Source organism: Myceligenerans cantabricum (genome assembly GCF_054777735.1).
On the sequence record NZ_BAAHAJ010000009.1, the window covers coordinates 1085625 to 1143295 of the forward strand.

A 57671-nucleotide genomic window follows, 5' to 3' on the forward strand; every position below is an offset into this window, starting at 1 on the left:
CTTCTTCCCCTCGCCGGAGGTCTTGTGCTCGTCCAGCGTGCGCTGCAGGTGCGCGCGAGCGGCGGCGAGCTGCGTGTCCCGGCGCGCCCTCGCGGCGTCCAGGACGTCCGGCCCGAGCTCCAGCTCGGGCAGCGGCTCGAACGGCGGGACCTCGAACGTCTCCACGGCGGCGGCGGCGAGCGTCCGCGCACGCTCCACCGCCTTGGCCAGCACGGCGGTACGAGCCTCCCGGGCACGGCTCGGCCGCTTGGCGGCCACCGCACCGGACGCCTGGTCCCGGCCCGCCTCCAGCGCCGCCTCGATGGCCTCGACCCCGCCCTCCGCGCCGGCCAGCCGCGTCACGACGTCGTCGAGCGCACTCGACGACGCGGTCTCCAGCAGCGGCGCGAGCAGGCGCACCTGCTCGGCGTCGTGCAGGTTCGCGACGACGTCGTCGGCGGCGCGCCGCACGCCCCTGGCCGTGTCCGCGCACAGCGCCACGAGCACGCCGCGCAGCGCCTCGGGCGACCCGTGCAGCGTCATGAACTCGCAGAACTCCTTCTTGCCCGCGGCGCCGAGCCGCCGGACCTCGGTCCCCACGATCTGAGCGTGCCCGACGAGGTAGCCGTCCACCCCTTTCGCGTGGAGCAGGCGCGACAGGCCGGCGCGGTTCGAGGAGTAGCTGTCGCGGGGACGTCCCAGGAGCACCTGGACGACGGCGGCGACCGCGGCGTCGTCCACCAGCCCGCCGGCCCGGGCGACCGCCTCGAACCACTCCGGCGACGGGACCGGGCCCTTCGGCTCGCGGCGGCCGAACCGGGTGAGCGCGACGTCCTGGACGAGGACGCCGTACCAGTCCGGCACCGCCGCGAACACGTCCGTGCCGGTGGCGATCGCGGCCAGCAGCCGCCCCAGGCGGGAGAGCTGCTCCGGGGTGACGGTGCCGTCCATGTAGACGTTGCCCCGCAACCGGGCCGCCTTCTCGATCGTCAGACCGGACGTCGCCTTCTTCACCCGCTTCTCGAGGTTCTGGTGCGTCCACGTCCAGCCGAGGTAGCCAGGCTTGTGCAGCCCCGCGTCCAGGTCTCCCGTGTCCCTGCCTTCCAGCTCCAGCACCACCTCGGGCGACTCGCCGTGCAGCACGTAGCCGACCGCCCGCTCGTGCAGCGCGTCGCCCTCGATCCGCAACACCTTCAGCGCGTCCTGCACGGCCCCCGCCGCACTCTTCCGCCCCAGCCTGTCCCGCACTGCCTCAAGCATCTCCGTCTGCCCCTCATCGCCGTCGTCATGCACGTCGTCTCCACACGTCAGAGCGCGCTTCTCCCGGTCAGGGGCCCAGCGCCCCGCCGGGATGACGCACAACCTAGCGGTGGTGACCGACACTCGACGGCGGGCCGGGCCGCGTCACCGCTCCGTGAGCAACGAGACACTCTCGGCAGCCGGGGCGCGTCGTACGCTGATCCGGTGGAGAACCCCATCGACATCCAGCACCTGACCGGTCACGTCGACTACCACAATGGCTGGGACCTGCAGCGTCGCACCCACGAGCAGGTCCGCACCGGCGCGGCGGCGGACACCCTGTTCCTGCTGGAGCACGCGTCGGTGTACACGGCCGGCCGGCGCACCAACCGGTCCGAGTATCCGACGGACGGCACCGAGGTGATCGACGTCGACCGTGGCGGCAAGATCACGTGGCACGGACCCGGCCAGATCGTCGCGTACCCGATCGTGCGGCTCGCGCAGGCGTTCGACGTCGTCGGCTACATCCGCACGCTCGAGGCCGCCGTCATGGACGTGTGCGCCCGGCTCGGTGTCGAGACGCTCCGCGTCGAGGGACGCTCCGGCGTGTGGGTCGCCGCCGACGACCCCGCCGCGCTCCCCCCGGGCTCGGTCCCCCGCCGTGAGCGCAAGGTGTGCGCGATCGGCGCCCGCGTCGCCAAGGGCATCACGATGCACGGCCTCGCCCTGAACTGCGACCCCGGCCTCGCCGCGTTCGAGCTGATCGTGCCGTGCGGCATCGAGGACGCCGACGTGACGTCGCTCTCGGCCGAGCTCGGTCGCGACGTCACGGTCGCCGAGGTGCTGCCGCTGCTCGAGGACGCCCTGGTCCGCCACCTGACGCCGCTCCTGGTCGGCGACGACGCCGCCGCGAGCGCGCCTGAGCCCACCGGGAACACGACGCCCGCCGAACCGGTTGCCGCCCGGTAGGCACCCGACGTGCCGGGCACGTCGGGTGTCCGTCGGCGCAGCCGGCGGGTGATCAAGCCCACGTGGCGGCGGGACGCCACCGCGACCGCCGTCGTCCATGAACGCCGTAGGCTGGCCAGGAGAACCCTGACCTGGGAGGGGAAGACAGCGTGACCATCGCACCCGAGGGACGTCGCATGCTCCGCGTCGAAGCGCGCAACGCGACGACCCCCATCGAGAAGAAGCCCGAGTGGATCAAGACCCGGGCCACGATGGGACCCGAGTACCGCGACATGAAGAGCCTGGTCAAGGGCGAGGGCCTGCACACGGTGTGCGAGGAGGCCGGCTGTCCCAACATCTTCGAGTGCTGGGAGGACCGCGAGGCGACGTTCCTCATCGGCGGCGACCAGTGCACGCGCCGCTGCGACTTCTGCCAGATCGACACGGGCAAGCCCGCGGAGTTCGACCGCGACGAGCCCCGGCGCGTGGCGGAGTCCGTCGCGACGATGGGGCTGAAGTACTCGACGGTGACCGGTGTGGCCCGCGACGACCTGCCCGACGGCGGCGCCTGGCTCTACGCCGAGACCGTGCGTCAGATCCACGCGATGAACCCGGGCACGGGTGTCGAGCTGCTGATCCCTGACTTCAACGCGATCCCCGAGCTGCTGGACGAGGTCAACGAGTCCCGGCCCGAGGTGCTCGCGCACAACGTGGAGACGGTGCCGCGGATCTTCAAGCAGATCCGCCCGGCCTTCCGCTACGACCGCTCGCTGTCGGTGCTGACGCGGGCGCGTGACGCCGGCCTGGTGACGAAGTCCAACCTGATCCTCGGCATGGGCGAGACGATCGACGAGGTCAAGCAGGCTCTGGTCGACCTGCACGACGCCGGCTGCGACCTCATCACGATCACCCAGTACCTGCGCCCGTCGGTACGGCACCACCCGGTGGACCGCTGGGTGCGGCCGGAGGAGTTCGTCGAGCTCAGCGACTTCGCCGAGGAGACCGGCTTCCTGGGTGTGATGGCGGGGCCGCTGGTGCGCTCGTCGTACCGCGCGGGCCGGCTCTGGGGCCAGGCCATGACGAAGAAGGGCCGCGAGATCCCCGACGCGCTGAAGCACCTGGGCGAGCCGGTCGCCGCCCGCCAGGAGGCCTCGAGCCTCCTCGCCCCCCGCTGACCCCACCCCGTCGCCCCACCCCACCAAGCTGAGGTCGGTTCAGCAGGGTCTCGAATCCATCTATCGGGCCTCGAAAGGTCTGCGAGACCCTGTTGAACGGCCATCTAGCTGTGATGTCCAGGGAGGTTGGTCAGTCGGTTGATGGGTGGCTGGTTGCCGATCGCGCTGTGGAGTCTGTGGTGATTGTAGAAGTGGAGCCATGCGGGTAGGGCGGCGCGGCGTTCGGTCTCTGAGGTGTAGAAGCGGGCGTAGGCCCATCCGTGGGCCAGGGTGCGGTGGAAGCGTTCGATCTTTCCGTTGGTCTGAGGCCGGTAGGGGCGGGTGCGTTTGTGCTTGATCCCGAGGTCGGCGCAGGCATCTCGCCACAGGTGGGACCGGTAGGCCGATCCGTTGTCCGACAGGACCCGCTCGACGGCCACGCCGCGTTCGGCGAACCAGGCCACCGCGCGCTCCAGGACGCTGACGGCGGTCGCGCCCTTCTCGTCCGGGCAGATCTCGGCGTAGGCCAGGCGCGAGTGGTCGTCGATGACGGTGTGGACGAACGCGGTGCCGATGTTCGGGTTGCCCCTGGCGGTCCGCCCGGTGCGCAAGGCTGTCGCAGCTTGGTTCCTGACGCCCTGCTGCTTGCCGACGTAGCGCCACCCGCCGCCGTCGGGGATGTTGCCGAACTTGGTCACATCGACATGGATCAGCGAGCCGGGGTAGTCGTGCTCGTAGCGGCGCAACGGTTCACCGGTGACCCGGTCGATGCGTGCCAGGCGGTTGATCCGGCACCGAACCAGGACGGCGTGGACCGTGGAAGCCGGCCTGTCCAGGCGCCCGGCGATCTGGACCGGACCGAGCCGATGACGCCACCGCAGGCGCACGATCGCCTTGACTACGTGCTGCGAGGTCCGCGCCGGGCTGTGGTGCGGGCGCGAGGACCGGTCGGCCATCCCGGCCCGGCCTTCGCGGCGATACCGGTCGACCCACTTCCTGGCGGTACGCGGCGAGACCATGAACATCTTCGCTGCAGCCGCACACGTCCAGCCGTCCTCGACGATCAGACGCGCCAGGCGCAGCCGTGTCCTGGGAGTGAGCAGGGCGTTAGCGTGTGACACGAAGGCCTCCGGTAGGTGCAAGTGGTTCCTCGACAGCTCCACCTCACAACCGGAGGCCTTCCTCATCCGGTAACCCGACCGCGTGTCGCCCTCACGGGACCGGAACAACCTCCCTGGACATCACAGCTAGCCGGCGGTGTGGGACCAGCCCGTCCACCGGGTCGTCTCGATGTCGATCACGGGGCCACGGGGCGGGGTCGCCTGGTACTGCGGGTAGCGGCTGGTCAGGGCGTCGACCGCCCCGTACCAGGCCGGGCCGTCCGCCACGACGTCGGCGACGCCGTCGGCCCGCACCCACCACAGCCGGTCCCAGTCGTCGGAGTAGTGGTCGCAGAGGACCGCGACCCTCGGGTTCTCCGCGATGTTCCGCAGCCGCCTGAGGCGGGTCGTCGTCTTCGGCTTCTGATCGATCGCGATGACGATCCGCTCCCCCAGCACCGCGAAGGTCACCGGGACGACGTGCGGCGCCAGGTCCTGCCCCGTCGTCGCCAGGTAGGCGGACCGCGCACCACGCAGCAGGTCCCGGCATCGGCATGGGTCGAGTCTCACCCGGCCACGGTAGAGGCACGGCGGTCGCAGCGGCGGCCCGCCGGTCCGCGCCCGCCGCACCGCGCCGTGGCGGTTTGCCGCCAGGGAACCAAGAAGAATTAACGACAACGTCACGACCTGGCTGTTTGCTCGCTCTAGGGTGAAAAGCATGTTGCTCACCACCAGGCGTTCAGCCATCACGGTCACTCTGTGCCTCACCCTCAGCCTGATGCTCGCGGCACTCGTGTCGCTCGGCATCGCACCGCCGAGCAGCGCCGCCGCACCGATCGGCGTCACGCAGGCGCGCGCCACCCAGGACGGCTCCACCGCGACGGTACGGGGGTACGTCGTCGGGCAGCCGGTCTCGTCCGACAACGTGGTCACCAGCAGCTTCCCCACGGACTACGCGCTGGCGCTCGCCGACTCCCCCGGCGAGACCGACACCGACGAGATGCTCTACGTCCAGGTCCCGAGCGGCTTCCGCGCCGACTTCGGCCTCGCTTCCCACCCGGGCCGCATGGGCCAGCTCCTGGACGTGACCGGAACGCTCACCGCCTACTTCTCGCGCCCCGGGCTCAAGAGCGGCAGCCAGTTCGCCGTCGTCGACGGGGACGACGGTGGGGACGACGGCGGCGGCGACCCGGGCGGCGACGAGCCTGCCGGGTACTACGACGCGGCGGACGGCCTGACCGGGAGCGCCCTGAAGTCGGCGCTCCACGGGATCATCGACGGCCACACCTCCGTGAGCTACTCGACCGTGTGGACGGCGCTGCGGGAGACCGACGAGGACCCGAGCAGCTCGGGCAACGTGATCGAGCTCTACTCGGGCCGGTCAATCTCGAAGAACAGCAACGGCGGCGACGTCGGCGACTGGAACCGGGAGCACACCTGGGCCAAGAGCCACGGCGACTTCGGCACGTCCGCCGGGCCCGGCACCGACCTGCACCACCTGCGCCCGACCGACGTGCAGGTGAACTCCACCCGCAGCAACAAGGACTTCGACGAGGGCGGCTCGACGTTCTCGGGCTGCAGCGGCTGCTACACCGACTCGGACTCGTTCGAGCCGCCGGACCGCGTCAAGGGCGACGTCGCCCGGATGATCTTCTACATGGCCGTGCGCTACGAGGGCGACGACGGCCCGGACCTCGAGCTGAACGACTCGGTCGACAACGGCTCGGCGCCGTCGCACGGGCGGGTCTCGGTGCTGCTCGGCTGGAACGCGGCCGACCCGGTCTCCGATACCGAGCGCCGCCGGAACGAGATCATCTACTCCGACTGGCAGGGCAACCGGAACCCGTTCATCGACCACCCGGAGTGGGCCGCGCAGATCTGGTGACGACGCAGGTCTGGTGACGACGCAGGTCTGGTCACGACACGTCCCGGTCGGCGTCGAGGTCGAGGGATTCCAGGACGGACAGGAGGCTACGCTCCTCGTAGCGGAAGTGCGACTCCATGATCGCGGCTATGCCATCCAGGTGGTGGTCCAGCTCCTCCGGCGGGGCCGCGCGGTCGACGGCCGCCTGCAGGGCGGTGAGCAGGTGCGCGATCATGGAGTGGTCCTTCCTCAGGTTCCCCACCGTCTCGGCGAGCTCCGGGTGCCGCGCGGTGACCGCCGGGAACAGGTCGCGGTCCTCTCCCACGTGGTGACTGGCCAGGGCCGTGCAGAACCCGTGGCAGAACAGCAGCAGCTCCCGGGCCGCGGGCCGCGCCCCGGCGCCGTCGGAGACCGCGCCGCGCGTGACCTCCAGCGCCTCGCGCAGGCGACGGTGCACCCGGCGCATCTCCTGCGCCCAGGCGACAAGCCTGGTCGAGTCGCCCCCGCTCACGTGGCGAAGGCTGAAAGGGCGACGTTCACGTCGTGGTCCTCTCGGTCCGGCGCCTCCATGCCTGACACGGTCTGCCACCGGCACGCGACGCTGGAGCGAGAGTACACGCCACGATCCGTTGCGGGCCGGTCGGGGCACGCGGGGAACCCGCGCCCGGCAGCGCCGCCCGACGCTCCACAGGGCGGTGTCGTCGACGCCGATCATGCCTGACCAGGAGATGCCGGTGTGAGTCATACGGGAACCGTCCACCCTGACCTCGGGTCAAGGTCAACCGCCGGGACGGCCGTCGTGCGCGGCGGTACGCTCGCGCGGTGTCACCGCTGATAGACCCGCAGCGCGAGCTGTGTCCGGTCGCGGAGGCCGAGCTTTCGCAGGACGTTGGAGACATGGTTCTTGACCGTGCCCTCGGTGAGGTGGAGAGCCGCGGAGATCTCACCGTTGGTGCGGCCCAGGCCGACGAGGCCCGCGATCTCACGTTCACGTCGGGTGAGGAGGTCCTCGCCGGGGAACTCGAGCGGCTCGGCGCCGGCCGAGAGCCCGGCGGCTGGCTCGGCGCCGGCCGGCCCGTCAACGACCGGCTCGACGGCGGCCCTCCCGGTGTGGTCCGGTCCGTTCACGGCCGGCTCGTCGGGGCCCGGCCCGTCGTCGTCCGGCGAGGTGCTGTCCGGCGACGTCGGCGTGCGGACCGGCGCTGGTGCGCCGGAGAGTCCGAGGGCGAGGGCACCGCCGAACGCCAGCGCCGCCATCTGCCCGATCGTCCGTAGTGGCTCGTCGGGCGTGAGAGCTGTCTGCGTGACCCCGAGCGCGACGACGAGCGCGGCGAGGCCGCCGACGGCGAGTCCCGTTCCCCAGGCTCGCGCCACCCCGGCGATCGCGACCACGAGCAGGGCGAGCTGGACGTGCGCGACGGAGGTCAGGCCGAGGAGCATGGTGGCCGCGACGAGTGCGGGTGCCAGAGCCCGCGCCCGCGGCGACGAGTCCCAGGGCATCACGCCCCAGAGGACGACGACTGCGGCCACGTTCACCACCGCCAGGCCCACGCCCCACGAGCTCAGGGCCCCGGCAGCGATCCGGTGCGGGCCTTCGACGATGAGCACGACGGTCGCGAATGCGACGACGGCCCAGAGCACGACGGTGAACGCCATGGGTCGCCCCGGCGCGTGCAGCAGGTAGGGCATCCGGGGCATGCGGCAACGATGCCAGGTGCCGTCCCCGGTGGTCCACCCGTGACCGAAGTCATGGTCGGGCAACCCGTGACCCTGGGTGGATGTGCTGGTGCCGGCGGGAATCGTAGCTTCCGGGTCATGCGAACTCTTCGCCCCGTGTGGGTGCTCCTCCTTGCCGTCCTCGTCATGTTCGCCGGTCCGCTCCTCGCCTCCCTGCCGTTCCTGGGAGTGCTGGACAGGGCTGGTTCGGGACTGTCGCCCGGTGTCGCTGTCGGTCTTCAGGCCGGACTCCAGGTGTTGTCCTGCGTGATCGTCGTGGCGCTCGTCGTCGGGTGGCGGCGCCTGATGCGCCGCCCCGTGGCTGGTGCCGGCCTCGTCTGGTCCGGCAAGGCGGTACTGCGCTTCCTCGTCGGTGCCCTCGCGATCGCGGGCGTCCTGACGGTGGTGCGGATCGTCGCCGTCGCACTCGGTGGGATGGAGCTCCACCACTGGTCAGAGGCTGACCTCGGCGGGCTCCCGGTCGTGGCCGTCGTGGGGGCCGTGCTCGTGCAGACACTCGTCTACCAGGCGTTTCCCGAGGAGCTGATCTGGCGGGGGCACGTGACCGACGTCCTGCGTGACCGGTGGTCGCCGGGAACGGTGCTCGTCGTGACGTCGTCGGCGTTCGGCCTGCTCCACATCTTCTCCCAGGGCGGGCAGGAGACCGTCCTGGATCACGTCGCCTATGTCACCATGGCGATCCTGCTCGGATTCGCGTGCGGGGCCGCGCGCCTGCGTACCGGGGGCATCGGTGCGGCGGTGGGCGTTCATGCCGGGTTCCACCTGGCCAACAGTTTTCTGCCTGCGACGGCCGGCAGCGTCGTCGTGGACTCTCTGGTGATGGGCGCCGCACTGGCCGTCGTCGGCGCCGGATTCCTCCTGGTACGTCGGGTCCAGCGATAGCGCGTCCTGAGAGCCCCGCGGGCGGGGTGCTCCGGCACCGACCGAGCGCCCCGCCCGGGGTTAGGGTGCTGTGCGGCAGGGACCGGCCTGCCCTGGACCGCGGGGAGACGCATCGGTGGAGCTGTCGCTGGTACTCGGCCCGATGAAGTCCGGCAAGTCGCTCGACCTCATCGCGCAGATGGCGCCGCTCGCGTACTCGCGGCTGAGCTGCGCCGTCGTGCAGTCGGCCCGGCACGTGCGGGACGCGCGCATCGTGTCCCGCACCGGCGCGTCGGTGCCGACGATCAAGCTGGACACCCTCGAGCCGCTGCTGCACACCACGGAGGACGTCGTCGCCATCGACGAGGTCCACATGTTCACCCCCGCCGACGTCCGGGTCGTGGAAGAGCTGGTGCTGCGCGGCACCCGCGTGCTGGCCTGCGGCATCGACCTCGACCACCGCGGCGAGCTGTTCGCCACCATCCGGGCGCTGCTCGAGCTGGGGCCCACCGACGTGCGCTACCGGCGGGCCGTCTGCGACCGCTGCCAGGACCTGCACGCCGCGTTCACCCAGGTGCTCAGCAACGGCCTGCCCTTCCTCGAACCCCTGGGCGCCTCCGAGCCGCTGCCCGACGACGGCACGTTCACCTACGAGGCGTTGTGCCGACGCTGCTTCGTCCTCCCGGAGACGGCGATCGTCACCGGTTCGTCGGACGTGCTCCGACCACCACGGACATGACGCGAGCGACCAGGGCGGAGCTGACACGAGCCACGGCAGGCGGTGCGGCTCGGGCCGGGCTCGGCCCATCGCGCGGGGAGTTCTGGCAACGATCCGGCGTGAGTCTTGCCACCGTTCGGTCGCGGGATGTATGACCAGATCACGTGACGTGCGTCACTCGCTGGGTTCCCAGCAGAGGCACTCGTTCGCGGGTCCGACTGCATCCCCCAGACCGAAGGGCATTGCGCCGACATGACTGAGTTCATCAACAGCATCTTCCACCGGCCCGAGGGCGAGTCCGCCCCTGAGGGCCACGACCTCGCCGAAGCCCGGGCCGACAGTCCTGACGCGGTCGCGACGGCGGACGCCGAGACGACCTCGACCACCGGGTCCGAGACGTCTACCACCGAGACCGACGCCGTCGACGACACCCTCGAGCCCCTCACCACCGAGGACGCAGGGCTCGAGGACACGGAGGCCGGAGGCAGCGACGCCGAAGGTACCTACACCGAGACCAGCGACACAGAAGGGGACGCTGACACCGCGGCCGAGGACGACACCGCCGCCGACGCAGTCGGCACCGAGGAGGAGAAGGCAGAGGACTCCGACACACCCACCGAGGCCACCGGAGAGGCCACCGACAGCGCGCCCGCCACGGAGGACGAGCCCGCGGCCACCGACGACATCATCGCCGCGGACGGCCCGCCCGCGGCCACGGACGACATCGTCGCCACGCCGGACGAGGACTCCCCCACCCACGACGCCGTCCCGGCCGGCGGCCGGCCGGAGCCCGGCAGCCGCGGCAGCACCACCCTCGGAGACGGTCTCGCCGCGAAGGTCGTCCGCTCGGTCGTCCTCAGCGCCGAAGGCGTCCACGACCTCGACGACGCCCCCTCGGCCGAGATCGTCGACGACGTCGCGACGATCTCGGTCTCGATCGTGGCCGCGTACGGGAGCCCGGTCAAGGCGGTGGCCACGCAGATCCGGACCGACGTGATCGAGGCCGTCGAGAACTACCTCGATGTGGAGGTCGAGGCGGTGCACGTCACCGTCAGCGACATCCACGTGCCGTAGCAGCCCTGACGTCCGGTCCACCGCCGAACCGGACCGGAAGGACTGCTCCGACCGACGAGAGACCGCCTCCGCCCTGGCGAGCCACCGGGCGGAGGCGGTCCGCTGTCCCGGCGGCCGGCTCGTGCGCACCAGACTCGGAGCCGAGGCGTACCGCCTCACCCTGCCCGACGGCGAGGCCCGTGACGAGCGTCGGCGCGAGCACACGTGGGGACACGCGATCGTCACCTGGCCTGACGGCACCGAGCGGGAAGGCTGGCCGCGTGCCGGTGAGGCGATGGACCTCACCGCAGGCGTCGCCGCCACGGTCGCGGAACGCCTCGCCCGTGGCGAGGGCACGCCGGGCACGTACACACCCGCCGTCGCTCTCGGCCCGGACCTGGCCGTCGAGGCGGGCGCCACCGTCGTCACCGACTGAGGCGGACCACCCGCCGCCAGCGATGCGCGAGCACCTCGACGCCACCGTTCCACGACCGATTCACCCGCAGGTGGCCGCGCGGCGCGACACCTCCGGTACTAGCGTGTCGACCAGGTCACGAGCTGACTCGGATCCGGGGAGGATGCGATGGACCGGCTGGAACAATCCGTCCGCACGCCCGGATGGAAGGCATTCTGGGACCGCGGGGGCTGGTGGAAGACGCTCGGCGTCGCCGTGGTCTATCTGGCGCTCTACCAGGCGTTGCCGTTCGCGCTGGTCAGCCCGTTCTTCGGGGACTTCATCGAGGACGACCTGCTCGCCACGGCGGCGAGCGTCTTCGTGGCGGTCGCGCTCCCGCTCGTGGTCGGGTCGATCGTCCTGCTGGTGTTCGCCGCGTCGGTGCGCTGGCTGCCGAGTCCCCTCTTCGCCCGCCAGCCCGTGCGCGGCAGCGGCTGGATGTGGATCGCACCCGTGCTCGTCCTCATCCCCGTCGGCCTGCGCCTGGCGGGGATCGACTACGGCAGCTACAGCACGTCGGTCATCCTCACGACGTTCCTGGCCGGCGCTCTGGTCGGGTTCTCCGAAGAGCTGCTCACCCGCGGCATCGCGGTCACGCTGCTGCGCCGAGCGGGGTACCGCGAGCTCGCGGTCGCCGCCCTGTCGTCCCTGATCTTCGCGCTGCTCCACGCCGGGAACCTGCTCAGCGGCCAGTCGCTCCAGACCGTGGGCGTCCTGCTGGTCTACACGTTCTCCTTCGGCGTGCTGATGTATCTCGTGCTGCGGGTCACCGGGCACCTGGTCTGGCCGATGGTCCTGCACGCCCTGACCGACCCCACGACGCTGCTGGCCTCCGGCGGCGTGGACGAGCTCAACGTCGAGTCGTCCGGCATCATGTCGCTGGTTCAGCCGGCCACCGTCCTGCTCATCGTGGGCGGCATCGTGCTGCTGCTCTTCGTCCGGGGCCACGCCCGCGGGCGGGCGGCGGAGGGTGAACCGGCCCGCGACTGATCCGTGGCGCGGGCGCCCGGTCGGCGGGCGGCGTCCCGGGCGTTCGCGTCGAACACCGTGGCGAGGTCGCAGACCTGCGCGGCCGGCCTGCGGGAGGACCCCGGCGCGAGGTCGGAGCACGAGAAACGGCCGCGGCACCGTGCAGCGTTGACAGCCCGCGGGATGACACGGGCGTGACATCCCAGCACGAGAAACGGCGGCAGACGCTGCACAGTGCCGCGAGGCGTTCGTGCAGGTCAGCCGCCGTTTCAGCGTTCCGACCAGGCCCTAAGCGGGCCGCCGGTCAGATGTCGTAGTACAGCTCGAACTCGTGCGGGTGCGGCCGCAGGCGGATCGGGTCCACCTCGTTCTCGCGCTTGTAGTCGATCCACGTCGCGATGAGGTCCTCGGTGAAGACGTCACCGGCGAGGAGGAAGTCGTGGTCGGCCTCGAGGGCGTCGAGCACCTCGGGGAGCGACGTCGGGACCTGCGGGATGAGCGCGTGCTCCTCCGGGGGCAGCTCGTACAGGTCCTTGTCGACCGGCGCCGGCGGCTCGATCTTGTTCTTGATGCCGTCGATACCGGCGAGCAGCATCGCGGAGAACGCGAGGTACGGGTTCGACGACGGGTCCGGCGCGCGGAACTCGATGCGCTTCGCCTTGGGCGAGGAGCCCGTGATCGGGATGCGGATCGAGGCGGAGCGGTTCCGGGCCGAGTAGACCAGGTTCACGGGGGCCTCGAAGCCCGGCACCAGGCGGTGGTACGAGTTCATCGAGGGGTTCGTGAAGGCGAGCAGGCTCGGGGCGTGCTTCAGGATGCCGCCGAGGTACCAGCGGGCCGTGTCGGACAGGCCGCCGTAGCCCTTCTCGTCGTAGAACAGCGGCTCGCCACCCAGCCACAGGGACTGGTGGGAGTGCATGCCCGAACCGTTGTCACCGAAGATCGGCTTCGGCATGAAGGTCGCCGACTTGCCGGCCTCGAACGCCACGTTCTTGATGACGTACTTGAACTTCATCAGGTCGTCGGCGGCGTGCAGCAGGGTGTTGAACCGGTAGTTGATCTCCTGCTGGCCGGCGGTGCCCACCTCGTGGTGCGCGCGCTCGACGGAGAGACCGACCGTGCCGAGGGTCTTGACCATGTCGTCACGGAGGTCCGCGAAACGGTCGCTCGGCGAGGTGGGGAAGTAGCCGCCCTTGTAACGGGTCTTGTACCCGAGGTTGCCGCCCTCCTCCTCGCGCCCGGTGTTCCACCAGGCCTCTTCGGAGTCGATCGAGTAAAAGCTCTCGGACTGCGACGTGCCGAACTTCACGTCGTCGAAGATGTAGAACTCAGCCTCCGGCGCGAAGAACGCGGTGTCCGCGATGCCCGTGGAGCGCAGGTACGCCTCGGCCTTGGCCGCGATGTTGCGCGGGTCGCGGGCGTACGCCTCGTTCGTGAACGGGTCCACGATCGAGAAGTTCATGACCAGCGTCTTGGCCTTGCGGAACGGGTCCACGAACGCCGTCGAGACGTCCGGCACGAGCTTCATGTCGGACTCATGGATCGCCTGGAACCCGCGGATCGACGAGCCGTCGAACATGAGGCCCTCGGTGAACGAGTCCTCGTCGAACTGCTCGACGGGGATGTTGAAGTGCTGCATCACGCCCGGCAGGTCGATGAACCGGACGTCGACGAACTCCACCCCCTCGTTGCGGGTGAAGGCAATTGCCTCCTCGGCGTTGCTGAACATCTGCGCTCCTTGGCTCGCTGGATGACGTTCGGGGTTGACCGTCCGGATGACCGTGCACGGATCCACCCGAACCTATGGTTCCGCGGTTTCTCTTTGGTTACTGATTGTTGCCGCCGCGTTACGCTCGGCTCTCGGGTGTGTAACTACCCGGAGAAGGGTCGGTACGGCGATCGTCAGCAGATCTCACACTGCCAGAACTCGCACCGCCCGCCCAGCACTGTCCGCTGGGCGGAAGCCCGTCGTCAGCGGCCGCGCATCGCCTTGCGGTCGGGGCGCATGCGGGTCGGGTCGACGCCCTTGGGGATCGGCAGCCTGGCGCCGCCCAGCGCCTTGAGGCGCTTGCCGACCTCGGTGACCTCGGACTTCGTGAGCGTCTTCTTCAGCTTGGTCACGGAGCGCGCGATCTTGGTCAGCGGGACCTGCCCCTCGTCGTCGCCGCACTGCAGCGTGGTGACGGGCACGTTCGGCAGGACGCGGGCGGTGCGCTTGCTCTCCTTGTCGAGCATCTTCTTCACGCGGTGCGCCGGGCCCTCGGACACGAGGACGACGCCCGCGCGCCCGACGCCGCGGAACACGAAGTCCTGGTTGCGGGGGTCGACGACGACGGGCTCGTCCTCGAACGCCCAGCCGCCGCGCACCGTCCCGAGCGCCGCACGGGCAGCACCCGGCTGCCCCTCGATCTGCGTGTACGCGGCCTTCTCGGCCTTGCGCGACAGGATGAACATCGCGGCGAGCACACCGAACGGGATGCCCACGATCAGCATGTAGATCGGATGACCCCAGAGCAGACCGATCACCTCGGCCACGAGGACGACCGCCACGAAGACGCCCAGCATGATCCACGTCACCGACGGATCCTGCTTGTGAGTCATCTTGTAGACGGCCCACACCTGGTGGTACCAGCGCTGCTTCTTGGACTTCTTGGAGTCACCCGCGCCTGCGCGCGCGTCGTCTCCGGACTTGGAACGGGCCATGGGATCTGATTCTACTTGTTACAGCCCCTGCCCGACCCCGTCGGCCCGTGACGCCCCCAGCCCTCCTTCAGAAGGCGGCACCTGCCCGTCGACGGCTGGTCCCCGGTCGCCACGCACCTCCTCGCCGGGACGCAACGGCACGCCGGGAGCGCTGTGACCTGTCATGACGGTGGGCGGGATGGTGCGTGGATCAACGACCCCTTCCGGCGGCGAGAAGTCGACAACACTCCCCCGCTTCCGCTCCGGTGCTTCGTTCAGCCCCTGAGCGGACGGTCCTTGGGCGCCACACGGCAGCCATCCGTTGCTGGAACGACGTTCATCAGGGTCTCGCAGACCTTACGGAGCCTTCTTAAATGGATTCGGAACCCTGTTGAGCCAAAGTCAGCACCGGGTTGGGCCGGGGCGCGGCGGGCGCCAAGGCGCGGGCGGCGGAGCGAGCGCGGCTACTGGGCGGCGGGACGGCCCGGGGCGGGACGGTGAGCGGGGCGGACGGCGGACACCCGGACACCCGGACACCCATCACAGGTCGACGTCGCCCTCCGGGACCTGGCCGCCGGGCCGCCAGCCGAGGTCACGCAGCTGCTCTGCCACGGGCTTCCCGATCCCGCCGACCCGGTCGTTGTCGGACGGCCGGAACCTCAGCATCACCACGTTTCCGCTCCCCACCAGGCTGTTCTGCCGGGGCGCATCTCTGACCAGCGCCTTCGGCGACGAGTGCGGCGCCAGCCCGTCGATCTCCACGACGAGCCAGCGCCCGTCGGGCAGCATCCAGGCGAAGTCGCAGCGGGCCACCACGCGCCCGCCTCTGCGAAACCTGACCTGGACCCGGTCCGGCGGGACGTCGTGATCGACGAACGACACCCGGGCGAAGCTCTCGGCCGGCGACTCGTCCAGGGCGCTGGCGAGCCCGACCGCTCGCAGCGCAGCGGCAGATCCCCGGCGGCGGCGCAGCCGGGTGCGGATCGCGTCGACGTCCCACGCGGAGATCAGCCGCTCGTGCAACGCGTCGCTGAGTGTCGCGACGGCGTTCTCCCGCGGCAGGCCGGGCAGCGCCTGCACGAACGCGTCGGTGGGGCCTGCGACGACACAGCCTGGTCCGCCTCCCTTGACGAGGCGGTACGTGGCGTAGCCACGGTACTGCCGGACGACGACGCCGCCCCGTCCCGACGTGTGCCGCGAACCCCTCAGGGACACCTCGGGGACGATCTGCCGGGGCAGGCCCCGGACGCCGTGCATGATCAGGGCGGTCTGCCCGACGCCGATCGCGTCCGGATAGGCGAGCAACGCGACCCAGGCGGCCCGCCGTCGGACATGGTCGTGGAGATCGACCCGACGCCGCGCCGCGACGGGCGTCGGATCCGTGTCGAAGACACCGCTGGTCACACGCGTCCAGGCGGTCCGGACCACCAGCCTGCGGACCCACTTCTGGTCCAGGCCGGCCGCCCGGCACTGCGCCCAGCTGACGAGCCCTTCCTGGGCGCGGGCGGCCTCGAGGCACTCGGCGGGAATCGGCTGCGGCGGTCGCACCGACCGATCAGAACACCTCACGCCGGCGGCGACCCGGCGCCAGGAACCAACCTGTCGACAACTCCTCGTTCCACAGCCCCCGGTCCCCGTCCCCCAACACACCGAAGCTGTTGGATCGCCGTTCATCAGGGTCTCGCAGACCTTTCAGAGCCACTTAAATGGATTCGATTCCCTGCTGAACCACGCTCAACACCGGGGAGCCCGGTTGGGTGTGGTCCAGGGCCCAGCAAGCGGGGGCCGCGGGCCAGGAGCCAGCGATCAGGAGCCGGGAATCCCTGGCTGCGGCCCGTGGTCGGTGGCCGGGATCCCGGCCCCAAGCCCCGGGGCCCCAAGCCTCGGGGCCCGGCCCCCAGCCCCCAGGGCCCGCCCCCAACCCCCAGAGCCCGGCCCCCGCCCCCCGGCCGGCATCAGTCCGTGCCGTAGAACAAGCGCTCCATGACCGTCCGGGCTCGGCGCGCGGTCCGGAGGTACAGCTCCTCCAGCTCCGGGCCGTTCCCGACGTCGCCGAGCAGGTCGGCCACGCCGGTCAGGTCCCGGGTGCCGTGCGGCAGCCGGTCGACCTGCGCGCCCGTGGTCCGCCCGGACCACAGCACGATCGCCGACCGCAGCCGTGACGCCAGGAACCAGGCCTCCCGCAGCTCCGCCGCGTCCTGCTGCGAGACCAGCCCGGCGTCCCGTGCCGCGTACAGCGCCGGGATGGTCCCCGTGGTCCGCAGCCCCTGCACCTCGTGGGCGTGCTGCAGCTGCAGGAGCTGGACGGTCCACTCGACGTCGGACACTCCCCCGCGCCCGAGCTTGAGGTGCCGCGCCGGGTCGGCCCCCCGCGGCAGCCGTTCGGCCTCCACCCGGGCCTTGATGCGCCGCACCTCGCGGACGACGTCGTCCGCCAGCCCTCCGGCCGGGTACCGCAGCGGGTCGATCAGCCCCGTGAACCGGTCCGCCAGCCACGCCTCGGCCCCGATCGCGGACCCCTTCGGTGCCCAGCGCCCCAGGGGCCGCGCCCGCAGCAGCGCCTGCGCCTCCCACGGCGACGACCACCGCTCGTAGTACTCCTGGTACGACGCGAACGACCGCACCAGCGGCCCGCTCCGCCCCTCCGGCCGCAGGTCGGCGTCCACGGGCAGCGCCGGTTCGGACCCGACGGCGCTCAGCAGCTGCCGCAGCTCGCGGGCCACGGCCAGCGCGAACTCGCCGGCCTCCCGCTCGTCCGCGCCCGCGACCGGAGCGTGCACGAACATCACGTCGGCGTCGGACCCGTAGCCCACCTCCTGACCGCCGAGCCGTCCCATCGCGACCACCACGATCAGTGCCGGCTCCGCGTCGGCCGAGACCCCGGCCGCCTTCCGCGCGGACGCCCGCGCCACGCGCAGCGCGCCACCGAGCACGACGTCGGCCGCGTCCGAGATCGCCCGCGCCGCGTTCACCGGCCCGAGCTCCCCCAGCACCTCCGCCACGCCGGTCCGCGCGAGCTCGCGGCGGCGCAGCGCCCGCAGGGCCTGCGCGGCGGGTGCGGGGTCCTCGGCGCGCCCCAGCACGGCGTCCATCTCGGCGGCCAGCCGTCTGGCGCCCAGCGGCTCGAGCGCCTTCGTCTCGCCGAGCCAGCGCACGGACTCCGGCGACCGGGCCAGCGCGTCCGCCAGGTAGGTCGAGCTGGACAGGACCTGCGCCAGCCGCTCGGCCGCCACCTCCGAGTCCCGCAGCAGCCGCAGGTACCAGTGCGTGGATCCCAGCTTGTCGGACACCTTCCGGAACGCCAGCAGGCCCGCGTCGGGGTCGGCGCCGTCGGCGAACCAGCCCAGCAGCACGGGCAGGAGCTGCCGCTGGATCGACGCGCGTCGCGACACCCCCTCGGTCAGCGCCTCCACGTGCCGCATCGCGCCCGCCGGGTCCCGGTAGCCGATCGCCGCGAACCGCTCCATCGCCGCCGCCGGAGCGAGCGAGAGCTCGTCCTCGCTGAGCCCGGCCACGGCAGGCAGCAGCGGCCGGTAGAACAGCACCTCGTGCAGGTCGCGCACCTCGCGGCGGACCGCCTTCCACCGCTTGGTCAGCTCCTCGGCGCCGGGCATGCCGAGCCCGCGTGCGAGGCGGCGCAGGTCGGCGTCGTCGGCGGGCATGAGGTGCGTGCGGCGGAGCCGGAACAGCTGGACCCGGTGCTCCAGGGAGCGCAGGAACGCGTAGCACTCGGCCATCCGGCCGGCCTCCGCGCGCCCGACGTACCCGCCGACGGTCAGTGCGGTGAGCGCGTCCAGCGTGGTCGCGGACCGGATCGACTCGTCGGTGCGCCCGTGCACGAGCTGCAGCAGCTGCACGGTGAACTCGACGTCGCGCAGGCCCCCGCGCCCGAGCTTGATCTGCCGTGACGCCTCCGCCGCCGGCACGTTGTCCTCGACGCGCCGGCGCATCGCGCGCGCGTCCTCGACGAAGTTCTCCCGCGACGCCGCCTGCCACACCATCGGCGACAGCGCCGCCACGTACGCGTCACCCAGCGCCCGGTCCCCCGCCACGGGCCGGGCCTTGAGCAACGCCTGGAACTCCCAGGTCGCCGCCCAGCGCTCGTAGTACGCGACGTGGCTGGCCAGCGTGCGTACCAGCGGACCCTGCTTGCCTTCGGGGCGCAGCGCCGCGTCCACCTCCCAGAGCCGCGGCTCGTCCGACGTCCCCGCGCACACCCGCGCCAGCGCCGTCGCGAGCCGGGTCCCGACCCGCAGGGCGTCCGCCTCCTCGGCGAGCTCGCCGTCCGGCCCCGCCGCAGGCTCGGCCACGTAGATCACGTCGACGTCCGAGACGTAGTTGAGCTCCCGTCCGCCCGTCTTGCCCATCCCGATGACGGTGAGCCGCACCGCCTCGTGGCCCGGCGTCCGGGCCCGCGCGACGGCCAGCGCCGCCTCCAGCGCGGCGCCCGCCAGGTCCGCGAGCGCCGCCGCGGCCGCGGGCATGGCGGCCGTCGCGAGGGGTGCGGTGACGTCGGTGGCGGCGATGCGCAGCAGCCGGGCCCGGTAGGCGCGCCGCAGCAGGTCGGTGTACGACGGCGGTCCGGGGTGGCCTCCCGTGCCGGCGTGGCCGGGCCCGGGCGTCCCCGCACCGAAGGTCTCGGGCAGCGGCAGGCTCCCGGGGCGTCCCGGTTCCGGCTGGTCCGGGGCGGCGGAGCCGGTCGTGCCGGCGACGGGTGTCGCGGCGTCCGGGTCGGCGTCCACGGCGCGCAGCAGCTCGGCGCGGACGGTCGCCGGTGACACCCGCGTCCCCGGCGCCGGGTCGGCGACGACGTCCAGCAGGTCGGGCCGTCGCACCAGCTCGTCGCCGAGAGCCGACGACGCGCCGAGCACCCGCAGCAGCCGTCGCGCCGGGGTGCCGGGGGTCTGCGCGCCGGTCTCGACGACCTCGCCCGCGCCGCCGTCGGCCAGGATCTTGCGCAGGCGGCCGGGCGCCGCTGCCGCGAGCCTGGTCAGCTGCAGGAGGGCGAGGTCGGGGTCGGCGGTGTCGCCGATGCGGGTGAGGAGCGCGCTGCCGTTGTCGGTCAGGACCACGGCCCGGGTGCTGCCGTCGGGTCCGGACGGGAGACCTGGCCCGCCGGCCCGGTCGTCCCGGACGGCGACCAGGTCTGGGTCGTCCCACAGGGCCGCCGACGTGGAGAGATCGGCGAAGCCGGCCCTGATGAGGTGGGTGGTCAGCGTCTGGGGGCGGCGGCTCTGCACAGTCCGAGGCTAGGGCTCGTGCGGGTGAGTGTCATCTTCCTCACAGCACCTGGAGGAACCGCTCGAGCTCGAACGGCGTCACCTGCGCGCTGTACGCCTCCCACTCCTGGCGCTTGTTGCTCAGCACGTACTGGAAGACGTGCTCGCCGAGGGTCTCGGCGACGAGCTCGGACCGCTCCATCGCCTCGATCGCCTCGGACAGGTTGCGCGGCAGGGGCTTGATGCCCAGCGAGCGGCGCTCCGCGGACGTGAGGTCCCAGACGGAGTCCTCGGTGTGCTCGATGAGGTCGTAGCCCTCCTCGATACCCTTCATGCCGGCGGCGAGGAGGACGGCGAACGCGAGGTACGGGTTCGTGGCGGAGTCGAGCGCACGGTACTCCACGCGCGACGAGTTGCCCTTGCCCGGCTTGTACATCGGCACGCGCACGAGCGCGGACCGGTTGTTGTGGCCCCACGAGATGTACGACGGCGCCTCCTGGCCGCCCCACAGCCGCTTGTACGAGTTCACGTGCTGGTTGGTGATGGCCGTGATCTCGCCGGCGTGCACCATCAGGCCGGAGATGAACTGGCGCGCGGTCTTGGACAGCTCGAACTGCGCGCCGGGCTCGTGGAAGGCGTTGCGGTCGTCCTCGAAGAGGGACATGTGCGTGTGCATGCCGCTGCCGGGGTGCTGCGCGAGCGGCTTGGGCATGAAGGAGGCGTACACGCCCTGCTCCAGCGCGACCTCCTTGACCACGGTGCGGAACGTCATGAGGTTGTCCGCGGTGGTCAGCGCGTCGGCGTAGCGCAGGTCGATCTCGTTCTGCCCCGGGCCCGCCTCGTGGTGGGAGAACTCGACCGAGATCCCCATCGACTCCAGCATGGTGATCGCGGCGCGGCGGAAGTCGTGCGTGGAACCGCGGGCGAGGTGGTCGAAGTAGCCGCCGTCGTCGACGGGGACGAGCGGGTCGCCCGCCGACTTCGGCTGGTTGAACAGGTAGAACTCCACCTCGGGGTGCGTGTAGAAGGTGAAGCCCTCCTCACCGGACCGGGCGAGCTGGCGCTTGAGCACGTTACGGGAGTCCGCCAGCGAGGGCTCGCCGTCGGGCGTCAGGATGTCGCAGAACATCCTGCCGGTGCCGTGCCGCTCACCTCGCCACGGCAGCACCTGGAAGGTGGTGGGATCGGGGCGCGCGACCATGTCGGCCTCGTAGACCCGCGTGAGGCCCTCGATGGCCGACCCGTCGAAGCCGATACCTTCGCCGAACGCCGACTCCAGCTCGGCTGGGGCCACGGCCACCGACTTGAGCACGCCGAGCACGTCCGTGAACCAGAGCCGGATGAACCGGATGTCACGCTCCTCGACCGTGCGGAGCACGAACTCTTGCTGCCTGTCCATGGGGGCCATCTTGCCTCATCCGTGTTACTGGTGCGTGTACGGTCATGCCATGTCAGCCCACACCAAGCCGACACCCTCGTCGGTAAAGAAGGTGCGCGTGCACCACCTCGCCTCCGCGAAGGAGCGCGGCGAGAAGATCACGATGCTGACGGCCTACGACGCCGTCACCGCCACTCTGCTGGACGCATCAGGCGTCGACATGCTGCTCGTGGGCGACTCGATCGGCAACGTCATGCATGGTCACACCACCACGCTCCCGGTCACGGTGGACGACATGATCCCGCCCGCCCGCGCCGTGGCGTCCGCCGCGCGGCGGGCCCTGGTGGTCGTGGACCTGCCGTTCGGGTCCTACGAGGCCGGCGCCGAGCAGGCGCTCGCGACCGGCGTACGGATGATGAAGGAGACCGGCGTCACCGCGGTCAAGCTGGAGGGCGGCGCGAGGCGCGCCGACCAGATCCGCGCGCTGACCGACGCCGGGATCCCCGTCGTGGCACACCTCGGCTTCACCCCGCAGTCCGAGAACGCCCTCGGCGGGCACCGCGTGCAGGGCCGGGGCGACGAGGCCGCCGAGGTGCTCGCCGACGACGCCCTCGCCGTCCAGGAGGCCGGCGCCATCGCCGTCGTCCTTGAGATGGTCCCGGTCGACGTCGCCGCCCGGATCACCGAGATCCTGCGCATCCCCACCATCGGCATCGGCGCCGGCGCACGGTGCGACGGCCAGGTGCTCGTCTGGACCGACATGGCCGGGATGACGGACTGGACGCCGAAGTTCGCCAAGCGCTACGCAGAGCTGGGCCGCGCCCTCCAGGAGGCGGCCGAGGCCTACGTCCAGGACGTCAGGCAGGGCACCTACCCGGACGACGCCCACTCGTTCCTGGAGTAGCCAGGGCCGGCCGGGGCGCTACTCCTTGCCGCGCCACTGCGCGTCGTCGTCCTCCCACGAGTCGTTGCGGGACTGCGCGCGCTGCAAGGCACGCTCCGCCTCCTCGCGGGTGGCGTACGGGCCCATCAGGCTCGTCCAGGACGACCGGTGCCCCGCCTCCACCTTGCCCGTCCTCGTGTTGTACCAGTACTGCTCGTCGCCGCTCATGAGACGATCCTGACAGAAGGACGCCCTGATGAAGCGGAGAATCCCGGAAGCATGACCATGAAGATCGCGTTCGGCATCGACGTCGGCGGCTCGGGCATCAAGGGCGCCCCCGTCGACCTGGCAGCCGGGGAGTTCGCCGAGGAGCGCACCCGGATCCCCACCCCCGACCCCTCCACCCCGGAAGCGGTCGCGGAGGTGATCGACGAGCTCGTCGACGGATACGACCTGCCCGACGACGCCCCCATCGGCGTCGCCTTCCCGGCACCGATCCACCACGGCGTGGTGCGGTTCATCGCGAACCTCGACGAGTCCTGGGCCGGCGTCGACGTGCCCGCCCTCGTGCACCGCGTCACCGGACGCCACACCATCGCCGTGAACGACGCCGACGCCGCCGGCGTGGCCGAGGTCCGCTACGGTGCCGCCCGCGAGTCCGAGGGCGTCGTCCTCGTCAGCACCCTCGGCACCGGCATCGGGTCCGCCCTCTTCGTCGACGGCACGCTCCTGCCCAACACCGAGCTCGGCCACCTCGAGATCGACGGGCACGACGCCGAGAAGCGCGCCGCCGAGTCCGCCCGCGAGCGCCACGACCTCTCCTGGGACGAGTGGGCGGAACGGCTCCAGCGCTACTACGGAGTCGTGGAGGACCTGTTCTCCCCCGACCTGATCGTGGTCGGCGGCGGCGTGAGCAAGAAGCACGACAAGTTCCTGCCGCGGCTCCACCTGCGGGCGCCGATCGTCGCCGCACACCTGCGCAACGCGGCCGGGATCGTGGGTGCGGCGGCGCTCGCGGCCGACGTCCAGCAGCGGCAGGACGACTGAAGGGGTGCCGGGCCGGGTTCAGCGCGCACGACCCGGCGCCCGTCAGGCTGCGCGGCCGTCGGGCTGCGCGCGCGTCAGCCGGTCGGGACCGCCAGCCGGGCCGGCCCGTCGCTGAACATCACGTCGACACCGAGCATCTCGAGCAGGTTCCGTACGACCATCGACGGCTCCGCGAGGCTGACACGGATACCGTCCGCAGACCCGGACATCCGCAGCTCCGCCAGGAACGCGGCTCCTGTCGAGTCCATGAACGTCACGCCGGACGTGTCCACGACGACCGGGCAGCAGCGATCGAGAACCTGCTGCAACGCTGCTCCGGTCTGGCTCCGCAGCGAGATATCGATCTCGCCGGACATCTTCACGAGAGTTGCCTCGGTCTTTTCCTCGACCAGGATGGAACCTGGTCCGGAAACTTGCTTCGAAATGTTCACTTGACATCGCCCCTGTTCACGCGCTCGCCGGAGTCTCACCGACTTTCCCGTGGACCGTCCGACCCCCCGGCCGGCCCTGGATACCACCACCTCGGCGTGGCGATACGCCGCATCCTACGCCGTACGCATGGCGAACGGAACAGATGAAGACAATTTTCTGGGGCCATTCACCCGGCATTACCTGAGCCGAACTTCAACAAGAATTCCGCCGCCATCCGAACGAACTATTGATCGCTCGGCCGCTTCGTTCCGGAGGTCTCCTTCTCCCAGGCGTCCAGCTGCATGGTCAGGGCTTTCGCCAGCTCGAACACCTGCTGCGGCGGTATCCGCACACGCGACGCGACCTTCCCCGGCACCACCACGTTGCGGACCTCCCCCGTGTCCGGGTCGGTCGACGGGCTCGGTGGCTGCTTCACCGCGATGAAATCGAGCACGAACGAGGTCGGCGTGTGCCACACGGAGGCGAAGTCGGCGGGGACCCCGGTCTCCATCTCGTCCGGCACGTCGATCTGGAACTCCTGCTGCACATCGTCTGACGGCATGCCGACTCCTCGGGGAAGGGATGGATGGGACGACAGTCCGGCGACGCGCGGCCAGCACGGGTACCCGGGGTCCAGACGCTAGCGTGTGGACACCCCGGAGCGCCACGCCGTGCCCGTGATCGTCCAGGTCGACGCGGTGGGGGCCGGCCCCGGCGGGACGGCCTGTCAGGACTTGTTGCGGTAGATCCGCATCGCGAGCGGGCCCAGGACGGCCGTCATGACCACCGACGCGATCAGCACCCAGACGATCTCCGTCGTGTCCGGGGTGCCGGCCATGACGCTGCGCACCGCGGTGACGAGGTGGCTGACCGGGTTGACGTCCACGAACGCGCGCAGGCCCGCGGGCATCGTGGCCGGGTCCACGAACACGTTCGAGGCGAACGTGAGGGGCATGAGCACGAGCATCGACACGCCCATGACGGCGTTCGGCGAGCGCACCAGCAGGCCCAGGATGATGAAGGTCCAGCTCAGCGCGAAGGCGAACACCAGCAGGAGCAGCACCCCGACGAGCACGCCACCGACGCCGCCGTCGGGCCGGAAACCGAGGATCAGTCCCAGCGTGATCGTGATGACCGAGGCGATCGTGTAGCGCACGGTGTCGCCCAGCAGCGCGCCGACCACGGGCGACGGGCGCCAGATCGGCAGCGAGCGGAACCGGTCGAACACCCCCTTGGAGATGTCCGAGTTGAGGGTGTAGCCGGTGTAGATGGTCACGAACAGGATGGTCTGCACCAGGATCCCGGGCAGCAGGAACTGGATGTATGCCTGCGTGGAGCCCGCGAGCGCGCCGCCGAACAGGTACGTGAACATCAGCGTGAAGATGATGGGCGAGGCCAGCACGTCGAACAGCTGCTCGGGGACGTGCTTGATCTTCAGCAGCGCCCGCCGACCGAACGTCAGCGTGGTCGACACGGGCGAGGGGCGGGCGGGGCGCTCGGTGAGGGCGACGGCGTCGCGCAGGGTGGTGGTCATCAGGCGTTCTCCGTCGTCTCGCGCGCACCTGGCCGCACGGGATCCCCGTCCGCGCCGGGCTCGCCGTCGTCGGGCAGCGGCTCGCCGGTCAGGGCGAGGAACACCTCGTCGAGGCTGGGCTGGCCCAGGCTGAGCTCGGGGACGGCGATGCCGGCCGCGGCGAGGGCGGGGAGCAGGCGGGACACGGCGTCGGAGCCGTCGTCGGGGACGCGGGCCGAGAGCGCGTGCGGGTCGGAGCCGGTGGAGACCTCCGTACCGAGCACCCGCTCGGTGATCTCGGCGGCCTCGGCGCGGTCGGAGACCTCGGCGACGCGCAGGTGCACCGCGCCCTCCCCCACGGACCGCTTGAGCTCGCTCGCGGTGCCCTCGGCGATGGAGCGCCCGTGGTCGACGACGGCGATGCGGTCCGCGAGCTGGTCCGCCTCGTCGAGGTACTGGGTGGTCAGCAGCACGGTGGTGCCGTCGTCCACGAGGACGCGGACGATGTCCCACACCTGGTTGCGGCTGCGCGGGTCCAGGCCGGTGGTCGGCTCGTCGAGGAACAGCACGCGCGGCGCGAGCACGAGCGACGCCGCGAGGTCGATGCGCCGGTGCATGCCGCCCGAGTAGGTCTTGACCTGCCGGGCCCCGGCGTCGGCCAGGTCGAACGCCTCCAGAAGTCCCTGCGTCCGACGGCGGGCCGCGGCGGGCGTGAACCCGTACAGGCGGGCGAGCATGACGAGGTTCTCAGTCCCGGTCAGGTCCTCGTCCACGGACGCGTACTGGCCCGTGAGCCCGACGGCGGAGCGCACCGCGTCGGCGTCGCGCACGACGTCGTGCCCGAGCACGGTGGCGGTGCCGGCGTCGGGGCGCAGCAGCGTGGCGAGCATGCGGACCACCGTGGTCTTGCCGGCCCCGTTGGGGCCGAGCAGGCCGAGGACGCTGCCCTCGGCGATCGAGAGGTCGATCCCGTCGACGGCCTTGGTGACGGACTTCCGGGTGGTGAAGTGCTTGACGAGGCCGCGGGCCTCGACGGCGAGCGAGTCGGGCATGTGATCGCCTCCTGCGTGCCACTGTTGCACCGCGGGACCGATTGCTCAATCCCGCCCGGTCCCGCCCGGGACCGGGCGCGGCGGCGGGAGCGCAGGATGTCAGTGACCCCTCGTACGGTGGGCTCGTCCGGCACCGCGCCGGGCCGGTCATGCGAGAGACAGGGACGCGATCATGGACATGCTGCTCGTCGGAGGGCTCTGGCTGGACCCGTCCGCCTGGGACGACGTCGTACCGGAGCTGGAGGCGCTCGGTCATCGCGGGGTCCCGGTCGCGCTGCCCGGGCAGGGTGACGGGTCGGTGTCGGCCACCCTCGACGACCAGGTCGCCGCCGTGCTGGCGGCCGTGGCCGCCGCCGACAAGCCCTTGGTCGTGGGCCATTCCGCGGCCTGCACCCTGGCGTGGCTCGCCGCGGACGCACGCCCCGACGCCGTCGCCGGCGTCGCCCTCGTCGGCGGCATGCCCGGGAACGACGGCGAGCCGTACGCGGACTTCTTCGAGGTCGAGGACGGTGTCATGGCCTTCCCGGGCTGGAGCGCGTTCGAGGGGCCGGACTCCGCCGACCTCGACGAGCGGGCCCGGCAGTCGTTCACGGCGAAGGCCGTGCCTGTCCCCGCGGGGGTGTCGCGCGGCGTGGTCCACCTCACCGACGAGCGCCGGTTCGGTGTCCCGGTCACGCTCGTGTGCCCCGAGTTCACGCCCGCCCAGGCCCAGAAGTGGCTCGAGGCCGGCGAGATGCCCGAGCTCGCGAGGGCCCGGCACCTCGACTACGTCGACCTCGACTCCGGCCACTGGCCGATGCTCACGAGGCCCGCCGAGCTCGCCGGCGTCCTGGCCCGCACGGCGGAGGGCCTGTGACCGAAGGCCTGTGACCGGCGGCGGCCGGCAGGCCGGTGGTGGCCCGCACGTCGGGGAGACTGTGCGGGGCGGCACGCGGGGCAGCGTGGCAGGGGCGACACGGCAGGGCGACAGAGAGGGACTGCGATGGACACGAATTTCCTGGCCGAGGCCGACCGGCTCCTGGTCCGCTACGGACCGAGCTTCTCCCCGCGGCTGATCGAGCGCGCCGCGGGCGCGTACATGTTCGACCACGAGGGCCGGCGGATCCTGGACTTCACGTCGGGACAGATGAGCTCCATCCTCGGCCACGCGCACCCGGACATCGTCTCGACGGTGTCCTCCGCGGTCGCGTCGCTGGACCATCTCTTCAGCGGCATGCTCAGCGCCCCCGTGCTGGAGCTGGCGGACCGGCTCGCGTCGACCCTGCCCGCCACACTGAGCAAGACCCTCCTGCTCACCACCGGCGCCGAGGCGAACGAGGCCGCGCTGAAGATGGCCAAGCTCCGCACCGGCCGCTACGAGATCGTCTCTTTCGACAGGTCGTGGCACGGCATGACCCAGGGGTCGGCGTCCGCGACCTTCTCCGCCGGCCGCCACGGCTACGGCCCTCCGACGCCGGGCAACTTCGCCCTGCCCTCGCCGAACGCCTACCGATCGCCGTTCCGGACGCCGGACGGGGCGTACGACTGGGAGGCCGAGCTCGAGTACGGCTTCGCGCTCGTCGACCAGCAGTCCGCCGGGAGCCTCGCCGCCTGCCTCGTGGAGCCGATCCTGTCCTCCGGAGGGATCATCGACCTGCCGCCCGGATACCTGCGGCGCCTCAAGGAGATGTGCGAGGAGCGCGGCATGCTGCTCGTCCTCGACGAGGCGCAGACCGGCCTGGGCCGCACCGGGACCCTGTACGCGTTCGAGCGGGACGGCGTCGCCCCGGACATCCTGACCCTGTCGAAGACGCTCGGGGCCGGGCTGCCGGTCGCCGCCGTCGTCACGAGCGCCGAGATCGAGGAAGTGTGCCACGACCGGAACTTCCTCTTCTACACCACGCACGTCTCCGACCCGCTGGCCGCGTCGGTCGCGCTGACCGTGCTCGACGTCATCCAGCGGGACGGCCTGGTCGAGCGTGCCGCACGGCTGGGCGGGCAGCTCACCGAACGCCTGCAGACCCTGCGGGACAAGTCCGAGGTCGTGGGCGACGTGCGCGGCCGCGGCCTCCTGCAGGGCATCGAGCTCGTGCGGGACAAGAAGAGCAAGGCCCCTGCCGACGAGCTCGGCAAGGCGGTCACCTCGGCCTGCCTCGACCGGGGCCTGCACATGAACATCGTCCAGCTCCCCGGGATGGGCGGGATCTTCCGGATCGCCCCTCCCCTGACGATCAGCGAGGACGATCTCCACGCGGGCGTGGACATCCTGGAGGAGTCGATCCGGTCCGTCACCGCCTCCCCGCGCAGCCTCTGAGCCCCGGCGCTCGGCGGGCGGTGCGTTGCGGGCGGTGCGTAGCGGGCGGTGCTCGGCGGCGTCACACGACGCGGTCGTCCACCTCGGTGAGGTCGGCGCCCGCCACGGCCGCGTCCACCGGCGTCCGCAGCCCGAAGCCGTGCCGGGTCCGCAGGAGGTGGAGCTCCAGGACCGCCAGCCCGAGCCCGAGCACGGCGGCACCGAAGGTCACCGCGAACCAGACCCAGTCCTGGGCCGGCTCGGGCGCCGCCGGCTCGGCCGTGTGCACCACGATCAGCCCGCCGAGGCCCGGGGTCGGGAGGCCGGGCACCTGGAGCAGGATCGCGATCGTGAAGTAGCCGATCGCCATGAGCGGCCGCATGGTCGGGTGCGCGTCGACCGACCGGTAGAACTCGGGGACGATCGCGGGCAGGCCGGAGACGAGGGCGACGACGAACCAGACCAGCACGCACACCCCGCCGAGCAGCGCGACGACCGTCAGGGCGACGGTCCCGAGCTGGGCGAGGAACAGGGCGTCCCCGTCGACCCCGTCGAGGTAGTCGCGCTGCAGCACCCAGAAGATGACGAACGGCGTGGCCGCGGCGGCCACCAGGCCGACGAGCACCGTGGCGATGGCCCGGTGCACCACCCACAGGCTGCGGACCAGCGCCCAGCGGTACCCCGGCCGGGCGACGGCGATCAGCAGCGCGGAGACCAGCCAGGCGAGCGGCACCGTGAGGGCGACGATCAGGAGCGAGTCCCCGGCGCCCAGCGCCTCGAACGTCGGCTGCTGGGCCCAGGCGTCGAGGCGCTGGGCGCCGTCTCCGACCGAGGTGAGGCGTTCCGCACCCGCGAAGAACGGCAGGGCGAGCAGCACCAGGCCGCCCCAGCCGCGGAACCTCGCGAGCCGGTCGAGGGCCGGGGCGTCCGGCAGGAGCCGGTGCGAGGGCGTCAGGAGGTTCCGCCACCAGCGCCAGGAGATGGTCCACAGCGCGAACAGGGTCGACATGCCGCGAACCTAGGACGCGCAGAACCGCGCCACAATGGGCCCCGGTCCGTTTCACCCGGCAGTTCACCCCGGAGCACCCCCGGCTGCGGTCCTCCCTCCCCGGGCACGCACTCGCTGCGGCGCCGCAGGGCCGGCATGGCCTCGGCGTGCGGCACGAAGGCCTCCGGCAGCGTGGTGAAGCATCTCCTCGACAGCTTCACCTCACGGCCGGAGGCCTTCGTCATCCGGCGACCCGGGCCCGAGCCGCGGTCACCGGGCCGGAACCCTGGACATCTCCGCTAGCGCCGGAGCGTGAGCAGACCCGGCCGGTACGGGAGCAGGCCGTAGTCCCCGCCGGAGCTGGGGTCGCGGCCCTGGTACAGCAGCTGCAGGTTGCAGGGGTCGATCGTCATGGTCTGGTCGGCGCTGGTGCGCAGGAGCTCGCCGTGGCTGATGTCGTTGGTCCACGTGGCTCCGCTGTTGGCCCTGCCGGCGAACGGGTTGCTCTCCGTCGCGGCCTGCGGCGTCCACGAACCGTTGAGGCTGTTCGCCGTGAACGAGCGGAAGTACCGTCCGTTGGCGCCGATCGCCTCGACGATCATCAGGTACTTGTTCTGACCCTGGAGCTTGTAGACCTGGACGCCCTCGAAAAGGTTGTTCGTGCTGTCGCTCATGACGACGGTCGACGAGCTGCCGAAGTTCCCCGGGAAGTTCCCGATCGGCATGCTGGCCCGGTAGATCCTCCCGTTGTCCCCGGCGAAGAAGAGGTACATGTTGCTGCCGTCGCCGATGACGGCCTGGTCGATCGGTCCGGTGTTGGAGTCGGAGATCGACCCGGTGAACAGCGGGCTCGCGGACGACCAGCCGTTCGGGTTCGTCGGGTCGTTCGACGTCCGGTACATGAACGGGGAAGGACCCCACTGGTAGGCGAGGACCCAGATGTCACGCGGGGCGAAGTAGAAGAGCGACGGAGCCACCGTGCTGGACGACATGGTGTTCTGCGAGGCCCCACCCATGTCCGACCAGTTGCTGAACAGGCTGAAGTTCATGGAGCCCCAGGACGAGCCGTAGTCGTGGGTCGTCGCGTAGACGAGGTGCTGGCCGTTGTACGGAGCCGTGGTGAAGTCCTTGAGCGAGGCCCAGCCCGACTTGGGGGTCGCCAGGGCGTCGGTCGAGGTCCAGCTGTAGTTCGACGGCAGGTCGCACGCCGCGGCCGACTCGCTCACCAGCGAGGCGTCGTCGACGAAGAGGCTGTCGGTGCCCTCGGCCGTCTCCACGTAGAACGTGGCGGACGACAGCGTCCCGGTCCAGGACACGTCGGTGGTGCCGGTCAGCTGCGTCCAGCCGGACGAGCTCACCGCCCCCTGCGCCAGCGTGACGTAGTTCGTCGTACCGCCGGCGGTGAGGCTCAGAGTGACCTTGCCGGTCGGGCTCCCGCTCTGCGACCGCACCCAGACGCTCGCCGTATGGCTGGCGTTGTTCGTGAGCACGGAGGTCACGTTCTGGGCAGGGCCGTTCCACGACGACGTGCGGCCGGTGTACGAGAGGGAGCGCCCTCCCCCATGGACGGGGTTCGTGCTGGACGTCGCCGTCCCGGCACCGAAGGCCGACCAGCCGGTCGTGCCGTTCTCCAGATCACCGTTCGTGAGCAGGTTGCTGCTCGCCGCAGCGGCCGGCGCGACCTCGGGCGCCACCCCCGGCGCCGCGGCCAGCACCAGGGCCGTGACGAGCCCCAGTGCAAGACTTGCGATGGACTTCTTCATCCTTCGCTCCTTGTTCTCTGCAGTCTGATGTGTGAGCGCTAACATCATGGCGGCGAGCCATCCGGGGCGATAGTCGGTTTAACGATTAACCTGGGCATCCGGCCGTCACGCGGGACTGCCGGACCGGAGGGACCGGACCGGAGGGAAGAGCGCCGGCCGTCCGGTGAGGTTCGAGAGGCGGTCCCAGTCTTCGCCACCCGGGACAAGGGTTCACGACTCCGCGGCGAAGTACCGCTCGACGTCGATCGCGCCGCCCTGCCGAGCGAACTCGTCGTGCACGGCGGCCCGGAGCGCGGCGTCGCACAGGTAGTCCAGCGCCGTGGCCGCGAGGCCCGCCGCTCCGTCCACCGCCGCGGAGACGGCAGCCGGGGTCGCGGCGGCCGCGGCGAACTCGGCGGTGTGCAGCGCCACGTCCGGCGCCGAGACCCGCACCAGCGGATGGATCCCGGGGACGCGGAACGAGAAGTTCCCGAAGTCGGTGGACGCGGCCAGGGTCTCCGAGAGCACGCCGGCCGGCAGCGGGTCGCGGCCGCGGCGGCGCTGGGCGGCGACCCAGCGGTCGGTCAGGTGGTCGTTGGTGCGCACTGGAAGGCTGGGGTGGGCGCCGTCGTCCCAGGAGATCTCGACGTCGGTACCGGTCATGAGGGCGGCGCCGCGCGCGATGTCGTCCAGGCGTCCTGACAGGTCGCGCAGCGTGTCCGGGTACTTGGACCGCGCGTACAGGTGCATGACGGCGCGCTCCGGGACGATGCTCGGCCGGGTGCCGCCCTCAGCGATCGTCGCGTGCACGCGGTCCACCGGCGGGAGCTGCTGCCGCAGCAGGCCGATGCCCTGGTAGGCGAGGTTCGCGGCGTCCAGCGCGTTGCGCCCCATGTACGGCTGCGCGGAGGCGTGCGCGGGACGCCCGGTGAACGTCCAGGTGAGCAGACGACGGCCGAGCCACACCTGGTCGGCGACGTCGTGCCCGTACGGGTGCACCATGATCGCGGCGTCGATCCCCTCCAGCGCACCGTTGCGGGCAAGCACCTCCTTGCCCGAGTGCCCCTCCTCGGCGGGAGTGCCGAGCAGGACGACGCGTCCGCTCGGCACACCGCCGGCCGGGCGGCCGTCCGTGAGCGCGGACGACGTGTGCGCGGACGACAGGGCCTCGCGCAGGGCGAGGAACGCGCCGACCCCCGAGGCGGCGATGACATTGTGCCCGCAGGCATGCCCGATGCCGGGCAGCGCGTCGTACTCGGCGCAGATCGCGATCGTCGGTCCGTCGTGGTCAGCTCCGTCGCCGGCGGGGTCGCCCGTCGAGCGCTCGGCCCGGCCGCTCGGTGTCGTCGAGAGCTCCGCCCGGAATGCTGTCGGCACGCCGTACGCCCCCAGCTCGGCCGTCACGCCGTGCCGGGCGAGGATCTCGACCAGGGTCGCCGCACTCCGGTGCTCCTCGAAAGCGGGCTCGGGATCGTCGTGCAGGCGGCGCACGATCTCGGCCAGGTCGGGCTCCAGCCGGTCGGCGGCCCGTTCGGCCGCGGTGACCAGCGCGGAGGGGGCGCCGCGGTCGCTCGCGGCGTCAAGCGTGGCGTCGGTCGCGGCTCCGGACTGCGCGGTGCCGGACTGCGCGGTGCCGGACTGCACAACGTCAGGCTGCGTGGTGCCGGCCAGTGCCGCGCGGCGTGTGGAGGTCTCGTCGGCGAGGTGGTCGAGATAGGCGGTGCTCGGCGTGGTCGGGCGACTCATGCCGCCATCATGCCTCGGGGCGGGCGCCGTGGGTCGCGCCTTCGGAACCGTGTCCTGGCCGTGAGCGTGGCTTCGCGGTCCGCGGCGGTCGGCGTCGCCGGGTCGTCGATCCCGGACGGTTCGCGTGGGAACCGGTCCCGGACGCACACCAGGGGCGAGTGCGGCAGGGCTCTCGCCCCCGTCGTGCCGCTACGTGACGTCTCTGTCGCGTTCACGTCTCCGCGCGAGGCCGGCGGCCTGGCCGGCGTGGATGTCGGCCACCCACTCCCAGCCGGGCTCGGCCGAGGTGATGCGGGGATCGTCGGGGGCGCGTCCGTCGCGCAGGGCGTGCAGGTAGGCGCGGTCCTGGTCGATCCGTGCGCGCACCTGCGCCCCCTCGCCCACCGCCCCGTGCCCCGGGACGACGACGTCGACGTCCGGCGCGACGCCCTCGAGCACCCGCAGCCCGGCGAGGTACTCCTCGACCGGGTCGCGGGTGCTGTCGACGTCGTCGAGCATCGGGACGAAGACGTCGGAGAGCATGTCGCCCGCGATGAGCACGCCGCGGTCCTGGACCAGCAGCGCCGCGTGGCCCGGAGAGTGGGCGGGGTGCTCGATGACCCGGACCCGAGGGCCGTCCCACGGGACCTCGGCCGCCCCGGCGGGCAGAGGGGTGAGGAGGCCGAACAGGTCGAGGGGCACGTCGTCGGCGATCTCCTCCGGCAGCCCCTGGGCGGCCCGGGCCCTCCAGTCCGGTCTCGCGCGCAGCTCGCACACGAGCTCCGCGCAGCGGGGCGTCCCGAAGCGGGGCGCGCCGCCGAGCGCGGGATGCCAGAGCACGTGGTCCCAGTCGGGGTGCGTCGCGAACCCGGCGACCACCGGCTGGCCCAGCTCGCCGAGATCCTTCGCGAGGCAGGTCATCTCGGCACCGGTGAGCCCGGGGTCGACGAGCAGCACGCCCGCCGAGCCCCGCACGACCACGGCGTTGTTCCGGAGCAGCTCGCTCTGATGGAGGTGCACCCCTTCGGCAACCTGGGTCAACATGTCAGGCCCCCTCTCTCCTGGAAGCGGACTCGATGATCGTGATCTGGTCGCGCCGTGCTGCCGGCGACGCGAGCACTCACCGCACCGGCCCGTCGTCCGGGGCCGGGACGAAGGGCGCCAGGCTGCGGCGTTCGATCGCCGCCGCCATGACGTCCGGGAAGATGTCCGGCGTACAGGCGAAGGCGGGGACGCCGAGCTCGGCGAGCGCCGCCGCGTTCGTGCGATCGTACGACGGCGCGCCCTCGTCGCTCAGCGCGAGCAGCACGACGACCTGCACACCGGCGGCGGTCATGCGGGCCACGCGCTGCAGCATCTCCTCGCGGACGCCGCCCTCGTACAGGTCGCTGATGAGCACGACGATCGAGTCCGCCGGACGGGTGACCAGACCCTCGCTGTAGGCCAGTGCCCGGTTGATGTCGGTACCACCGCCGAGCTGCGTGCCGAACAGAACCTCGACGGGGTCGTCGAGCTGGTCCGTGAGGTCGACGACGCTGGTGTCGAACACGACGAGCGATGTCCGCAGTGTTCCCATCGAGGCGAGCACCGCACCGAACACCCCCGCGTACACGACCGAGGCTGCCATCGAGCCCGACTGGTCGATGCACAGCACCACGTCCCGCTGCACCCCACGCTGTGCGCGGCCGTAGCCGATGAGCCGCTCGGGGACGACGGTGCGGTATTCCTCCTGGTAGTGCTTGAGGTTGGCGCGGATGGTGCGGTTCCAGTCGATCTCGTGGTGCCGGGGCCGGGAGATCCGTGCAGACCGGTCGATCGCGCCCTTCACCGCGGACCGGGTGCGTTGCGCGAGCTTCGCCTCGAGCTCCGCGACCACCTTCTGCACGACGGCGCGGGCTGTGGCGCGCGCCTTCTCGGGCAGCGCGTTCTTCAGGGACAGCAGGGTGCCCACGAGGTGCACGTCCGGCTGGACCGCCTCCAGCATCTCGGGTTCGAGCAGGAGCCGGTGCAGGTCGAGGCGCTCGATCGCGTCGGCCTGCATGACCTGGACGACCGTCGACGGGAAGTACTCCCGCACGTCGTCCAGCCAGCGGGCGACCTTCGGGGCCGAGGAGCCCAGGCCGGCGGAACGCTCCCCCGCCTCGCCGCCCGCACCCTGCGCACCGTCCTCGCCCGCCTGGTAGAGGGCGGCGAGCGCGCCGTCCATCGCGGCGTCCCGGCCCGAGAGTCGGCAGCCCGTGCCGTCCCCCTGGCCGCCGCCGAGCACGAGACGCCAGCGGCGCAGCCGCTCGGTCGTCTCGCCGAGGCCGTTGCCGCCGGGTTCGTCCGGTCCGTTCATCATTTCTTCTCCAGGATGGTGGCGAGGACGGGCAGCACCCGGGCGACCCGCTCCGCGTGCAGCGCCAGGGCGGTGTGCTCGCCGAGACCGTCGCGCCCGGCGATCCGCTCTCCGACGGCGCGCCGCTCGGGCGCGTCGAACCTCGCGAACGAGCGCCGCAGCAGGGGCAGCACCTGCACGAACGCGTCGCCGGACAGACCCGACAGCCAACGGTCGACGAGCGCGAGCAGCGCGGCGTCGTGTACGAGGATCAGTCCGGAGGATCCGACGAACCCTTCGACGAACGCGGCTGCCGTGCCGGTGGGCGTGCCTGCGCTGAGGAACCGCGACAGGCGGGACTGCGTCTGCTCGGAGGTCGCCACCTGCTCGTCACGGAGCACGCGGGCGATCCAGCCGGCGACGAGGCCGTGCAGGTCGTCGCGGTCGGCCAGCCGGGCAAGCCCGGCGAGCCACTCGCCGCGGAGGTCCCCGGCCGTGTCGTCGCCCGACGACGGCGCCGCCGCTCCGTCGCGCCGGGCGTCCACCGCGTCGTTCCGGCTGAGCAGCGACACCGCCACCGAGACCTCGCGCAGCCGCGGGACCAGCGCCCCCGCGGCGGCGTCGTCGAGGGCGACGACGGCGGCGGGCAGCGCCGTGCGGGCCCGGGTGACCAGGCCGGTCAGCACGATGCCGAGTGCGCCCGGCGACGTCCCGCGCACGTCGCCGTACCGCAGGGTGCGGGCCAGGGCCGGGATCGCGTCGAGCAGGGCGTCGGTGTCGTGGCCGAGCGCGGCCTGGTCGCGCAACGTGTCCAGCAGGGGTGGCAGGGCGGCGGACAGGTCCGCCAGCAGCGCGCCCTCCACCAGGCGCGCGATGCCCGGCAGGTCGGTGCGGGCGGCGTCGTGCAGCACTTTGCCCGACGCCGCGTCCGCGACCGTGGTGCCGTGCACCCCGGCCGCGACGAGGTCGACCGCGAGCCCCGGGTCCCACGTCACCTCCCATCCCTCCTTGAAGGTGCCCTTGCCGGACGTGTCGACCTGCTGCCCCCACGCGACGCCGAGGAGCGTGAGCTGGTGCAGCAGGCGGCTGCGCTCCAGGTCGGTGGGCTTGCGCAGGTCGAGATCCAGCTGCTTGGCCAGCGCCTGGCGTGGCAGGCGCAGGGTCTTGGTGCGGGCGGCGAGATCGTGTTCGAGCGGGCCGGCGGGTGCCTCCGGCGGGACCTCGCCGAGCCGCTCGCCGACCTCCAGGCGGTCACGGACCAGCGTGAGGCGCACGTCGTCGCCGTCGACCAGGACGGAACGGATCGCCTCGGTGGCCTCGTCGAGGCCCGTCGCCGGCCGGCCGCGCAGCGCGGCGAGCGTGTCGGCGAGGCGGACGCCCTCGATGAGGTGGGCGGAAGAGACCGGGAGGCCCTCGTCCCGCAGGAGGTTGCCGGCATGGGTGAGCCACCGTTCCACGGGGCGGTCGGTCGCCGTGAACATGTGGTGGTACCAGCCCGGCGAGGTGACGCCGGCGCCGTAGCCCGTGCGGGTGGCGAGCCGGCCGTGGGACCACGGCACCCAGGTGACGGTGGCCTTCGCGAGTCCCGCGTCCCTGAGCTCCTTGAGGAACGGGCGCAGCAGCGCGGTGTCCTGGGCGGCGGGCGGGAGCTTTCCGGTCAGGGCGGGCACGTGCCAGGCGCCGCAGACGACGACGATGCGTTCGGCGCCGTCCTTCATCGCGGCGCGCAGGCGCAGCCGCATGTGAGCCTCGCGCAGGGCGTCGCGGCGGCGGACCGTCTCGTCCTCGCGGAGCGCGGCCATGGCCTCGGCGACGGCCTCGAACACCGCGAGGTCGCCCGTGCGGTGCTCGACCAGGTCCTCCCACCAGCGCTCCGCGTCGCCGTACCCGGCCGCGGCCGCGAGGCGGGCGAGCGGGTCCTCGTGCAGCGGCGCGGGCACGTCGTCGGCGGGAGTGTCGTGGGCAGGGCTGCCATCGGCAGGGCTGCCATCGGCGGGGCTGTCGTCGGCCGGTACCTCGCCGCCCGGGCCGGCGACGGCGGGACCGTCGTCGCCCGCGCCGTCGCCCCGCCGGCCCTCCGACCCGTCCAGCGGCGTGTCGTGGCCGATGTCCAGGGCGAGATGGGCGGCGGCGGGCAGGTCGACGAACCGCACGGGGACGTCGTTCCCGGTGGCCCATCGCAGTGCCTGCCATTCCGGGGAGAAGACGGCGAACGGCCAGAACGCCGCTCGCGGGCGCTGCGGTTCCGGTGCCGCGCCGGACCTGTCCGCCCCGCCGCCGGACGCCGCCCTGGGAGCCTTCGGCACCGGGGCGTGTGCGAGCAGCGCGACGGGCGGCACGAGGTGGGGGTCACCCGCGAGCGCCGCGACGTCGTCGGCCTCGGGCGGGCCCTCGATGAGCACGATGTCGGGCCGCACGGCCTCCAGCGCCCGGACCACCGAGCGGGCCGACCCCGGGCCGTGGTGGCGGATGCCGAGCACCTCGACCCGGCTGCCGCCGGTGGCCGCGGACCCGGCTGCCGGGGATGTCGTCGCCGGGGACGTCATCCCTGCTCCCGGGCGGCGACGTAGAAGGCGTGCCAGCCGTCGCGCTCGCGCGCGACCGTCTCCAGGTACTCCCGCCAGACCGGCCCGTCGGCGGCCGGGTCGCGGACGACGGCGCCACGGATGCCCGACGCGACGTCGGCCGGGCGCAGCACGCCGTCGCCGAAGTGCGCCGCGAGCGTCATGCCCGCCGTGACCACGGAGATCGCCTCCGCGACCGACATCGTGCCCGACGGTGTCTTCACCTTCGTCCGGCCGTCCGCGGTCACGCCGTCGCGCAGCTCGCGGAACACGGTCACGACGCGGCGGATCTCGGTCGCGGTGTCCTCGACGGCAGGGATCTCCAGCGCGCGGCCGAGCGACGCGACGCGGCGCGAGACGATGTCGACCTCCTCGTCCACGCTGCCCGGGACGGGCAGCACCACGGTGTTGAAGCGGCGGCGCAGTGCGCTGGACAGCTCGTTGACGCCGCGGTCGCGGTCGTTCGCCGTCGCGATGACGGTGAAGCCCTTGGCCGCCTGCACCTCGGTGCCGAGCTCGGGAATCGGCAGGTTCTTCTCGGACAGGATGGTGATGAGCGTGTCCTGCACGTCCGACGGGATGCGGGTCAGCTCCTCGACGCGGGCGACGGCGCCGGTCTCCATCGCGCGCATCATCGGGCTCGGCACGACGGCCGCCGGGGACGGCCCCTCGGCGAGCAGCTTCGCGTAGTTCCAGCCGTACCGGATCGCCTCCTCGGGCGTGCCGGCGGTGCCCTGCACGAGGAGGGTCGAGTCGCCGCTGACCGCGGCCGCGAGGTGCTCCGACACCCACGTCTTCGCCGTGCCGGGGACGCCGATCAGGAGCAGCGAGCGGTCGGTCGCCAGGGTCGCGACCGCGACCTCCATGAGCCGCCGCGCACCGATGTACTTCGGCGTGATCCTGTCCCCGTCGCCGAGCAGGTAGGTCACCACCGCCTGCGGGGACAGGCGCCAGCCGGGCGGGCGCTGCCTGTCGTCCTGTTCCGCGAGGAGTGCCAGCTCGTGGGCGTAGACGTCCTCGGCGTGCGGCCGCATCACGGCGGGTGCGGTGTCGGTCAGGGTCACTGGTGCTCCTTGGGGTGGTGTTCGTCGTTCCGGAGGGTGAGGTCAGGACATCGGTGCCGGTGTCGCCGTGGTGGCGTGCAGCTCGGCGCGCATCGCCGCGCGGGTCTCCAGGTGCTCGGCGAGCTCTCCGAGGTGGTAGTGGTTCGGGTCGCCGGACGCGATCTCCCGTACCCGGTCCAGCCGGGACAGGGGCAGCCCGGTGCGAGCGGCAGCGGCGACGCCGTTCGCACCGCGCCTGCGCTTGCGCCTGCCGTCCGGCGGGGTGAGGTAGTCGAGGACGGCGTCCGACAGGTCGTCCGGCCAGGGCGCGGCCACCGTGTCGAGCACCTCGTCGATCCGGGCCACGTGGTGGTCCCCGGCTCGCAGCAGCGCGACGGCGACGATCACGGCAGCGTCTGCGTCGAGCGTCCGGGCGAGGTCCACGAGGGTGTCGTGGCCGGCGCGCGGGTAGGTTCCCAGCCGTGCGGACAGCACGAAGTCCTCCTCGCGGGCGGCCGCGCGGACCAGGCCGCGGCTCAGTTCCGCGCCGAGGTCCGGCACGATCTCCCGGTGCAGCAGCTCCACCGGGTCACGGACGAGCCCAGTCCAGGCGTCGAGCGGGGCGGCAGCCACCACCTGCTCGAACCACCAGGCCCGTTGCCCCTGCCGGGACCCGGCCGGCGGTTTGCGCACGATCCCGTCACGCCGCAGCTCCGTGTCCAGGTCGTGCGGCAGCGTGACCTGCAGGACGCCGTCGGCGTCCGACACCCACGAGCGGACCCGGTCCCGCATCCGCCGCGCGAGCCTGCTGCCGGGCAGTCTCAGCAGCAGTCCGGCCGCCGCGGCACGGGCCCGGACACCGGTGTCGAGCGCGCGCTCCAGCCATTCCTCGTCCGCCGGCTCCAGCGTGTCCCGCACCACGGGAGCGAGCATCGCGAGGTCCGTGGCACGCAGCCGCCCCCACGACTCCAGCAGCAGGTCACGGCCCGCGGCCGGGTCCTGTGCCCGCAGGGCGGCGAGGTAGGCAGCCTTGGTGTGCACGTCGCCGTCGTCCCACACCGACCGGTCGGACACGTCGATCGGGTCGCCGGGTTCGTCGTCGGAGGCACGTGCGACCCACGACCACCGCTCGAGGTCGTGTGCCGCCAGCCAGCGCGCCCGCGGGCCGCCGAGGGTGAGCACCGGCCCGCGAGCGTCGCGCCGTCGGGCAGCGAGGTCGAGCAGCGCGGGCAGCTGGTCGTACGGCACCCGCCGGCCAGTCTCCTCGGCCGTGCGCAGCCAGGCCACGGCCAGGCGCTGGTTCTCGTCGGACCGCGAGCCCGACAGGATCGTGGCCAGGCGCCGTGACGCGGAATGGGGCACCGCCGCGCGCTCGTCCCGCTCGGCGGGCGGCGCGTCGCCGGACACCGCCGCGACGGCGTCGGCTCCTTCCGGGTACGTCGTGCCGGGAGTCCCCGCCGACGCCCGTACGGCCAGCGCGACCGCACCGGCCGCGTGCAGCAGACCCGTCGCGTCGGTCGGGCCGGCCGGCAGCACACCGCCGAGCACCGGGTCCGTCTCGCCGGGCAGGACGCACGGACGCCGGTCCGTTCCCACGAGGGCGGCGGACAGGATCTGGTTCCACGCGCTCATGCCCGGGCCTCCGCCCCGGTGACCATGCCGTCGGCCGCGTGGACCGCGAGCGGGACCAGCCCGTGCGGCGTCCACTCCGCAGCGACCGGCCACTCCTGGCCGCCACCCGCGGCCAGCAGCTCCCACGGCCGGACGTGCCGCGCGAACGGTACGTCGGCGCCCTCGCCCTCCAGCCGCCACGGCGACCCGGCGCGCAGCGTGCCACGCACCACCATCGGGTAGCGGTCCAGCCAGGGATCACCACCCAGCGCTCCCGCCAGCTCGTCGAACGCGTCCGGGATCGACAGCACCGACGACGGTGCCCCGACCAGCGGCATCACCGGGGAGTGCCGCTCGCCGACCAGTGCCCGCAAAGGCAGCGCGCCCGGGTAGAAGCAGAGGTCGGCCTCGACGGCCGTGCCGGGCACCAGATCCACCGGTAGCGCGGTACCTCCCGCCGCGAACGAGAGCACGAGCGCCGGGCGGCCGGTGTCCCGGCCGCGCAGCCACACGGCGCGGGCGGTGAGCTTGTCCTCGGTGGTGTCGCGGAGTCCGATCACCTCCCAGGTGTCCCGGACGGGCGTGCCCGCCAGCACGTCGGCGGACGACGGCGCCAGGCCGAGGTGGGAGCGCACGGTGTCCGCGAGCGGGCCGGGGAGCTCGTCGAGCCTGCCGGCCGCGGAGACGAGCAGGCGCAGCAGCCCGATCTCGGCGAGCAGCCGCTCCTCCCAGCCGCTGCCCGATGCCGCGACCGAACCGCAGCGCCGGACCGCCGCGGCCAGCCCGGGAACCTGCGCGTCCACGAGCCGCGCCGCGACGTCGTCGAAGGCGCGGTAGCCGGACCGGCCGAGTGTCGCGATGCCCGCTGCGGCCTGGTCGTCGAGCCAGCGAGCCAGGTCCGCCACGCCCTGTGCGGCGCGCCCGGCCCGCTCGTCCGCCCGACGCCGGGCGGCCGCCTGCTGCGCTGCTGTCTGCGGCGCGTTCTCGCGCGCCTGCTTCTTCGCGGTGCGCCCCGTGCGCCACTCGTCCGCGAACGCCGCAGCCTGGGCCTGTGCGGAGACACCACCCTCGCTCCAGCGCAGCAACAGCGCCAGCGCGTGCTTGCACGGGAACTTACGGCTCGGGCAGGAGCACTTGTACGCGGGCTCGTCCAGGTCGATACAGACCTGGTAGGGCTTCTTGCCCGACCCCGCGCACTCCCCCCACAGCAGAGCCGCCCCGCCGCCGTACCCGTCGTTCGACCAGTTCGTGACCGCCACCAGCTTCCGCCCCGCCGCGAGGGACTTTGCGTCCGGTGCGACCGCCTCGACCTGGGCAGACGTCCATGTTCCGTCCATGGCACCGCACTGTAGCCAGGGTCACCGACACTGTCGGGCACCGGGACCCGTCGAGCGTCAGGCATCGACGCGTTCGTGGATCGCGCCCCTGCTCGACGATGACAGCCGCTGGCTCGACGCGCCGTCGTCCGGGCTTCTTGTCAGACTGACCGAGGCGCTGCACGCAGTGATCCCGGCGCAGCTTCCGATCGCAGACGGTGAGGGCGGGGACATGACGAATCCGTACGACGTGGAGCGTTCGTGGCCGGACTACTTCTTGGAACACCGCCGGTTGACGGTGGAGCAGCAGGGCACCTACCGGTGCGGCGACCTGCCGGTGTGGACCGTCTACTGCCCGGCCGGCCTGCTCGGGAACAGCACGGTCATCGAGGGCCCTGAGGGCCTGGTCGTCTACGACACCGGGGTCAACCACGCTGCCGGCGAGGTGGTCGCGGGCGAGATCAAGAAGGTCTCGGACAAGCCGATCAAGGCGATCTTCTACTCCCACCACCACACCGACCACTACAACGGCGCCTCGGCGATCGTCGACCCGGCCGACGTGGCGGCCGGCACGGTGGACATCTACGCGTGGGAGAACTTCGGCGCGGAGATGGCGAACGAGTTCGGCGAGCTGCTCCCACGCCAGGCGATGGGCTCCGGGTACTACGGTGGCGCGTTCCTCAGCCCAGAGGACCGGCACCACCACGGCATCGGGACACTGCCTGCCGGTGGCGCGCCCGGGTTCATACCGCCGACGAGACTGCTGTCCCAGGACACCACGCTGACCATCGCCGGGCTCGAGATCAGGGCGTTCTACACGGGTGGTGAGGCGATCAGCGAGTTCGGCCTGCACCTGCCGGAGCTCGACATGATCGCGATCGCCGACGAGTTCTTCACCGGGATCCCGAACATGCACACGATCCGCGGCTCCAAGCCTCGGATCCCGGACAACTACATCACGGCCCTGAACAAGGTCCTGCAGGTCCGGCCCGAGTGGCTGGTCGGTTCCCACATCCGGCCCGTCCGGGGCAAGGAAGAGATCGCGGGCCACGTCAGCAAGTACGTGGACGCCACGAAGTACCTGTGGGACCAGGCGGTGCGCCTGATCAACAAGGGGTACACCCCGGTCGAGCTCCAGCACGCGCTCAAGGAGTTTCCCGAGGAGCTGTGGGACCCGCCGTACACGGTGCCCATGTACGGCGCCCCGTTCACGATGCTGCCGGAGTTCTTCACCGGATGGGTCAGCTGGTTCACCGGTGACTCCACCGACATGTTCCCCTCCCCACCCGCGCACAAGGCCGCACGCCTGACCGAGCTCATGGGCGGCGTGGACGACGTGCTCGACGCCGCGAAGGCCGACCATGCCGCCGGCGACCACCAGCTCGCCGCCGAGCTCGCCCAGATCGCGCTGCGCGCCGACCCGGACAACGAGGACGCCCGGCTGGTCAAGGCTGCCGCGCTGCGCGCCCGCGGGTACCAGGAGCTCAACCCGATCGCCCGATCGTGGTATCTCACCGGCGCCCTGGAGCTGGAGGGCGCCATGGACCCTGCCCAGATCCTCGCCGCGTACGGCGCGATCATGTCGGTCGACAAGTCGGTCGCCGACACCGTCCGTGGATGGCGGTACCAGCTCGATGCCGAGAAGGCGAAGGGCTTCGACCTCACCGTGGGGATCCACGCCGCAGACACCGGCGAGAAGATCACCGTGCGCGTCCGCCACCGCGTGCTGCACGTCGAGGTCGGCCTCGCCGACGACGCCGCCGTGATCATCGAAGCCACACCCGCGCAGATCAGCGGCGACGAAGCGCCGGACGTCGTCTCCGGGGACGTCACCGCCTGGGAACGGCTCCAAGGCCTCCTGGACACCGGGTGGACGACCTTCCACATGCACATGCGGTGATCAGCCCGAGCCTCGGGGCGTGGGCGACCAGGTGTGAGCGCCACGGTGCCTGTCCCCGCCAGTACTAGGAACCACCCGGCCTGGACGAGCACCTTCCGGGGAGCAAGTGTGGAGCCATGGATATCGATACCTCGCCCACCGGCTTCTCGGGAACGGACCCCGTTCTGGTCACTGGGGGGAGCGGATTCCTCGCGGCCCGTCTGCTGGCTCAGCTGCTTGCCCACGGCTACCAGGTGCGGACGACGTTGCGGAGTCCGGGCCGAGCCGAGGAGGTGCGTGCCGCCGTACAGCACGCCGGGGACTTCGGCGCAACGCCGGAGATCGAGTTCGTGAGCGCGGACCTCGCCTCCGACGACGGCTGGGCCGACGCCGTCGACGGCGTGCGATACGTGCTTCACGCCGCCTCGCCGTTCCCGGTCGCCGTTCCCACCGACGAGAACGAGATCATCCGCCCCGCACGCGACGGAGCCCTGCGGGTCATGAGCGCAGCCCGCGCGGCCGGAGTCGAACGCGTGGTCCTGACCTCGTCGTTCGCTGCCGTGGGCTATGGCCATGAACCGACCGACCGTGAGTTCACAGAATCGGACTGGACCAACGTCGACGCCCCGATCGCGCCCTACATCAAGTCCAAGGCTCTGGCAGAACGTGCCGTATGGGACTTCATGGAGCGCGAGGGCGGGTCGATGGAGCTCTCGGTGGTCAACCCGGTCGGGATCTTCGGACCGCCAGTGACTCCCGATCTGTCGGCCTCGACCCGCCTGGCAGCCCAGATGCTCACGGGCATGCGGGGCGTACCGCGGCTGGCGACCACCGTGGTGGACGTGCGCGACGTCGCCGACCTGCACCTACGCGCGATGACTGCTCCAGACGCCGCCGGAGAGCGGTTCGTGGCCTCGGTAGGCGAACCGCTGCCCTTCCGGCGTGTGGCCGAGACCCTCCGCCATGCTGTGGGACGCAGGGGTCTGAGCGCCCGGTCCTTCGTCCTCCCTGATGGAATGATCCGGCTCGCGGCCCGGCGCAACGCCGGACTTCAGGGGATGGTTACCGAGCTCGGCAAGGTGCGACGGGTCAGCAGCGCCAAGGCGCGAGACCTTCTGGGCTGGGAACCGCGGAACAACGTGCAGACCTTGTCAGCCACCGCCCTCGCCCTGAGGGACCTCGACCTACTCCGCGGCGGCTGAGCCGAGAAGCGTTCGGAGCACCGACTCGTCAGCGCTGCCCGGGCGGGCGTGGTAGACCACCATCAGCTGATGTGAGGCCCCCAGTGTCAGCTTGTCGTAGCGCAACTCGATGGCACCGGCCTCCGGATGCCGGAAGCGAGTGACCCCGCTCGAGGTGTTCCGGACCGCACGCTGCTCCCAGAGCATGCGGAAGCGGTCGCTGTGCGTGCGAAGGCGGTCGATCAGCTGCCCGAGACGTGTGCCGTCGGCAGTTCCGGTAGCCGCTGCCCGCAGGTGCTCGACCGCCTTGGCAGTCGCCTGATCCCAGTCGGCATAGAACTCGCGCATCGCCGGGTCGCAGAAGAGGGCGACATAGGTGTTCACGCCGGGGACGAACGAGGGAGACAGGACTCGAGCCGCCGCGTTCGAGGCCAAGACCATCGCCCCCGGACTGGTGATGTAAGCGGGTGTCATCGGCCACGACTCCATCAGATCGATCGTCCCAGGCGCCACTGTCTCGATCGCGTCAGAACCTCGCGAGCCTCGTTCCGGGTAGGCGAGCCCGATCAGGTACCGCGTCTCGTCCTCGGTCAACCGGAACGCCGTGGCTAATCCCTCAAGCACCTCGACCGACGGCTTCACATCACGCCCCTGCTCCAGGCGCACGTAGTACTCCGGGCTGATGCTGGCCAGGAGGGCAACCTCCTCGCGCCGCAGGCCGGGTACACGCCGCCGCTGCCCGCCCGGCAGGCCGACAGCCGGCGGCTCCAGCGACGCACGCCGACTCCGCAAGAACTCTCCCAGCGTCTCCATACCGACCACGGTTCGTCAGCCTACGCACCAGCAGGGGCCGCGGCCGACTCGAGCATGTCCTCCGTGAAGGGCGGGGCGACCGCGGGCGGGCGGGTGACGCGCCCCATCGTCGTGTGACCTGCAGGGCGATGGGGGCGCGGGCAACCTAGAGCGAGAGCACGCGCAGCACCAGGGCCGCGGCCGAGAGCAGCATCAGCCCACCGGTCGGGCCGACACCCGGCCAGTCCTTGGCGCGCAGGTGGGTGATGACCGCGCCCAGGAAGTAGAGGACGAAGCATCCGGTCGCGGCGATGCCGATCGGAGCCCACCAGATCCCTGCGACGGTGCCGAGAGCACCGGCGAGCAGCAGCGTGCCGAGCACCGGGATGAGCCGTTCGGGCACACCGAGCTTGGTGGTGAGCTGCTCGACCATCTGGGGGTTGCGCGTCAGCTTGCTGTAGCCGCTGAACACGGCGGCCAGGGCGAGGAGCGCGGAGACAATGACAAGAGCAACGAACACAGGTCCTCCGAGGACGACGGCCGGACACCTCCGGCGAGAGCAGGCGCCCGGTCGAGCGCCTCACGAATCGTCCGGCAACCGTGACGACTTGCCAAGGAGCAGATTAGCAACTCACTATTAGTAAGTGACTACTGATCCAGCCGTCCCTGCTCGCGTCGCACAGGTCGCCGCACCGGACGCCGCGCACCGTGTCGTCGTGAAAGAGGACGACTGCGCCGTCTTCCAGCGCACCCTCGAACGCGCCGGGCGGCGCTGGTCGGGAGCCATTCTCTACGCCGGCGTCGCGGGCGCGCGGCGGTTCGTCGAGTACCGCCGCTCCGTTCACGGCATCTCGGACCGGCTCCTGACCCAGCGCCTGCGCGAGCTGGAGCAGCAGGGTTTCATCGCGCGCGAGGTGGTGCCCACCATGCCCGTGCAGATCCTGTACACCCCGACGACGGTCGGGGCCGAGCTGGTCGCCGCGCTGCAACCCCTGGGCGAGTGGGGCCGCAAGCACTACGACCTCCTCGAGGAAGAGCCGGAGTAGCGCCGTGCGTACCCGTGGCCGGGCACGACCCACCCGTCTGGGTTCTGTCAGGGACACTGGACAACAGCAATGTCCGGCGAGATGAGGAGTCTTAGGTGCCCCAAGGAACTGTCCGATGGTTCGACGCCGACCGCGGGTTCGGCTTCATCGACCTCGGGAACGAGGCCGAGGACCTGTTCGTGCACGCGTCAGAGATCGTCGGCGACGACGGACCGAAGCTTCTCCGCGAGGGGCAGGCCGTCGAGTTCGACGTGGGCGAGAGCGAGCGTGGCCCGCAGGCGCGCCGCGTCCTTGTCACGGGAGACCGGGCCGCCGACGCGCCCATGGGTGTGCTCGGCACCGTCAGCTGGTACGAGCCGGCCAAGGGATACGGCTTCGTCACGCCCGACGACGGTCGCGCCGAGATCTTCGTGCACAGCTCGGCCATCGTCGGGGGCGGTGTGATCTCGGAGGGGCAGCGTGTGGCGTTCCTCGTCGTCGACGGGGAGAAGGGGCCGCAGGCGGACCACCTGCTACCGCTCGGGGCGGAGGCCGCCCGGTCGGCACCGGACGGCGCGGACGGCACGGTGTCCTGGTACGACGACACCAAGGGTTTCGGGTTCGTCGCTCCCGACTCGGGTGGCGAGGACATCTTCGTCCACGTCAGCGCGCTCGGCCCGGGATTGACCGAGCTCTCCGAGGGTGCACGCGTGACGTATGACGTCACCGACACCGACAGGGGGCCGAACGCCCGCGACGTGCGGCTCGTGCGCGGCTCCGGGAGCGTGCGCGCGGCCACGGACCGCGGCCGGCCGGGCCGCCCCACGGCATCGGGCGGGCCGGTGCGGGGAGGTGAGGGCACCGTGGCGCGCTACGACTCGGAGCGCGGTTTTGGCTTCATCACCCCCGATTCCGGCGGCACGGACCTGTTCGTGCACGTGTCGGTCGTGCACGGCACCGAGGTCCTGGAGGAGGGTGACCGGGTCCGCTTCAAGGTGCGTCAGAGTGACCGAGGGCCGCAGGCCGACAGCGTCGAGCTGGTGTGAGCCGTGATGCCCCGTGGTTCACACCCGCCGATACCGTGCCGGCACGGCTCGCCGCGGCGACGGCGCCATCACCGATAAAAGCGGACGAGCTGGCCCATATGCCGGGTAAGTGCTGCTGGGGAAACGGGGCGGCGCGGCTGGACATGGCATCGGCCGGGAGCGTTGGAAGTTCCAACGCTCCCGGCCGATGGCGTGGTTGGGGTCGGACGGCGGTTCGTGGACCTCTTGCGGACTGGGGACTGCCCCAGGAACGGTTGACGCGTCTTCTTTGATGGGTCAGGCCGCGAGGGCCAGGGTCTGGTCAGCGTAGAGGGTCTCGAACTCGATAGGTGTCATGCGTCCCAGACGACGTTGCCGCCGACGGCGGTGGTAGGTCCTCTCGATCCAGGTCACGATCGCCAACCGCGGCCAGGCGCCCCAGCTTGAACGAGGAGGTGTACTGCGCGTCCTGGGAGACCGCGACCTGGTTCGCCGACGCTGCGCTGTTCGCGCGCACGAAGGCCGAGACCGCGAACCCGCGGAACGACTCGCGCTCGGCCAACGGCTGATCCATGTGCACCACCGGACCAGCCGACTGCGCGTTAGCAGAGGAAGCGCCATCGAAGTCCAGCGCCCAGTCCGTGCCCGGATCCCGCCCGAACAGCACCGAGCTCACCGGCCCCTCGATCCACGAGGCGCCGGACCCCAGCGCGAGGTCGTTCCCCAGCCCGGAGGAATCTGCGGCACTCGTCCCGGCCCCGTCGTCCAGATGCCAGTACCCGTCCACCGAGGAGAACCTCACGTTGAACCGGTATGTCGCAGCGGTCTTGGACTGTCTTCCGGCATCGTCCACCGCCTGCACCTTCACGTAGTGCGAGCCCGCCGTGAAGAAGCTCGCTGGCGGCGTGACCGTCGCCGCTCCTGACGATGCGGTGGAGTGAGGGAGGCCATGCGGAAGGGCCTCGGCACAGTCCCGTACGTAGATCGGCTCCCGCTCTTCACAGGCGGAGCAGTCAGGCGTGTCCCTCTGGCCGAGGCGTGGTCGGCGCGAGACCTGGTACCAGAGCACCAACTGCCGATACATCTCACCGGCATCGGCCCCTGAGCGACGCTCGAAGCAACGGATCGCGGCACGCGCGGAGCCGCTCATGCCGAGGTCTCGAAGCGGCTTACGGGTCGTCGACCACGGCGGGCGTCGAGGGCGCGTCATCGCTCTCAATTCGATGGGGCGCCTACGCGGCATGTCCCTTGGCGGCTCTTCAAAGGTTCCGCGAACACGGGCTCCCTCGGCGAAACGTCCTTCGTGATCCTTCTGCGCCGAAGGTGACCTCGGGCGTCGCCGAAGACCCGGTCGAAGTCCTCGGCGGTGACAGCTTCCGCATCGGGCGGGAACTGCGCGTCCAGGAGATTCGTGTACGTCATCGCTCCATACACCGCCTCGTACAACTCATCCCCCGCAACCCCGCACCTGTCCCGGAACTCGAGCCGGTCAGCAGTCCGGCCCGCGACGATCGGCTCGTCGCCGGAGAACACGATGTGCCGTAGCGGCTCGCCGTCGTCCTGGAACTCCAGCCAGTGCCACTCGTCCGACTCTGGATCGAAGGCACGGAGTCGCTGCGTCACGCCCGAGATGCTAGCGGTAGGTGACCGGCGCGGCGGAGTCACGTGTACTCGTCCTCCAGCCTGTCGACCGCGGCCTGGATGGCGTGGACGTCGGGGCAGATCTCGGTCGTCGGCCACGGGAGCGGCTCAGCGTGCCCACTCCACGTGGGATGGGCCAGCGCGAACCTTCTGGAGGTCAGGCGCAGCAGGACCTCATCGGCGCCGGCGAACCGGGCCAGGACGTCGAATGGTTCGCCGTGAAGTACGTGTCCGTCGGCGATCTCGCTCCTGAGTTCGTCTCGCAGCGCCACGAGGTGCTCGACGTCGTGGGGCTCACCGGTGGGCAGGATCCACCAGACGTCACGATCAAGCGTCGGCCAGGGCACTGGGTGCAACGACTCCCACAGCAGCGGGTTCATGCCCATCAGGCGTCCGGCCTGCGCGATCAGACGCCGCGTCTCATCGTCGACGACCACATCGAACTCGTAGAGATGCGTACACAAGGCGTCGAGCGCGAGACCAGGCTCGCCATGATCGACGAGGTGGAAGACGTCCTCACACTGCTCTGCGGTCAGCCTCGCGGCCACCCGTTCGACGGCGGCCCAGAGCGTGAACTCGATCACTGCGACAGTATGCGGGTCTGGCCGAGCCATCCGAGATCAGTGCGCTGCCTGAGCTGCAGGATTCTCGGGGCCGGGCGCCACACGTCGGTCACCGTCAAAGCGGGATCTTGCCGTCGGGTCCGGTCTCGTCGATGACGAGGACGGTGTGACCGGTGGCGATCTGGTCGATGCGGAGGTCGGAGAAGACGAGCTCGATGTCGTGTGCGTTCGTCTCCACGCGGGCTCTGTGGAACGGGACTCCCAGCTCGGACGCCCATCGTGCCGCCTCGAACGGATCCGCTCGTCGCGATCCATGGCCGCGAGGTCCTTGGGCCCGAAGATCGCCGTCCGCGAGTGATCGCCGCAGCCGTCGAACTGCACCGGCCTCGGGTCGACTGTCGAGATCACCGACCCCGGCAAGCCGGCCATCGACGTCCGCGTTGGCGGCCACCCCCTCACTCGCCTCGTGGCTGATAAGTTCAATTGGGTCGGCTCCTGGTGTATCAACCGAAGGCCTCATTGATAAGATCGATTCGGTAGCGATCTGGTGTATCAGTCAGGAGGCGCATGGCACGCGGCAGGCCCTCACGGGCAACGGTGTACGCACGGCTTGAAGGCGCGATCGGTGAGCTCAACGAGCGCCTCGGAGGGCTTCCCTCCCCGAAGGAGTCGGAGTTCGTCTGGTCCGACATCTGGCACCTCGAGGCGCACCACTCGACCGCGCTCGAAGGCAACACCCTCGTCTTGCGGGAGGTCGCCGCACTGCTGGACGGCGGCCGAGCCGTGGGAGCCAAGCCCCTCAAGGAGTACATGGAAGTCCAGGGGTACGGCGCCGCCGCGCAGTGGGTCTACGGACACGCGCTGGAACCAGGCGACTGGCACGACGGCAACCTGATCAGCGTCTTCGAGGTGCGCCAGGTGCATCAGCGGACGATGAGCCCCGTATGGGAGGTCGCACCGCATCCGGATGCCACATCCCGCGAGGCACCGGGGCAGTTCCGAGAACACGACATCCACCCGTTCGGGGCTGGAATGCAGCCCCCTGGCTGGCCGCTGGTCCCAGCGATGGTCCAGGACTGGGTCGACTCAGTGAACGCCGCACGGGACGAGTTGCACGACCGGACCAGCCGCGCTCCGTGGCCCGAGCGCCTCGCCGAGATACACAACCAGTTCGAGCGCGTCCACCCGTTCATCGACGGCAACGGACGCACAGGTCGCCTCCTGCTCAACCTCATCCTGGTCCGTCTCGGCTACCCACCGGTCATCGTGCTCAAGCGCGAACGTCCCGCCTACCTGTCCGCGATGCAGAGGTCGGACGACGGCGAGCACGGACCCCTGGGCGAGCTCCTCGCGCGTGCCATGTACGACAACCTCAACCGGTTCATCGTCCCGGCAGTGGCAGGCCCGGCCCGCCTGGTACCGCTCGCGTCGCTGGTGAACAAGGACTTCAGCTTGGCCGCACTGCGCCAGGCCGCACAGCGTGGCCGACTCGACGCCATCCAAGGACCCGACGGCATTTGGCGATCGAGCCGAAAGGCAGTCCAGGCTTATCAGCGCAACAAGCGATCCCGTGCCAAGCAGTAGCCGGAGAACTCCCCCACGAGCCCGATTTCCCGCGGGTCACGCAGATCCTAGGTCGACCACCGGCTCCTTGCGCTCATTACCGCAGGTCACAGCACTAAAAGCGGACGAGCCGGCCCATACGCCGGGTTCTGTTTCCCACACGAGGTCACCCCCGCGCGGGCGACGGCCATCCATCTAGGCCCAGCGTTGCCGCTGGGCTCGAGCGGTCTACCCGAGAGCTCGGGCGAGCAGCCCTCGAACACTCCCTGTCTGACCTTGCTCCGGGTGGGGTTTACCGAGCCGCGCCTGTCACCAGGTGCGCTGGTGGTCTCTTACACCACCGTTTCACCCTTACCGTCACCGGTCGCCCGACGACGGCGGTCTGTTTTCTGTGGCACTGTCCCGCGGGTCACCCCGGGTGGCCGTTAGCCACCACCCTGCCCTGTGGAGCCCGGACGTTCCTCGGCGCCGACGCTTCCGGTTTCCCGGGCCACCGACGACGCGGCCGTCCGACCGGCTCGTCCGCGCAGGCCAGACTACCCGAGCGCGGACGCACGCGCGTCGTCGCCCCTACCGGACCACGCGCGGGAGTGGTTGGATGCCCGACATGACAGCGACCACGGCTCCCGAGGGCCTGCGCCAGAACCGCGTGGCAGTGCTGGCCGCCTTCTTCGCCCAGGGATTCGTGTTCGTCAGCGCCACCCTGTACATCCCGAAGATCGTCGGGCTGTTCCGCCTGGACGCCGGCACGTTCTCCCTGTTCCTGCTGGGGATGGTGCTGGCGGCCGCCGTCGGCTCCGCGATCGCCGAGGCGGTGGCTCGCAGGGCGGGGAGCGCGGCCGCGCTGCGCGCCGGGCTCGTGACGATGGCTCCTGCCCTGGCTCTCATGTTCGCCACCGGCAGCCTGGTGGGCCTGGCGGCCGGCATGGCAATGTACGGGATCGCGTTGGGCATGGTCGACGCCGGCTCGAACATGCAGGCCGTCACCCTGGAACGCCGGTACGGCCGCCCGATCCTGCCGTCGTCGCAGGGCGCATGGACGTTCGGCGGGATCCTCGCGTCGCTGGTCTCGCTCGCCGGGATCGCGGAGCTGCCGCTGGCGACGGGTGCGCTGTTCGCCGTCGTCGCCGTCGTCGCGGCGCTCACGCCGTTGCAGGGAAGAGACGTCCCCGCGCCCGAGGCAGGTGCCGGGCCGGACGCGCCGTCCCCGGTGGCCGCCGCCGCCCCGGCCGACAGCCCCGGCCAGGGCGCGCCGTGGGGCGCGATCGCCCCGGCCGGGATCGCCTTCCTGATCTTCTACCTGGTCGACGCCGCGGCCCAGACCTGGGGCCCGCTCTACCTCGATATCGTCCTCGACTCCCCCGTACGACTGATCGCGCTCGCGACCTTGCCGTACCTCGCGGCCACCTGGCTGGCCCGGCTCGCCGGCGACCGGCTGACCGCCCTGTACGGCGCACCCGCCGTCGTCCGGACCGGCGCGGTCGTCGCGTTCGTGGGACTCGGCGCCGTCGTGCTGGCGCCGTCCTGGCCGGTCGCGGCCCTGGGATTCTTCGTGACCGGCGCCGGGCTCGGTGCCGTCGCGCCACTGAGCTTCTCCGCCGCCGGCCGGATCGCCGGCGGGGACCGCGCCCGGTCCGACGTCGTCGTCGCCCGGTTCAACCAGCTCAACTACGGGGGCGCGCTGCTCGGCTCCGTCGTCACCGGGGTGATCAGCACCGGATCCTCCTTGCGCATCGGGTTCGCGATCCCGCTGGTCCTGGTGCTCGTCCTGATCCCGTTGGCCCGAGGCTTCGCCACCGCACCGCGGACCGCCGCCGGGGCGTGATCGCTCGTCGGGCCCACCGGCGACCGAGCCCGTCAGAGAACCGCACCGCCGCGCGCGTACTCCAGTTCCAGGAATCGCCGATGCGCTCGATCGGCGGCGGCCGGGGCCCTCCGGCCCGCGCCGGCCGCACGGCCCGCCCGGCGGGCTGCACCTAGACTCGTGCGGTGCTCCTCCTGCTCCCCCCGTCCGAGGGCAAGACGCCCGCGCCCGACGACGCCCCGCCCGTCGACCTCGGTGCGCTCGCCCACCCCGGGCTGACCTCGCAGCGGCAGACCGTGCTCGACGCGCTGGCCGCCGCCTCCGCGCGCGACGACGCGACCGAGGTCCTCGGCGTGAGCCCTCACCTCACCGACGAGGTGGCCCGCAACACCCACCTCAAGGACGCGCCGGCAGGACCTGCCGCCACCGTCTACACGGGCGTGCTCTACCACGCTGCCGGCCTCGGCGACCTGACCGGGGACACCGCCGAGCGCGCCGCCCGGACCGTGCGGATCTTCTCCGGCCTGTGGGGCGTCGTCGCGCCCGCCGACCGCATCCCCGCCTACCGCCTCTCCATGGGGGTGCCGCTGCCCGACGTCGGCCCGCTGGCCCGGGCGTGGCAGCCGCTGCTGGCCGCGGAGCTGGGGCCGCGCGCGGCGGGCGGCGTCGTCGTCGACTGCCGGTCCGCGACCTACGTCGCCGCCTGGAAACCCCCCACGACCGGGCCCGACGCGCCCGAGTGGGTCACCGTCCGCGTGGTCCGCGAGGTCGAGGGCAAGCGGTCCGTCGTCTCGCACAACGCCAAGCACACGCGCGGCGTGCTGGCCGGCCACCTGCTGCGCCGCCCGGCCGAGCCGACGACGGCGGCCGACGTGCTCACGGCAGCCCGCGAGCTCCTGGGACGGGTCGTCCTCACGGAGGTCACCACGGGCAACACCCAGACCCTCGTCGAGACCACCCTCACCCCGCCGTCCCGCCGCAACACCCCGCAGACCCTGGAGCTGGTCCTCCACTGACCAGCCGCCGACCACACCATCCTGCGTCAGGGAGCGGTCCCACCCCGCAAGACGGCGTGGCCGCCGCCCTGCTGACGCCGTGGCCGCCGTGCAGCCGAGGCCGTCAGTGGCCGCACACCGCCACCCGGCCCGCGGGTCAGTGGCCGCACACCGCCACCCGGCCCGCGGTCACAGATCGGCCGCCGGTGTCCCCACGGCAGAGCGCTGTCGAGGGCGGCAGGAAGTAGGCTCGCGGGCGTGAGCTCCGCACCCAGTCTGGCCGATGTCGTCCGTGTGCTCGACGGGCTGTACCCGCCCGGAACCGCCGAGGGCTGGGACGCCGTCGGGCTGGTCGCCGGGGACCCCGCCGCCGAGGTGCGGCGGGTGCTGCTCGCCGTCGACCCGGTGGCCGACGTCGTGGACGAGGCCCTCGAGTGGGGCGCCGACCTCCTGGTCACCCACCATCCGCTGTTCCTGCGCGGCACGCGCTCGGTCGCCGCCACCACGTTCAAGGGCTCCGTCGTGCACCGGCTCGTCACCTCCGGGTGCGCCCTGCACGTGGCCCACACCAACGCGGACTCCGCGCCGCGCGGCGTCGCCGACGCGCTCGCCGACCTCGTCGGGATCACCGACCGCCGCCCCCTCGTCGCCACCGCGGACGACGCCGAGATCGGGATCGGCCGCGTCGGCACCCTCACCGAACCCGTCACGCTGCGGGACTTCGCCCGCCGCGTGGCCGACGCCCTGCCGGCGACCGCTCAGGGCATCCGGTACTCCGGCGACCCGGACGCCACGGTGCGCACTGCTGCCGTCGTCGGGGGCTCCGGAGACTCGCTGTTCGACGACGTCCGCGCCGCGGGCGTCGACGTCTACGTCACCTCCGACCTGCGCCACCACCCCGCCTCCGAGCTCCGGGAGCGCGCGGCGTTCGAGGCGGCCGCCCGCCCGACCGGGCAGGGCACTCCGTTCCTCGTCGACACCGCGCACTTCGCGAGCGAGTGGCCGTGGCTCACGTACGCCGCCGAGGACCTGGCCGCCGGGCTCGCGGCCGTGGGGCTGCCGGGCGTGGAGGCCCGGGTGAGCGACGTCGTGACGGACCCGTGGACCGACGTCGCGCGGTAGCGTTGCCCCGAGGTCGCGCCGGCAGGCGCCCCCGACGCCGCCACGCAGCGCGTCCAGGGGCTGGTGTCGCCGCGACGCAACCCACCCCCGCGGCCTCCTGACCTGCCCGCCCTGCGAGAGGACCCCAGTGACCACTGCTCCCCCTGATGATCAGCGCACGCTCCTCGAGGTACAGGCGCTGGACACCCGGCTCCAGCAGCTCGCCCACGCCAAGCGCAACCATCCCGTGCTGGCCCGGATCGCGGAGCTGGACGGGCAGATCAAGGACCTGGACGGCTCGCTGGTCGAGTCGCGCACGGCGGTCGCCGACCTGAAGCGGGAGCTGACGAAGGCGGAGGCCGACGTCGAGCAGGTGCGCTCGCGGTCGGCTCGCGACCAGCAGCGGCTCGAGACCGGCGGCGTCGGGGCCAAGGACGCCGTCGCGCTGACCGACGAGATCGCCGCGCTCGCGACGCGCCAGGCGGCTCTGGAGGAGGTAGAGCTCGACGTCATGGAGCGGCTGGAGGCGCACGAGGAAGCCCTGGCCAAGGTCACTGCCGCGCACGACGCGCTGACCGCCGACCGCACGGCGGCCGAAGGCGAACGCGACTCCGGCTGGGCCGAGATCGACGCGGAGGCCCGGTCGGTCACCGCCGCGCGCACGAGCCTGGCCGAGCCGCTGGACGCCGGCCTGATCACCCTGTACGACCGCATCCGCGCCCACCAGGGCGGCCTGGGCGCGGCGCCGCTGCGCGAGGGCCGCTGCGAGGGCTGCCGGCTCGAACTGAACCCCGGGGACCTCGGGGCCGCGCGGGCCGCCGCGGACGACCAGGTCGTGACCTGCGAGGAGTGCGGCCGGATCCTGGTGCGGAACGCCTGATGGGTTCTTCCGACCCCACGGAGCGCGCGCCCGGCTACGACACCCACGTGCGGCGCCCGCCCGGTTCGGTGAGCCGGTTCGACGGCGCGCTGCCCCTCACCGCCGTGCTCGTACGGCACGGCGTCACGGCGATGACGGAGGTCGGCGCCTACTCGGGTTCCGACGTGCCCGGGCCCGAGCTGTCCCCGCGGGGGCGCGGGCAGGCGGCCCAGGCAGCCGACGCAGTCTTCCGGATCGGGCGCGACGAGCGCGGGCTGTGGGCGGACCTGCCGCGGCCGACGGCGATCGTCGCCTCCCCGATGGTGCGCACCCAGGAGACGGCGGGCGCCGTCGGACGCCGGCTCGGGCTGCCCGTCGAGGTGGACGAGCAGTTCGCCGAGTGCCGGTTCGGCGACTGGGAGGGCCTCACCGCGGCGCAGATCGAGGCCGGGTGGCCCGGCGAGCTGCACCTGTGGCACAGCACCGGCACGTTCCTGCCGCCGCACGGCGAGTCGTACGCGCAGGTGGGGGCCCGGGTGTGGGACGGGATGCAGGCGCTGGTCGACGGCGGTGTGGGGCGCACCGTGGTGGTCGTCGGGCACGCGGCGCAGATCCGGACGGCCGTCGGCCAGGCGATGGGCGCGCCCGCGTCGCACTGGCCGCGGATCCGGATACCACCGGCGTCGCTGTCGGTGCTGCGGCTCTGGGCCGACGGGGCCAGCGAGATCACGGCGGTCGGGTTCCCGACGGACTCCTGACGCGGTGTCGGGGCGACCAGCGGTGTCCGCCGGGGCTCTGACCAGCACGTCGAGGCCGTCGAGGCCGTCGAGGCCGTCGAGGCCGTCGAGGCCGTCGAGGCCATCGAGGCCATCGAGGCCATCGAGGCCATCGAGGCGACGACAACACCGACGGAGCGACCGAGGATCCGGCGCGTCCCCCGAGGAGGCCCGGCGATGCCCTGTCGGCGGCCTAACCGATTAGCCCCTTGTCTTCGATAACGTTTTCAGTTCATCCTCCCGCTAGGAGCTCGTGCGAGACGGCGGTTGCCAGCGGCAGCACCTGAGCGCACGACCTCCCGGGCCGGGCCCGCGTGCCCGGCCGCTCAGGAGAGAGAAGCCCTCGACGAGGAGGATGAGATGAGGAACCGCACCACGCCGCCACGGCGTCGGGCAGCCCTGACAGCCGGGATCTTTGCCCTGGTGGCGACACTCGGCGGCGGAGTGGCGTTGTCCACCACCGCGAGCGCCGCCGGGAACACGCTGCAGGAGGCCGCAGCGGAGTCCGGCCGCTATTTCGGTACCGCGATCGCCGGCTACAAGCTCAACGACTCGACCTACACGACCATCGCGAACCGCGAGTTCGACATGATCACGGCCGAGAACGAGATGAAGCTGGACGCCACCG

Annotated in this window: 52 protein-coding genes, 1 other RNA gene and 1 pseudogene (2 of these 54 cut by a window edge); 23 read left to right on the forward strand and 31 right to left on the reverse strand. The window is 71.8% G+C overall.

Annotation, left to right across the window (positions count from 1 at the left end; genetic code table 11):
- Positions 1-1239 carry the 5' portion of a DUF4132 domain-containing protein gene (locus ACYU96_RS13940; RefSeq protein WP_460754401.1) on the reverse strand. The gene continues 2580 nt to the left of window position 1, outside the view, so only the first 1239 of its 3819 coding nucleotides appear in the window; its start codon is at positions 1237-1239; the stop codon falls past the left edge of the window.
- Positions 1240-1443: 204 nt separating this feature from the next.
- Here ACYU96_RS13940 and lipB point away from each other — a divergent pair, with 204 nt between their 5' ends.
- Positions 1444-2187 carry a lipoyl(octanoyl) transferase LipB gene (gene lipB, locus ACYU96_RS13945; RefSeq protein WP_460754403.1) on the forward strand — a complete coding sequence of 248 codons (744 nt, stop codon included), beginning with the start codon at positions 1444-1446 and terminating at the stop codon, positions 2185-2187.
- A gap of 149 nt (positions 2188-2336) precedes the next feature.
- Positions 2337-3341, forward strand: coding sequence for a lipoyl synthase (gene lipA / locus ACYU96_RS13950; RefSeq protein ID WP_460754406.1), 1005 nt, complete (start codon positions 2337-2339; stop codon positions 3339-3341).
- Between the two features lie 104 nt (positions 3342-3445).
- Here the strand turns inward: lipA and ACYU96_RS13955 are convergent, their stop codons facing one another.
- Together ACYU96_RS13955 and ACYU96_RS13960 are read right to left on the reverse strand one after the other, a co-directional pair.
- Complete coding sequence (locus tag ACYU96_RS13955; RefSeq protein WP_460754668.1) at positions 3446-4441, reverse strand: IS481 family transposase; 996 nt, start codon at positions 4439-4441, stop codon at positions 3446-3448.
- 126 nt (positions 4442-4567) lie between these two features.
- Complete coding sequence (locus ACYU96_RS13960; RefSeq protein WP_460754409.1) at positions 4568-4990, reverse strand: TIGR03668 family PPOX class F420-dependent oxidoreductase; 423 nt, start codon at positions 4988-4990, stop codon at positions 4568-4570.
- A gap of 148 nt (positions 4991-5138) precedes the next feature.
- Between ACYU96_RS13960 and ACYU96_RS13965 the strand changes: the two genes are divergently transcribed.
- A complete protein-coding gene (locus tag ACYU96_RS13965) occupies positions 5139-6305 on the forward strand; it encodes an endonuclease (protein WP_460754411.1) in 1167 nt (388 codons plus the stop codon).
- Positions 6306-6336: 31 nt separating this feature from the next.
- Here the strand turns inward: ACYU96_RS13965 and ACYU96_RS13970 are convergent, their stop codons facing one another.
- Both ACYU96_RS13970 and ACYU96_RS13975 read right to left on the reverse strand, forming a co-directional pair.
- Positions 6337-6795, reverse strand: a complete 459-nt coding sequence (locus tag ACYU96_RS13970) for a hemerythrin domain-containing protein (protein WP_460754414.1) — start codon at positions 6793-6795, stop codon at positions 6337-6339.
- 314 nt (positions 6796-7109) lie between these two features.
- Positions 7110-7982, reverse strand: a complete 873-nt coding sequence (locus ACYU96_RS13975) for a response regulator transcription factor (RefSeq protein ID WP_460754417.1) — start codon at positions 7980-7982, stop codon at positions 7110-7112.
- A gap of 117 nt (positions 7983-8099) precedes the next feature.
- On the opposite strand from ACYU96_RS13975, the gene ACYU96_RS13980 reads away from it, so the two are divergent.
- The 5 genes from ACYU96_RS13980 (at position 8100) to ACYU96_RS14000 (ending at position 12097) form a co-directional block, all read left to right on the forward strand.
- Positions 8100-8903 (forward strand): lysostaphin resistance A-like protein, encoded by an 804-nt coding sequence (locus ACYU96_RS13980; RefSeq protein WP_460754420.1) that lies wholly within the window; start codon positions 8100-8102, stop codon positions 8901-8903.
- A gap of 115 nt (positions 8904-9018) precedes the next feature.
- A complete protein-coding gene (locus ACYU96_RS13985; RefSeq protein WP_460754422.1) occupies positions 9019-9621 on the forward strand; it encodes a thymidine kinase in 603 nt (200 codons plus the stop codon).
- A gap of 231 nt (positions 9622-9852) precedes the next feature.
- Entirely contained in the window at positions 9853-10674 is an 822-nt protein-coding gene (locus ACYU96_RS13990; protein WP_460754425.1) for an Asp23/Gls24 family envelope stress response protein, read from the forward strand.
- Positions 10675-10795: 121 nt separating this feature from the next.
- Positions 10796-11089: a hypothetical protein gene (locus ACYU96_RS13995; protein ID WP_460754428.1), complete on the forward strand. Its 294-nt coding sequence runs from the start codon at positions 10796-10798 to the stop codon at positions 11087-11089.
- 147 nt (positions 11090-11236) lie between these two features.
- Complete coding sequence (locus ACYU96_RS14000) at positions 11237-12097, forward strand: CPBP family intramembrane glutamic endopeptidase (RefSeq protein WP_460754430.1); 861 nt, start codon at positions 11237-11239, stop codon at positions 12095-12097.
- 283 nt (positions 12098-12380) lie between these two features.
- Here ACYU96_RS14000 and glnA (ACYU96_RS14005) read toward each other — a convergent pair whose 3' ends face one another.
- From glnA (ACYU96_RS14005) to glnA (ACYU96_RS14025), 5 genes are all read right to left on the reverse strand, one after another.
- Positions 12381-13805 (reverse strand): type I glutamate--ammonia ligase, encoded by a 1425-nt coding sequence (glnA, locus tag ACYU96_RS14005; protein ID WP_460754432.1) that lies wholly within the window; start codon positions 13803-13805, stop codon positions 12381-12383.
- A gap of 242 nt (positions 13806-14047) precedes the next feature.
- Entirely contained in the window at positions 14048-14779 is a 732-nt protein-coding gene (locus ACYU96_RS14010; protein ID WP_460754435.1) for a DUF4191 domain-containing protein, read from the reverse strand.
- Positions 14780-15298: 519 nt separating this feature from the next.
- The gene (locus ACYU96_RS14015; protein ID WP_460754438.1) at positions 15299-16306 is read right to left on the reverse strand and encodes a type IV toxin-antitoxin system AbiEi family antitoxin domain-containing protein; all 1008 of its coding nucleotides are present in this window, start codon (positions 16304-16306) and stop codon (positions 15299-15301) included.
- A gap of 407 nt (positions 16307-16713) precedes the next feature.
- On the reverse strand, positions 16714-19998 hold the full coding sequence (locus ACYU96_RS14020) for a bifunctional [glutamine synthetase] adenylyltransferase/[glutamine synthetase]-adenylyl-L-tyrosine phosphorylase (RefSeq protein WP_460754441.1): 3285 nt from the start codon (positions 19996-19998) through the stop codon (positions 16714-16716).
- A gap of 40 nt (positions 19999-20038) precedes the next feature.
- The gene (gene glnA / locus ACYU96_RS14025; protein WP_460754444.1) at positions 20039-21376 is read right to left on the reverse strand and encodes a type I glutamate--ammonia ligase; all 1338 of its coding nucleotides are present in this window, start codon (positions 21374-21376) and stop codon (positions 20039-20041) included.
- Positions 21377-21425: 49 nt separating this feature from the next.
- Here glnA (ACYU96_RS14025) and panB point away from each other — a divergent pair, with 49 nt between their 5' ends.
- Entirely contained in the window at positions 21426-22259 is an 834-nt protein-coding gene (panB, locus tag ACYU96_RS14030) for a 3-methyl-2-oxobutanoate hydroxymethyltransferase (RefSeq protein WP_460754447.1), read from the forward strand.
- An 18-nt stretch (positions 22260-22277) separates the two neighbouring features.
- Here panB and ACYU96_RS14035 read toward each other — a convergent pair whose 3' ends face one another.
- A complete protein-coding gene (locus tag ACYU96_RS14035) occupies positions 22278-22466 on the reverse strand; it encodes an SPOR domain-containing protein (protein ID WP_460754450.1) in 189 nt (62 codons plus the stop codon).
- Between the two features lie 51 nt (positions 22467-22517).
- On the opposite strand from ACYU96_RS14035, the gene ppgK reads away from it, so the two are divergent.
- Positions 22518-23285, forward strand: a complete 768-nt coding sequence (ppgK, locus tag ACYU96_RS14040; RefSeq protein WP_460754453.1) for a polyphosphate--glucose phosphotransferase — start codon at positions 22518-22520, stop codon at positions 23283-23285.
- A gap of 74 nt (positions 23286-23359) precedes the next feature.
- Here the strand turns inward: ppgK and ACYU96_RS14045 are convergent, their stop codons facing one another.
- The 4 genes from ACYU96_RS14045 to ACYU96_RS14060 form a co-directional block, all read right to left on the reverse strand.
- On the reverse strand, positions 23360-23806 hold the full coding sequence (locus tag ACYU96_RS14045) for an STAS domain-containing protein (protein WP_460754456.1): 447 nt from the start codon (positions 23804-23806) through the stop codon (positions 23360-23362).
- 134 nt (positions 23807-23940) lie between these two features.
- Positions 23941-24258, reverse strand: coding sequence for a DUF3467 domain-containing protein (locus tag ACYU96_RS14050; protein ID WP_460754459.1), 318 nt, complete (start codon positions 24256-24258; stop codon positions 23941-23943).
- Positions 24259-24423: 165 nt separating this feature from the next.
- Positions 24424-25230: an ABC transporter permease gene (locus ACYU96_RS14055; RefSeq protein WP_460754461.1), complete on the reverse strand. Its 807-nt coding sequence runs from the start codon at positions 25228-25230 to the stop codon at positions 24424-24426.
- Positions 25230-26261, reverse strand: coding sequence for an ATP-binding cassette domain-containing protein (locus ACYU96_RS14060; RefSeq protein ID WP_460754464.1), 1032 nt, complete (start codon positions 26259-26261; stop codon positions 25230-25232). Before ACYU96_RS14060 ends, ACYU96_RS14055 begins: the two co-directional genes overlap by 1 nt.
- 172 nt (positions 26262-26433) lie before the next feature.
- Here ACYU96_RS14060 and ACYU96_RS14065 point away from each other — a divergent pair, with 172 nt between their 5' ends.
- Together ACYU96_RS14065 and ACYU96_RS14070 are read left to right on the forward strand one after the other, a co-directional pair.
- A complete protein-coding gene (locus ACYU96_RS14065) occupies positions 26434-27117 on the forward strand; it encodes an alpha/beta fold hydrolase (protein ID WP_460754467.1) in 684 nt (227 codons plus the stop codon).
- A 126-nt stretch (positions 27118-27243) separates the two neighbouring features.
- On the forward strand, positions 27244-28554 hold the full coding sequence (locus tag ACYU96_RS14070; RefSeq protein ID WP_460754470.1) for an aspartate aminotransferase family protein: 1311 nt from the start codon (positions 27244-27246) through the stop codon (positions 28552-28554).
- A 61-nt stretch (positions 28555-28615) separates the two neighbouring features.
- On the opposite strand, the gene ACYU96_RS14075 is transcribed toward ACYU96_RS14070, so the two are convergent.
- The 9 genes from ACYU96_RS14075 to ACYU96_RS14115 all read right to left on the reverse strand — a co-directional run bounded on the left by ACYU96_RS14075 (position 28616) and on the right by ACYU96_RS14115 (position 41860).
- Complete coding sequence (locus ACYU96_RS14075; RefSeq protein WP_460754473.1) at positions 28616-29542, reverse strand: hypothetical protein; 927 nt, start codon at positions 29540-29542, stop codon at positions 28616-28618.
- 278 nt (positions 29543-29820) lie between these two features.
- Positions 29821-31284 (reverse strand): non-reducing end alpha-L-arabinofuranosidase family hydrolase, encoded by a 1464-nt coding sequence (locus ACYU96_RS14080; RefSeq protein WP_460754475.1) that lies wholly within the window; start codon positions 31282-31284, stop codon positions 29821-29823.
- A 210-nt stretch (positions 31285-31494) separates the two neighbouring features.
- The gene (locus ACYU96_RS14085; protein WP_460754478.1) at positions 31495-33009 is read right to left on the reverse strand and encodes an amidohydrolase; all 1515 of its coding nucleotides are present in this window, start codon (positions 33007-33009) and stop codon (positions 31495-31497) included.
- Positions 33010-33198: 189 nt separating this feature from the next.
- Positions 33199-34032, reverse strand: coding sequence for an MBL fold metallo-hydrolase (locus ACYU96_RS14090; protein ID WP_460754481.1), 834 nt, complete (start codon positions 34030-34032; stop codon positions 33199-33201).
- 76 nt (positions 34033-34108) lie between these two features.
- Positions 34109-35326, reverse strand: a complete 1218-nt coding sequence (locus ACYU96_RS14095; RefSeq protein WP_460754484.1) for a VWA domain-containing protein — start codon at positions 35324-35326, stop codon at positions 34109-34111.
- Entirely contained in the window at positions 35326-37851 is a 2526-nt protein-coding gene (locus tag ACYU96_RS14100; protein ID WP_460754487.1) for a DUF5682 family protein, read from the reverse strand. Before ACYU96_RS14100 ends, ACYU96_RS14095 begins: the two co-directional genes overlap by 1 nt.
- On the reverse strand, positions 37848-38933 hold the full coding sequence (locus tag ACYU96_RS14105) for an ATP-binding protein (protein ID WP_460754489.1): 1086 nt from the start codon (positions 38931-38933) through the stop codon (positions 37848-37850). Before ACYU96_RS14105 ends, ACYU96_RS14100 begins: the two co-directional genes overlap by 4 nt.
- Before the next feature lie 42 nt (positions 38934-38975).
- Positions 38976-40544: a DUF5691 domain-containing protein gene (locus tag ACYU96_RS14110; protein WP_460754492.1), complete on the reverse strand. Its 1569-nt coding sequence runs from the start codon at positions 40542-40544 to the stop codon at positions 38976-38978.
- Positions 40541-41860 carry an SWIM zinc finger family protein gene (locus tag ACYU96_RS14115; RefSeq protein ID WP_460754494.1) on the reverse strand — a complete coding sequence of 440 codons (1320 nt, stop codon included), beginning with the start codon at positions 41858-41860 and terminating at the stop codon, positions 40541-40543. The genes ACYU96_RS14110 and ACYU96_RS14115 overlap by 4 nt, the downstream gene beginning before the upstream one ends.
- 211 nt (positions 41861-42071) lie before the next feature.
- Between ACYU96_RS14115 and ACYU96_RS14120 the strand changes: the two genes are divergently transcribed.
- Both ACYU96_RS14120 and ACYU96_RS14125 read left to right on the forward strand, forming a co-directional pair.
- Positions 42072-43739, forward strand: coding sequence for an alkyl sulfatase dimerization domain-containing protein (locus tag ACYU96_RS14120; RefSeq protein ID WP_460754497.1), 1668 nt, complete (start codon positions 42072-42074; stop codon positions 43737-43739).
- A gap of 116 nt (positions 43740-43855) precedes the next feature.
- Positions 43856-44920: an NAD-dependent epimerase/dehydratase family protein gene (locus ACYU96_RS14125; protein ID WP_460754500.1), complete on the forward strand. Its 1065-nt coding sequence runs from the start codon at positions 43856-43858 to the stop codon at positions 44918-44920.
- Here the strand turns inward: ACYU96_RS14125 and ACYU96_RS14130 are convergent.
- Both ACYU96_RS14130 and ACYU96_RS14135 read right to left on the reverse strand, forming a co-directional pair.
- Entirely contained in the window at positions 44903-45712 is an 810-nt protein-coding gene (locus tag ACYU96_RS14130) for a helix-turn-helix domain-containing protein (protein WP_460754502.1), read from the reverse strand. The two genes, ACYU96_RS14125 and ACYU96_RS14130, sit on opposite strands and share 18 nt — an antisense overlap.
- Before the next feature lie 145 nt (positions 45713-45857).
- A complete protein-coding gene (locus ACYU96_RS14135) occupies positions 45858-46211 on the reverse strand; it encodes a DoxX family protein (RefSeq protein WP_460754505.1) in 354 nt (117 codons plus the stop codon).
- Between the two features lie 124 nt (positions 46212-46335).
- Here ACYU96_RS14135 and ACYU96_RS14140 point away from each other — a divergent pair, with 124 nt between their 5' ends.
- The gene (locus ACYU96_RS14140; RefSeq protein ID WP_460754507.1) at positions 46336-46737 is read left to right on the forward strand and encodes a winged helix-turn-helix transcriptional regulator; all 402 of its coding nucleotides are present in this window, start codon (positions 46336-46338) and stop codon (positions 46735-46737) included.
- Positions 46738-46832: 95 nt separating this feature from the next.
- Positions 46833-47762, forward strand: a complete 930-nt coding sequence (locus tag ACYU96_RS14145; protein ID WP_460754510.1) for a cold-shock protein — start codon at positions 46833-46835, stop codon at positions 47760-47762.
- Positions 47763-48038: 276 nt separating this feature from the next.
- Here ACYU96_RS14145 and ACYU96_RS14150 read toward each other — a convergent pair.
- The 4 genes and pseudogenes from ACYU96_RS14150 to ACYU96_RS14165 form a co-directional block, all read right to left on the reverse strand.
- Positions 48039-48167 (reverse strand): annotated as a pseudogene (locus ACYU96_RS14150) (IS3-like element ISAar45 family transposase); the annotation flags it as partial.
- Between the two features lie 789 nt (positions 48168-48956).
- On the reverse strand, positions 48957-49364 hold the full coding sequence (locus ACYU96_RS14155; protein ID WP_460754512.1) for a hypothetical protein: 408 nt from the start codon (positions 49362-49364) through the stop codon (positions 48957-48959).
- 38 nt (positions 49365-49402) lie between these two features.
- Positions 49403-49966, reverse strand: coding sequence for a MafI family immunity protein (locus ACYU96_RS14160; protein WP_460754515.1), 564 nt, complete (start codon positions 49964-49966; stop codon positions 49403-49405).
- 94 nt (positions 49967-50060) lie between these two features.
- Entirely contained in the window at positions 50061-50465 is a 405-nt protein-coding gene (locus tag ACYU96_RS14165) for a YxiG-like protein (RefSeq protein WP_460754518.1), read from the reverse strand.
- 77 nt (positions 50466-50542) lie between these two features.
- Here ACYU96_RS14165 and ACYU96_RS14170 point away from each other — a divergent pair, with 77 nt between their 5' ends.
- Complete coding sequence (locus ACYU96_RS14170) at positions 50543-51529, forward strand: Fic family protein (RefSeq protein WP_460754521.1); 987 nt, start codon at positions 50543-50545, stop codon at positions 51527-51529.
- Positions 51530-51630: 101 nt separating this feature from the next.
- On the opposite strand, the gene rnpB is transcribed toward ACYU96_RS14170, so the two are convergent.
- Positions 51631-52029, reverse strand: an RNA gene (gene rnpB / locus ACYU96_RS14175) — RNase P RNA component class A.
- An 86-nt stretch (positions 52030-52115) separates the two neighbouring features.
- On the opposite strand from rnpB, the gene ACYU96_RS14180 reads away from it, so the two are divergent.
- The 6 genes from ACYU96_RS14180 to ACYU96_RS14205 form a co-directional block, all read left to right on the forward strand.
- Entirely contained in the window at positions 52116-53333 is a 1218-nt protein-coding gene (locus ACYU96_RS14180) for an MFS transporter (protein ID WP_460754523.1), read from the forward strand.
- 164 nt (positions 53334-53497) lie between these two features.
- Positions 53498-54328, forward strand: coding sequence for a YaaA family protein (locus ACYU96_RS14185; protein ID WP_460754526.1), 831 nt, complete (start codon positions 53498-53500; stop codon positions 54326-54328).
- A gap of 237 nt (positions 54329-54565) precedes the next feature.
- Positions 54566-55429, forward strand: a complete 864-nt coding sequence (locus tag ACYU96_RS14190) for a Nif3-like dinuclear metal center hexameric protein (RefSeq protein ID WP_460754529.1) — start codon at positions 54566-54568, stop codon at positions 55427-55429.
- A gap of 127 nt (positions 55430-55556) precedes the next feature.
- Complete coding sequence (locus ACYU96_RS14195) at positions 55557-56288, forward strand: zinc ribbon domain-containing protein (RefSeq protein ID WP_460754532.1); 732 nt, start codon at positions 55557-55559, stop codon at positions 56286-56288.
- Positions 56288-57025, forward strand: coding sequence for a histidine phosphatase family protein (locus tag ACYU96_RS14200; protein ID WP_460754535.1), 738 nt, complete (start codon positions 56288-56290; stop codon positions 57023-57025). The genes ACYU96_RS14195 and ACYU96_RS14200 overlap by 1 nt, the downstream gene beginning before the upstream one ends.
- 378 nt (positions 57026-57403) lie before the next feature.
- Positions 57404-57671: the beginning of an endo-1,4-beta-xylanase gene (locus tag ACYU96_RS14205; protein WP_460754538.1), read on the forward strand. Its footprint extends 1100 nt past the window's final position; the window shows 268 of its 1368 coding nt (coding positions 1-268); its start codon is at positions 57404-57406; the stop codon falls past the right edge of the window.

Excerpts from the sequence above, each read along its gene's own strand:
- ACYU96_RS13965 (WP_460754411.1), top strand. The coding sequence starts at position 5,139 with ATGTTGCTCACCACCAGGCGTTCAGCCATCACGGTCACTCTGTGCCTC.
- ACYU96_RS13975 (WP_460754417.1), bottom strand. The coding sequence starts at position 7,982 with ATGCCCCGGATGCCCTACCTGCTGCACGCGCCGGGGCGACCCATGGCG.
- ACYU96_RS13980 (WP_460754420.1), top strand. The coding sequence starts at position 8,100 with ATGCGAACTCTTCGCCCCGTGTGGGTGCTCCTCCTTGCCGTCCTCGTC.
- ACYU96_RS13990 (WP_460754425.1), top strand. The coding sequence starts at position 9,853 with ATGACTGAGTTCATCAACAGCATCTTCCACCGGCCCGAGGGCGAGTCC.
- ACYU96_RS14000 (WP_460754430.1), top strand. The coding sequence starts at position 11,237 with ATGGACCGGCTGGAACAATCCGTCCGCACGCCCGGATGGAAGGCATTC.
- glnA (WP_460754432.1), bottom strand. The coding sequence starts at position 13,805 with ATGTTCAGCAACGCCGAGGAGGCAATTGCCTTCACCCGCAACGAGGGG.
- ACYU96_RS14010 (WP_460754435.1), bottom strand. The coding sequence starts at position 14,779 with ATGGCCCGTTCCAAGTCCGGAGACGACGCGCGCGCAGGCGCGGGTGAC.
- glnA (WP_460754444.1), bottom strand. The coding sequence starts at position 21,376 with ATGGACAGGCAGCAAGAGTTCGTGCTCCGCACGGTCGAGGAGCGTGAC.
- panB (WP_460754447.1), top strand. The coding sequence starts at position 21,426 with ATGTCAGCCCACACCAAGCCGACACCCTCGTCGGTAAAGAAGGTGCGC.
- ACYU96_RS14035 (WP_460754450.1), bottom strand. The coding sequence starts at position 22,466 with ATGAGCGGCGACGAGCAGTACTGGTACAACACGAGGACGGGCAAGGTG.
- ppgK (WP_460754453.1), top strand. The coding sequence starts at position 22,518 with ATGACCATGAAGATCGCGTTCGGCATCGACGTCGGCGGCTCGGGCATC.
- ACYU96_RS14050 (WP_460754459.1), bottom strand. The coding sequence starts at position 24,258 with ATGCCGTCAGACGATGTGCAGCAGGAGTTCCAGATCGACGTGCCGGAC.
- ACYU96_RS14055 (WP_460754461.1), bottom strand. The coding sequence starts at position 25,230 with ATGACCACCACCCTGCGCGACGCCGTCGCCCTCACCGAGCGCCCCGCC.
- ACYU96_RS14060 (WP_460754464.1), bottom strand. The coding sequence starts at position 26,261 with ATGCCCGACTCGCTCGCCGTCGAGGCCCGCGGCCTCGTCAAGCACTTC.
- ACYU96_RS14065 (WP_460754467.1), top strand. The coding sequence starts at position 26,434 with ATGGACATGCTGCTCGTCGGAGGGCTCTGGCTGGACCCGTCCGCCTGG.
- ACYU96_RS14070 (WP_460754470.1), top strand. The coding sequence starts at position 27,244 with ATGGACACGAATTTCCTGGCCGAGGCCGACCGGCTCCTGGTCCGCTAC.
- ACYU96_RS14075 (WP_460754473.1), bottom strand. The coding sequence starts at position 29,542 with ATGTCGACCCTGTTCGCGCTGTGGACCATCTCCTGGCGCTGGTGGCGG.
- ACYU96_RS14080 (WP_460754475.1), bottom strand. The coding sequence starts at position 31,284 with ATGAAGAAGTCCATCGCAAGTCTTGCACTGGGGCTCGTCACGGCCCTG.
- ACYU96_RS14085 (WP_460754478.1), bottom strand. The coding sequence starts at position 33,009 with ATGAGTCGCCCGACCACGCCGAGCACCGCCTATCTCGACCACCTCGCC.
- ACYU96_RS14090 (WP_460754481.1), bottom strand. The coding sequence starts at position 34,032 with ATGTTGACCCAGGTTGCCGAAGGGGTGCACCTCCATCAGAGCGAGCTG.
- ACYU96_RS14095 (WP_460754484.1), bottom strand. The coding sequence starts at position 35,326 with ATGAACGGACCGGACGAACCCGGCGGCAACGGCCTCGGCGAGACGACC.
- ACYU96_RS14100 (WP_460754487.1), bottom strand. The coding sequence starts at position 37,851 with ATGACGTCCCCGGCGACGACATCCCCGGCAGCCGGGTCCGCGGCCACC.
- ACYU96_RS14110 (WP_460754492.1), bottom strand. The coding sequence starts at position 40,544 with ATGAGCGCGTGGAACCAGATCCTGTCCGCCGCCCTCGTGGGAACGGAC.
- ACYU96_RS14115 (WP_460754494.1), bottom strand. The coding sequence starts at position 41,860 with ATGGACGGAACATGGACGTCTGCCCAGGTCGAGGCGGTCGCACCGGAC.
- ACYU96_RS14120 (WP_460754497.1), top strand. The coding sequence starts at position 42,072 with ATGACGAATCCGTACGACGTGGAGCGTTCGTGGCCGGACTACTTCTTG.
- ACYU96_RS14125 (WP_460754500.1), top strand. The coding sequence starts at position 43,856 with ATGGATATCGATACCTCGCCCACCGGCTTCTCGGGAACGGACCCCGTT.
- ACYU96_RS14130 (WP_460754502.1), bottom strand. The coding sequence starts at position 45,712 with ATGGAGACGCTGGGAGAGTTCTTGCGGAGTCGGCGTGCGTCGCTGGAG.
- ACYU96_RS14165 (WP_460754518.1), bottom strand. The coding sequence starts at position 50,465 with ATGAGGCCTTCGGTTGATACACCAGGAGCCGACCCAATTGAACTTATC.
- ACYU96_RS14180 (WP_460754523.1), top strand. The coding sequence starts at position 52,116 with ATGACAGCGACCACGGCTCCCGAGGGCCTGCGCCAGAACCGCGTGGCA.
- ACYU96_RS14200 (WP_460754535.1), top strand. The coding sequence starts at position 56,288 with ATGGGTTCTTCCGACCCCACGGAGCGCGCGCCCGGCTACGACACCCAC.